Annotated in this window: 50 protein-coding genes, 3 tRNA genes, 2 rRNA genes and 1 pseudogene (1 of these 56 cut by a window edge); 20 read left to right on the top strand and 36 right to left on the bottom strand. The window is 57.5% G+C overall.

Annotation, left to right across the window (positions count from 1 at the left end; all coding sequences use genetic code 11):
* A protein-coding gene (locus NML54_RS06665; RefSeq protein ID WP_254756854.1) for an NAD-glutamate dehydrogenase crosses the window boundary here: on the bottom strand, window positions 1-590 show its start. The gene continues 4,300 nt to the left of window position 1, outside the view; 590 of the gene's 4,890 nt are visible here — the first part of the coding sequence; its start codon is at window positions 588-590; its stop codon lies beyond the left edge, outside the window.
* Between the two features lie 240 nt (window positions 591-830).
* Here NML54_RS06665 and NML54_RS06660 point away from each other — a divergent pair, with 240 nt between their 5' ends.
* On the top strand, window positions 831-1,745 hold the full coding sequence (locus NML54_RS06660; protein ID WP_254756852.1) for a shikimate dehydrogenase: 915 nt from the start codon (window positions 831-833) through the stop codon (window positions 1,743-1,745).
* 82 nt (window positions 1,746-1,827) lie between these two features.
* On the opposite strand, the gene NML54_RS06655 is transcribed toward NML54_RS06660, so the two are convergent.
* On the bottom strand, window positions 1,828-3,120 hold the full coding sequence (locus NML54_RS06655) for an MFS transporter (RefSeq protein WP_254756850.1): 1,293 nt from the start codon (window positions 3,118-3,120) through the stop codon (window positions 1,828-1,830).
* Between the two features lie 311 nt (window positions 3,121-3,431).
* Here NML54_RS06655 and NML54_RS06650 point away from each other — a divergent pair, with 311 nt between their 5' ends.
* Genes NML54_RS06650 through NML54_RS06640 form a run of 3 tightly spaced genes read left to right on the top strand, consistent with a single transcriptional unit; the run spans window position 3,432 to window position 6,641 of the window.
* The gene (locus tag NML54_RS06650) at window positions 3,432-4,418 is read left to right on the top strand and encodes a glycosyltransferase family 2 protein (protein ID WP_254756848.1); all 987 of its coding nucleotides are present in this window, start codon (window positions 3,432-3,434) and stop codon (window positions 4,416-4,418) included.
* A 15-nt stretch (window positions 4,419-4,433) separates the two neighbouring features.
* The gene (locus tag NML54_RS06645; protein ID WP_489686307.1) at window positions 4,434-5,471 is read left to right on the top strand and encodes a glycosyltransferase family 2 protein; all 1,038 of its coding nucleotides are present in this window, start codon (window positions 4,434-4,436) and stop codon (window positions 5,469-5,471) included.
* 54 nt (window positions 5,472-5,525) lie between these two features.
* Window positions 5,526-6,641: an acyltransferase gene (locus NML54_RS06640; protein ID WP_254756844.1), complete on the top strand. Its 1,116-nt coding sequence runs from the start codon at window positions 5,526-5,528 to the stop codon at window positions 6,639-6,641.
* A gap of 105 nt (window positions 6,642-6,746) precedes the next feature.
* Here NML54_RS06640 and NML54_RS06635 read toward each other — a convergent pair whose 3' ends face one another.
* From NML54_RS06635 to NML54_RS06615, 5 genes are all read right to left on the bottom strand, one after another.
* Window positions 6,747-8,132 carry a hypothetical protein gene (locus NML54_RS06635; RefSeq protein ID WP_254756842.1) on the bottom strand — a complete coding sequence of 462 codons (1,386 nt, stop codon included), beginning with the start codon at window positions 8,130-8,132 and terminating at the stop codon, window positions 6,747-6,749.
* Between the two features lie 116 nt (window positions 8,133-8,248).
* Window positions 8,249-9,124, bottom strand: a complete 876-nt coding sequence (locus tag NML54_RS06630) for a glycosyltransferase family 2 protein (protein WP_254756840.1) — start codon at window positions 9,122-9,124, stop codon at window positions 8,249-8,251.
* Window positions 9,125-9,175: 51 nt separating this feature from the next.
* A complete protein-coding gene (locus tag NML54_RS06625; RefSeq protein ID WP_254756838.1) occupies window positions 9,176-9,553 on the bottom strand; it encodes a DUF2304 domain-containing protein in 378 nt (125 codons plus the stop codon).
* Entirely contained in the window at window positions 9,554-10,291 is a 738-nt protein-coding gene (locus NML54_RS06620) for a glycosyltransferase family 2 protein (protein WP_254756836.1), read from the bottom strand.
* A gap of 195 nt (window positions 10,292-10,486) precedes the next feature.
* Entirely contained in the window at window positions 10,487-12,490 is a 2,004-nt protein-coding gene (locus NML54_RS06615; protein WP_254756834.1) for a DUF6541 family protein, read from the bottom strand.
* 392 nt (window positions 12,491-12,882) lie between these two features.
* Between NML54_RS06615 and NML54_RS06610 the strand changes: the two genes are divergently transcribed.
* The 3 genes from NML54_RS06610 to NML54_RS06600 all read left to right on the top strand — a co-directional run bounded on the left by NML54_RS06610 (window position 12,883) and on the right by NML54_RS06600 (window position 16,299).
* Entirely contained in the window at window positions 12,883-13,425 is a 543-nt protein-coding gene (locus tag NML54_RS06610) for a flavin reductase family protein (protein ID WP_254756832.1), read from the top strand.
* 144 nt (window positions 13,426-13,569) lie between these two features.
* Window positions 13,570-14,799 (top strand): acetylornithine deacetylase, encoded by a 1,230-nt coding sequence (gene argE, locus NML54_RS06605; RefSeq protein WP_254756830.1) that lies wholly within the window; start codon window positions 13,570-13,572, stop codon window positions 14,797-14,799.
* Between the two features lie 492 nt (window positions 14,800-15,291).
* Window positions 15,292-16,299 (top strand): MIP/aquaporin family protein, encoded by a 1,008-nt coding sequence (locus NML54_RS06600; RefSeq protein ID WP_254756828.1) that lies wholly within the window; start codon window positions 15,292-15,294, stop codon window positions 16,297-16,299.
* Between the two features lie 195 nt (window positions 16,300-16,494).
* Here the strand turns inward: NML54_RS06600 and NML54_RS06595 are convergent, their stop codons facing one another.
* The 7 genes and pseudogenes from NML54_RS06595 to NML54_RS06565 form a co-directional block, all read right to left on the bottom strand.
* On the bottom strand, window positions 16,495-17,136 hold the full coding sequence (locus NML54_RS06595) for a VanZ family protein (RefSeq protein ID WP_254756826.1): 642 nt from the start codon (window positions 17,134-17,136) through the stop codon (window positions 16,495-16,497).
* A 225-nt stretch (window positions 17,137-17,361) separates the two neighbouring features.
* Complete coding sequence (locus NML54_RS06590) at window positions 17,362-17,814, bottom strand: fluoride efflux transporter FluC (RefSeq protein ID WP_005504159.1); 453 nt, start codon at window positions 17,812-17,814, stop codon at window positions 17,362-17,364.
* Complete coding sequence (locus NML54_RS06585) at window positions 17,814-18,218, bottom strand: fluoride efflux transporter FluC (protein ID WP_254756824.1); 405 nt, start codon at window positions 18,216-18,218, stop codon at window positions 17,814-17,816. The genes NML54_RS06590 and NML54_RS06585 overlap by 1 nt, the downstream gene beginning before the upstream one ends.
* Window positions 18,219-18,342: 124 nt before the next feature.
* A pseudogene (locus NML54_RS06580) lies at window positions 18,343-18,660 on the bottom strand (MMPL family transporter); the annotation flags it as partial.
* A 584-nt stretch (window positions 18,661-19,244) separates the two neighbouring features.
* Entirely contained in the window at window positions 19,245-19,940 is a 696-nt protein-coding gene (locus NML54_RS06575) for a TetR/AcrR family transcriptional regulator (protein WP_254756822.1), read from the bottom strand.
* A 174-nt stretch (window positions 19,941-20,114) separates the two neighbouring features.
* Window positions 20,115-21,770 (bottom strand): sensor histidine kinase, encoded by a 1,656-nt coding sequence (locus NML54_RS06570; protein WP_254756821.1) that lies wholly within the window; start codon window positions 21,768-21,770, stop codon window positions 20,115-20,117.
* A gap of 93 nt (window positions 21,771-21,863) precedes the next feature.
* Window positions 21,864-22,607 carry a response regulator transcription factor gene (locus NML54_RS06565; protein ID WP_254756819.1) on the bottom strand — a complete coding sequence of 248 codons (744 nt, stop codon included), beginning with the start codon at window positions 22,605-22,607 and terminating at the stop codon, window positions 21,864-21,866.
* 251 nt (window positions 22,608-22,858) lie between these two features.
* On the opposite strand from NML54_RS06565, the gene NML54_RS06560 reads away from it, so the two are divergent.
* The 6 genes from NML54_RS06560 to NML54_RS06535 all read left to right on the top strand — a co-directional run bounded on the left by NML54_RS06560 (window position 22,859) and on the right by NML54_RS06535 (window position 28,782).
* Window positions 22,859-23,728 carry a PRD domain-containing protein gene (locus NML54_RS06560; protein ID WP_254756818.1) on the top strand — a complete coding sequence of 290 codons (870 nt, stop codon included), beginning with the start codon at window positions 22,859-22,861 and terminating at the stop codon, window positions 23,726-23,728.
* 733 nt (window positions 23,729-24,461) lie between these two features.
* The gene (locus tag NML54_RS06555; protein WP_254756817.1) at window positions 24,462-25,442 is read left to right on the top strand and encodes a mannose/fructose/sorbose PTS transporter subunit IIA; all 981 of its coding nucleotides are present in this window, start codon (window positions 24,462-24,464) and stop codon (window positions 25,440-25,442) included.
* Entirely contained in the window at window positions 25,439-26,308 is an 870-nt protein-coding gene (locus NML54_RS06550) for a PTS mannose/fructose/sorbose transporter subunit IIC (protein ID WP_254756815.1), read from the top strand. The genes NML54_RS06555 and NML54_RS06550 overlap by 4 nt, the downstream gene beginning before the upstream one ends.
* A gap of 11 nt (window positions 26,309-26,319) precedes the next feature.
* Window positions 26,320-27,174, top strand: coding sequence for a PTS system mannose/fructose/sorbose family transporter subunit IID (locus NML54_RS06545; RefSeq protein ID WP_254756814.1), 855 nt, complete (start codon window positions 26,320-26,322; stop codon window positions 27,172-27,174).
* 171 nt (window positions 27,175-27,345) lie between these two features.
* Window positions 27,346-28,119, top strand: coding sequence for an HAD-IIB family hydrolase (locus tag NML54_RS06540; RefSeq protein ID WP_254756812.1), 774 nt, complete (start codon window positions 27,346-27,348; stop codon window positions 28,117-28,119).
* Between the two features lie 159 nt (window positions 28,120-28,278).
* On the top strand, window positions 28,279-28,782 hold the full coding sequence (locus NML54_RS06535; RefSeq protein ID WP_254756810.1) for a hypothetical protein: 504 nt from the start codon (window positions 28,279-28,281) through the stop codon (window positions 28,780-28,782).
* 209 nt (window positions 28,783-28,991) lie between these two features.
* Here NML54_RS06535 and NML54_RS06530 read toward each other — a convergent pair whose 3' ends face one another.
* The 4 genes from NML54_RS06530 to NML54_RS06515 form a co-directional block, all read right to left on the bottom strand.
* Window positions 28,992-29,213, bottom strand: a complete 222-nt coding sequence (locus NML54_RS06530; protein ID WP_254756808.1) for a hypothetical protein — start codon at window positions 29,211-29,213, stop codon at window positions 28,992-28,994.
* Between the two features lie 11 nt (window positions 29,214-29,224).
* A complete protein-coding gene (locus NML54_RS06525; protein ID WP_254756806.1) occupies window positions 29,225-29,728 on the bottom strand; it encodes a hypothetical protein in 504 nt (167 codons plus the stop codon).
* Between the two features lie 184 nt (window positions 29,729-29,912).
* Complete coding sequence (locus NML54_RS06520) at window positions 29,913-31,655, bottom strand: cation:proton antiporter (RefSeq protein ID WP_254756804.1); 1,743 nt, start codon at window positions 31,653-31,655, stop codon at window positions 29,913-29,915.
* A gap of 248 nt (window positions 31,656-31,903) precedes the next feature.
* Window positions 31,904-32,854: a biotin synthase gene (locus NML54_RS06515; RefSeq protein ID WP_254756802.1), complete on the bottom strand. Its 951-nt coding sequence runs from the start codon at window positions 32,852-32,854 to the stop codon at window positions 31,904-31,906.
* Between the two features lie 291 nt (window positions 32,855-33,145).
* On the opposite strand from NML54_RS06515, the gene NML54_RS06510 reads away from it, so the two are divergent.
* The 5 genes from NML54_RS06510 to NML54_RS06490 all read left to right on the top strand — a co-directional run bounded on the left by NML54_RS06510 (window position 33,146) and on the right by NML54_RS06490 (window position 37,723).
* Window positions 33,146-33,748: a TetR/AcrR family transcriptional regulator gene (locus tag NML54_RS06510; protein WP_254756800.1), complete on the top strand. Its 603-nt coding sequence runs from the start codon at window positions 33,146-33,148 to the stop codon at window positions 33,746-33,748.
* A gap of 303 nt (window positions 33,749-34,051) precedes the next feature.
* Window positions 34,052-35,449 carry a galactokinase gene (locus NML54_RS06505; RefSeq protein ID WP_254756798.1) on the top strand — a complete coding sequence of 466 codons (1,398 nt, stop codon included), beginning with the start codon at window positions 34,052-34,054 and terminating at the stop codon, window positions 35,447-35,449.
* Between the two features lie 435 nt (window positions 35,450-35,884).
* The gene (locus NML54_RS06500; RefSeq protein ID WP_254756796.1) at window positions 35,885-36,049 is read left to right on the top strand and encodes a ribosome recycling factor; all 165 of its coding nucleotides are present in this window, start codon (window positions 35,885-35,887) and stop codon (window positions 36,047-36,049) included.
* A 533-nt stretch (window positions 36,050-36,582) separates the two neighbouring features.
* Window positions 36,583-36,903, top strand: a complete 321-nt coding sequence (locus NML54_RS06495) for a glutaredoxin domain-containing protein (protein ID WP_012902647.1) — start codon at window positions 36,583-36,585, stop codon at window positions 36,901-36,903.
* 1 nt (window position 36,904) lies between these two features.
* Window positions 36,905-37,723: a shikimate 5-dehydrogenase gene (locus tag NML54_RS06490; protein WP_254756794.1), complete on the top strand. Its 819-nt coding sequence runs from the start codon at window positions 36,905-36,907 to the stop codon at window positions 37,721-37,723.
* 337 nt (window positions 37,724-38,060) lie between these two features.
* Here NML54_RS06490 and NML54_RS06485 read toward each other — a convergent pair whose 3' ends face one another.
* Window positions 38,061-38,564 carry a rhomboid family intramembrane serine protease gene (locus NML54_RS06485; protein WP_256500311.1) on the bottom strand — a complete coding sequence of 168 codons (504 nt, stop codon included), beginning with the start codon at window positions 38,562-38,564 and terminating at the stop codon, window positions 38,061-38,063.
* A gap of 498 nt (window positions 38,565-39,062) precedes the next feature.
* Window positions 39,063-39,590 carry a peptidylprolyl isomerase gene (locus tag NML54_RS06480; RefSeq protein WP_005508008.1) on the bottom strand — a complete coding sequence of 176 codons (528 nt, stop codon included), beginning with the start codon at window positions 39,588-39,590 and terminating at the stop codon, window positions 39,063-39,065.
* Window positions 39,591-39,762: 172 nt separating this feature from the next.
* Here NML54_RS06480 and NML54_RS06475 point away from each other — a divergent pair, with 172 nt between their 5' ends.
* Window positions 39,763-40,098, top strand: coding sequence for a hypothetical protein (locus tag NML54_RS06475; RefSeq protein WP_254756790.1), 336 nt, complete (start codon window positions 39,763-39,765; stop codon window positions 40,096-40,098).
* Between the two features lie 289 nt (window positions 40,099-40,387).
* Here NML54_RS06475 and rrf (NML54_RS06470) read toward each other — a convergent pair.
* The 16 genes from rrf (NML54_RS06470) to dnaA form a co-directional block, all read right to left on the bottom strand.
* Window positions 40,388-40,504, bottom strand: a 5S ribosomal RNA gene (gene rrf / locus NML54_RS06470).
* A gap of 3 nt (window positions 40,505-40,507) precedes the next feature.
* Window positions 40,508-40,580 (bottom strand) — tRNA-Ala (locus NML54_RS06465).
* 91 nt (window positions 40,581-40,671) lie between these two features.
* A complete protein-coding gene (locus NML54_RS06460) occupies window positions 40,672-41,865 on the bottom strand; it encodes an acetamidase (protein WP_254756788.1) in 1,194 nt (397 codons plus the stop codon).
* A 205-nt stretch (window positions 41,866-42,070) separates the two neighbouring features.
* Complete coding sequence (locus NML54_RS06455; protein WP_254756786.1) at window positions 42,071-42,523, bottom strand: DUF3349 domain-containing protein; 453 nt, start codon at window positions 42,521-42,523, stop codon at window positions 42,071-42,073.
* Window positions 42,524-42,573: 50 nt separating this feature from the next.
* On the bottom strand, window positions 42,574-42,879 hold the full coding sequence (locus tag NML54_RS06450; protein ID WP_254756784.1) for a hypothetical protein: 306 nt from the start codon (window positions 42,877-42,879) through the stop codon (window positions 42,574-42,576).
* 2 nt (window positions 42,880-42,881) lie between these two features.
* Window positions 42,882-44,108, bottom strand: a complete 1,227-nt coding sequence (locus NML54_RS06445; RefSeq protein WP_254756782.1) for an inorganic phosphate transporter — start codon at window positions 44,106-44,108, stop codon at window positions 42,882-42,884.
* Between the two features lie 558 nt (window positions 44,109-44,666).
* Window positions 44,667-44,783: ribosomal RNA gene (gene rrf / locus NML54_RS06440) — 5S ribosomal RNA — on the bottom strand.
* 3 nt (window positions 44,784-44,786) lie between these two features.
* A tRNA-Ala gene (locus NML54_RS06435) sits at window positions 44,787-44,859 on the bottom strand.
* A 144-nt stretch (window positions 44,860-45,003) separates the two neighbouring features.
* Window positions 45,004-45,077, bottom strand: a tRNA-Ile gene (locus NML54_RS06430).
* 200 nt (window positions 45,078-45,277) lie between these two features.
* On the bottom strand, window positions 45,278-45,889 hold the full coding sequence (locus NML54_RS06425) for a DUF3566 domain-containing protein (protein ID WP_254756780.1): 612 nt from the start codon (window positions 45,887-45,889) through the stop codon (window positions 45,278-45,280).
* The gene (gene gyrA / locus NML54_RS06420; RefSeq protein WP_254756778.1) at window positions 45,889-48,519 is read right to left on the bottom strand and encodes a DNA gyrase subunit A; all 2,631 of its coding nucleotides are present in this window, start codon (window positions 48,517-48,519) and stop codon (window positions 45,889-45,891) included. Before gyrA ends, NML54_RS06425 begins: the two co-directional genes overlap by 1 nt.
* A gap of 78 nt (window positions 48,520-48,597) precedes the next feature.
* Window positions 48,598-50,634 carry a DNA topoisomerase (ATP-hydrolyzing) subunit B gene (gene gyrB / locus NML54_RS06415; RefSeq protein WP_254756776.1) on the bottom strand — a complete coding sequence of 679 codons (2,037 nt, stop codon included), beginning with the start codon at window positions 50,632-50,634 and terminating at the stop codon, window positions 48,598-48,600.
* Window positions 50,635-51,036: 402 nt separating this feature from the next.
* Entirely contained in the window at window positions 51,037-51,732 is a 696-nt protein-coding gene (locus NML54_RS06410; protein ID WP_254756774.1) for a DciA family protein, read from the bottom strand.
* Window positions 51,725-52,966, bottom strand: coding sequence for a DNA replication/repair protein RecF (gene recF, locus NML54_RS06405; protein WP_254756772.1), 1,242 nt, complete (start codon window positions 52,964-52,966; stop codon window positions 51,725-51,727). Before recF ends, NML54_RS06410 begins: the two co-directional genes overlap by 8 nt.
* Before the next feature lie 257 nt (window positions 52,967-53,223).
* Window positions 53,224-54,348, bottom strand: coding sequence for a DNA polymerase III subunit beta (gene dnaN, locus NML54_RS06400; RefSeq protein ID WP_254756770.1), 1,125 nt, complete (start codon window positions 54,346-54,348; stop codon window positions 53,224-53,226).
* A gap of 786 nt (window positions 54,349-55,134) precedes the next feature.
* Window positions 55,135-56,841, bottom strand: coding sequence for a chromosomal replication initiator protein DnaA (gene dnaA, locus NML54_RS06395; protein ID WP_254756768.1), 1,707 nt, complete (start codon window positions 56,839-56,841; stop codon window positions 55,135-55,137).
* Window positions 56,842-57,410: 569 nt separating this feature from the next.
* On the opposite strand from dnaA, the gene rpmH reads away from it, so the two are divergent.
* A complete protein-coding gene (rpmH, locus tag NML54_RS06390) occupies window positions 57,411-57,548 on the top strand; it encodes a 50S ribosomal protein L34 (protein ID WP_005504094.1) in 138 nt (45 codons plus the stop codon).
* The last annotated feature ends 123 nt before the right edge of the window (window positions 57,549-57,671 follow it).

Genomic DNA, 57,671 nt, shown 5'->3' with positions numbered 1-57,671 from the left:
TCGAAAACACGGGTGACCATGGCATCCAGATCGGTGTGGCAGGCACGCACGTCAGCGAGGACGCGCTCGATTTCCTTCTCGCAGCGGCGCTGATCTTCCACGGTAAGGTAGCGGGTCAGGCGGACTGCAATCCAGGATTCAATAGCGACCGTGGTGCCCGCCGGGGCGTTCTCACTGAGCTTCAGGGAGGGCACGCCGAGGGTAGCGGTATCACCACTGGCGAGGTTGCCGCGCATGCCGGTGCCGCGCATGCTCAGGATGGCGCCTTCCGGGTCACGTTCTACGAGGAAGGTCGGGTGAAAAATGGTAACGAAACCACCGAAGTGCGCTGCCAGGCATGCGGTCAGGGAGCTGACAATATGCGGCATGTCGTCGGTTGCGACGTACAGGGTGGTGTTGTATTCGTCGTTGCGGGCGGCAACAAGGGGGGTCTTAGGCATGCGAATTCGAGCTAGCGCACGGTGGGTGCGAGCCAAATCCTCTAACTCTGCCGGGGTGAATTCTTCACGCTCGTCTTCGGGGCTGTTCAGGAAATACTGCTCGACCCATTCATCGGCGCCAGCGAAGTGTGCCATAGCCTTGTCAGTCATTGACAATCTATCCTCCGAATATCGGTATCACTTCACTGTGACGGTGTCTGTGTAGTCTCACGTGCGCGCTCCAGCGCGCAAGTACTCATACCAAGCTTATACCTTCGAGGTGTTTCTGTCAGACATATCGCTCTTGTAGGGGTAGAAATTATTTTTATCTTCTTCCCAAATCCAGCACGCATTTGGTACGGGTTCAAGAAAGTAGGTGCATCTTGAGGGGTGGACACGTACAGTGAAACTATGAGTTTGCGTACTGAATCTTTCCTGGTGGGTCTCATTGGTGACGGCATCACCTCCTCCCTGACCCCTCCCATGCATGAGGCGGAAGCGGACGCGCACGGGGTGCGCTACCTGTACCGCCCCGTCGACCTGGACGCCATGAACCTCGATGGCGCCTCCGCCCCGGCGCTTCTGGATGCGGCGGCACTGCTCGGCTTTAACGCTTTCAATATCACGCACCCGTGCAAGCAGTCGGTCATGGAGCACCTGCACGAACTTTCGGATGCGGCACGCGCCCTGGGCGCGGTCAATTGCGTGGTAATTGGTGAGGATGGTAGCTTCTACGGCGATAACACGGACTACTCCGGGTTCATTGCGGGATTGACGCGCGGCCTGCCGCAGGTGGCGGAGGATCCGGCGCGCCTGGAGCACGTGGTGCAGCTGGGTGCTGGTGGTGCCGGTAGCGCCACGGCGTACGCGCTGTGCCGCCTGGGGGTGCGCCGCCTGAGTCTCTTTGAGCGTGACGCGGCGAAGGCGCAGGGGCTTGCGGAGCAGCTGGGTGGGCTCTTCCCGCAGACCCGGATCGAGGTGCTGAGCGACGATGAGCGCCTCATTGAAGCTCTACTACAAGCTCAGGGTTTGGTGAACGCAACCCCGGTGGGTATGCACGTGCATCCGGGTATGCCGTTGAGCGAGTCGGTGCTGAGCGCCGGGGTGTTGCGTAAGGGCCTGTGGGTTGCGGATGTCATCTACCTGCCGCAACAGACGCAGCTGGTGCGCGCAGCGCGTGCCGCCGGGTGCGAGGTACTGACGGGTGGCTACATGGCGGTGGGTCAGGCGGTGGATGCGTTCCGCCTCTTCACCGGGCTGGAACCAAACGCTGAGCGTATGGCGGCGCATTTTGAGGCGCTGATTGCGGCTCAGCAGGGGGCTTAGAAAGTTAAACACAGGTGGGGTTGGATAGGTATCTATCCAACCCCACCTGTGTTTATTCTATATACAGAATATATTGTTTGGGTTATGCATCCAGTTCCACAAGGGACTTCTTGTACCCCTCACGAGCCGTCAGCGCACCCAACGCCACGAGCACACACATGGCGACCGTGAACACGGCGGGCAACACCGCGTTATGCAGGTCGGCACCGGCGAGGCTCGTCGCCACGGCGGGTGCCACGCCTCCAGAAATTGCGAAGCCAATCTGGGTACCCAGCGCCAGGCCGGTCACGCGCACGCGGGTCGGGAACATCTCCGCATAGAAGGCGGGCCACACACCGTTCGCCATGGAGTACAGCGCACCGTGCATGAGCACGCCATAGGCGAAGATACCCACCCAGTTACCCTCGGTAATCGCCCCGAGGTACGGGAACATCACCAGGGACGAAGCAACCGCACCGGTAATGAACACAGGCTTACGACCGATCCGGTCGGCAAGCATGGCAGCAAGCGGAATCGCAATCAGGCCGAGGGTGTTGGAGGCGACCGGCACCAGCAGCATCGTGCTGCGGTCAAGGCCGTAACCCTTGGTGGCGAAGGAAAGCGCGAAGGTCGTGAAGACCATGTTCACAGTGTTGACCATGGCGCACACGGCGATGGTGAGCACGGCGCGCTTGTGGTGCTTGAAGACCAGCATGAGCGGGGATTCGCTGAGCTTTTCGCGCTGCAGGTAGGCGGGCGGCTCGGAGAGGGTGCGCCGAATCAGCCAGGCGGTCACCACCACGAAGGCGGAGAGCCAGAAGGGCACGCGCCAGCCCCAGCTGAGCAGGTGCTCATCCGGCAGGGCGGCGAAGGGGATGAATACGGCGGTTGCCAGTAGCGAGCCGAACTGGGTGCCTTGCAGGGTCCAGCTGGTCGTAAAGGCGCGCTGATGCTCATTGGCGTGCTCCAGGGAGATGGAGATGGAGCTTGCCTGCTCACCGGCGGCGGAGAGGCCCTGAATCATGCGGCAGATGACCAGCAGGGTGGGGGCGAGGATACCAGCCTCGCTGTAGGTCGGCAGGCAACCGATTGCGAAGGTGGCAAAGCCCATCAGGAAGAGCGTGAGCATCAGGACGAATCGGCGGCCGTAGCGGTCACCGAGGGGTCCAACGATCATGGCACCGAAAGGACGTACAACGTAGGCGACACCCACAACCACCATGGACTTGAGGATGCCGATGGCGGCGGTGTCTTCGGGGAAGAAGATGCGGTTGAGCACGATTGCCGCGGCGGTGCCGTAGACGGCAAAGTCGTAGTATTCGAGGGCGGAGCCTATCCAGCTGGCGAGGGCGGCTCGTCGTGGTGATCGGGCGGGCGCGTCGGTGCGTCGGCTCATGGGTGGCTCCTTCGGTGCTATACCCGTTGGGAGGGGCGGGGCCGCGGTGTGGGCGGTCCGTGCGGTTTGTCAATGTGCCCTTCCAGTGTAGGGAGCGCACCGCCTGTTTTCCATAGGGTTACCTAAGTTCCCATTTTGTGGCGCTTCCACTTGGTCACCAAAAATGCGCAGTGTAGCATGCGCTAGATTATCTCATCGGTAGGTTTTGTCATATAGATAAAAGGGCAGCGGGGAATATTTCGATTCCCCACCACCCCCACCGTATGATGTACCTGTATGTAGTTCCATCCGCCGCATTTCGAAGAGGTACTATGCCGTCACCCCGCACCAGCATCATCATGCCGGTCTACAACACGGCTGACACTGTCGTCGCCGCGATGGAGTCCGTTCTGGCGCAAACCGACCCCGACTTTGAGCTGCTGGTAGTGGTTGACGGCTCCCCGGATCACTCCTCGAAAGTGATTCACGAGTTCCTACAGAACACCCCCGATCCCCGCATCCGCCTGTTCGACAATGAGCAGAACGCCGGCGTGTCTGCGGCACGTAACCAGGGTCTGGATGAGGCGCGCGGCGAGTGGATTACGTTCATCGATTCTGATGACACGTACCGCCCCGAGTTCCTGGAGCGCCTACACGCCGCGGCGGCGCGTAACGGCGCGGATGTGGCAACCTGCGGTCACACCATTGCCCGCGCCGACGGCTCCACGATGGACCGCCCGCAGGGTGCACCCGGCACGTACACGGGTCGCGATATTGCCATCAACTATCTGCTGAACCGTTTTACGGGTTTTGTGCACGATAAGATTTTCCGTGCTTCGCTCTTCTCTTCGGTACGTTTCGCAACCGATATTCACCGCGCCGAGGATGCCCTCGCGGTCTTTGAGTGCCTCATGCAGGCGCAGAAGCTTGAGGTTATCCCGGACTGTCTGTACCTGTACCACATGGGCTCTGAGGGCCTGACCTGGGGCCGCGTGACCCCGGTGGAGGAAAGCATCCGTCACACCCGCTACATGCGTGAAGCGGGTGCACCCCTGCTCTCCTCGAAGGAGGGTCAGCAAGCGATGGCGATTTCTTCTGCGGTGACCTACCTGAATAATGCGCAGCAGGCGCTCATGAGCGATAGCGCCGACTCGGACGCGGTAATCCGCGAATGCCGCCGCCAAATCGAGTGGGGTTGGGTTATACCGGCGCTACGTTCTAGCCCGGTGGTGGGTGCGGCGAGCCTGCTGTTGAAGCTCTCCCCCGCCCTGTACCGCACCCTGTACGGCGCGTACGTTCGCCGCGCCTACGGCATGTAACACCTCAGCGTTTTTATCATCACAGTTCTTATTAGCCCCGTTCTCAAAGGTTCCCACCCTATGTCTGCCACCCCTCGCACGAGCATCATTATGCCGGTCTACAACACCGCCTCCACCGTCATTGCGGCGATTAAGTCGGTGCTGGCGCAGACCGACCCCAATTTTGAGCTTCTGGTCATGATTGACGGCTCCCCGGATAATTCGGCGCAGCTGATTGCCGAGTACCTGCAGCAGAACCAGGATGAACGCGTGCGCGTGTTCAATAACCCCAAGAATCAGGGCCTGTCCGCGATGCGTAACCAGGGCCTGGAAGAGGCGCGGGGCGAGTGGGTGACTTTCCCCGATTCTGACGATGCTCTCTACCCGACCTTCCTGGAGCGCCTGCACTACCACGCCGAGCGTACTGGTGCGCAGGTGGTCAATTGCGCCCACAACATGGTGGCAACCAACGGTTCAACCACACAGCGCCTCAAGGGCACCCCCGGCATGCTGACCGGTCAGGAAGCGGCGTTCGCCCTGCTCAAGGACCAGCTGTCTCCTTACGCCTGGGATAAGATAATTCGCCGTGAACTATTTGAAGGTGTTCGATACCCGCAGATTGAACGTGCTGAAGATGAGTGCGCACTGTTGGACTGCTACCTGCGAGCGCAGAGCGTGACCGTCATTGATGAGCCGCTGTACGCCTACGCGGTGAGCGCGGGAAGCCTGACGTGGAGCCGTATTACTCCCCTGGATGAGACGCGCCGCCTGCTGGAGTATTTTGAGAAGTCTCTGCAGCGTACGAGCACGTATCATCTGCCCGCAGGTCAGGAGGCGCTGACCGTTGCCCGGGTTCTTGCGTACCTGAATAACGCGCAGCAGGCGCTGATTGTGGGCGGCGGGAGCGCACCGGCTGTGCTGGCGGGTTGCCGTCGTGGTTTTACGGTGCGTGATGCGCTGCTTGCGTTGCGCATCCGCCCGGTGTTTGGTGCCGCCGGTCTGCTGTTGAAGACCAGCACGCCACTGTACCGTCTGCTGTACGGTGCGTACGTTAAGCGGGTCTATAACCTTTAGAATTCGGGTGCTTGTACCCATCACACTCACACACATTGATTGGAGCGGATTTTTATGTCCTCCAAACCTGCATCGGCGCAGGTGGTGTCCTCTCAACCTGCGGATGCTCAGCCTGAGTCTCAGGTGCCTGCCGCGCGCCCTAAGCCCGCGCGAAAGGTGTACCTGGATCTTATTAATGTTCTTGCCATTATCTTCGTGGTGGCGTTGCATGTGCGGTTCAACTACCGGGTGGATTACGATTCGCCCGGCTGGGTTCTCGAGAATATTCTTTCGGGTACCGCGGTTGCCGCAGTGCCGCTTTTCTTCATGGCCTCGGGTATTACCCTGCTGAATTTCACGAACCGTGAGAGTGTCGGTACGTTCTATAAGAAGCGTTTCACGAAGATTCTGATTCCGCTGCTGGTGTGGGGTCAGGTGTATCTCTTTGCACGCAGCTGGTTTAAGCACACTCCCCTGCCTACGGGTGAGGAGATTCTGGCGGTGCTGTTGGCGCCGAACAAGGTGGGTGTGACCCTCTGGTATTTGGAGGCGCTCATCGGCGTGTACCTGGTGTTGCCGATCTTCTCGTACGCCCTGCGCGGTGCCGGTGAGAAGAAGGTGCAGCTGGCGTGGCTGATGGCGGCTCTAGGGCTTCTGATGCCCATTGCGACTGCTTCTCTGCAGAAGATTAATCCGCAGTTTATGCCGGAGTTCTCTGCACCCATTGTGGGGTATGTGGGCTTCTGCTTCTTAGGTTATGCGCTGGCGAATACGGAGTTCAGCCTGCCGTGGAGTCTGGTCATCTATGTGCTGGGTATTGCCGGTTCCCTGACACATATTCTGGTGGGCCCGTACCTGGTACTGAACCACCAGGGCCTGGGCGGTTTGGCCACCGAGTACCTGTCTATTCCGACGATTTTCTGGGCTTCGGCGGTTTTTGTATTCTTCAAGTCTCTGCCGCTGAATCGCCTGCCGGAGGCGGTTCAGACGGGTCTGCGTAAGCTGTCAGCTCTGACTTTTGGTGTGTACCTGATTCACCTGCTGATTATTCAGGGCCTCGCCGCCTACGGTTGGCCGCTGGTGGATTACCGCCTGGAGGCACCCTACGCGCTGCTGGTGTGGGCTTCTTCGCTGATTCTGGTGTGGCTACTGCGCTGGATTCCGCCGGTCCGTAAGTGGCTGATTCCCTAGCGGTGAGCCGCCTACCGGGTAAACCTATGGGAGGGGCACGTACATGATATACGTGCCCCTCCCATAGGTTTTTAAGCAGAGGTTTTTAAGCTACTCGGCGTGAGTTTATTTGGCGCGAGCTTCTTCCGCGCGGGATGCCAAAGACACACCCACCATATGCACCACGAAGCCGCAGACCGGGCCGACCGCCAACGCCACCATAGCGCGCGGCACCAGCGGCGCGGGGATTATGAACGCCAAGCTCAAGGTCACCGCCGCGGCAACCACCCAACCGGCAAGGTAGATGCGGTGCTGGTTCACCGCGAGCGCCATATTGCCCGAGAGAGTCATGAGCGCCAGCAGTGCCGAGGCGAAGACCAGCGCACCCAGGGTGGTGCCGGAGGCTGCCGCCTCGTACGCGGACTCTGCACCTGCGGCAGGCGGGTAAATCAGGCGGAACAGCAACGGACCCATCAGGTACGCCGCCAACGCGCCCACAGCACCCACAGCCACCACTGCGGCGGCAGGCTTAATGAACGCCGCTACGGGGCGGTGGCGCTGCTTCAAGAAAGCAGAAACCGCCACGCCCTGAAACGCCTGCAGGGGAATCATAATCGGTGAACGGGTAATGGAAATCGCCAGGATCAGGGTGCCCAGTACGACCGGTTCGCTCTCCGCGGCGCCACTCGCTTTCAACACGTTCGGGAATCCCATCATCAGCACCGCCGCGGCGGCAGAGGACAGGAACGACCAGAGGATATTTGCGCTCAGGCGGCGCGCGGGCACATCGGCGCGGGCAACCCACAGGCGGCGACCCGAAACGGTCACGAACCCCAGGATGAGCCACAGACCCATCGGCACAACGGTTGCCACCTCAAGGCCGGCAAGGGAAGGAATGAGTAGGGCCGCCGCAAGCATGAGGATGAGGCGCCCGGCAGATTCCAGACCGCCCACCGCCGCGAAAAGGTACCAGCGGTCCTCACCAGCGGTCACGCCGCTCATAGTCGCCTGCAGGGCGTAGAGGAACACGCCCACCGCCATAACGGTCACGCCCACCGCCGCCGAATGCGGAATCTGCTGGCCCGCCCACAGAGGGGAGCCCACCAACACCAACGCACCAGCGATAGCACCTAAAGCCGCGGTCACCGTAACCACGCGAGCGCCCTGCGGCGCGGAACCCTCAGCAGATGCAGCCCCGCCGGATGCAGCCCCGTCAGCTACAGCATGAGTGCGCGCCGTACCCACCGCGCGCGTAATCTCCGGCTGAATACCCGTGATAATACCCGTCACCGTGAAAAGCGCCGCCCAGAACAGCAGGAACTCCGTCAGCTCCGAACCGTTCAGGGCACGCTGAGCAATCATGGTCACCACCAGCGTGGAGACCGCCGCCAACAGGGACGAACCCAAAAGCGCCAGGGACTGGTAGCGGGTGACCGTACCCGAAGACTGGGTCTCCCGAGAGGGGTGTTCCTCCACCCCGCTCTTATCGGGGTGCTGTACCGACTCGCTCACCGCGTCCTCCTCATTCCTAGCCGCCAATATAGCCGCCAACACAAACCATCATTACATACGCAGATGCGCCGCACATCCACCGCAGGATGTACGACGCACCGCACACAAATATAGGTTTACTTCACCACATGCTCGGCAAGGTTCTTAACACCCTGCCACTTCTTCGCCAGGGCCGCCTTCGGCAGCAGAGTCAGCGCGTGAGCACGCGAAGAGAAACGAATACGGGCCACGCGGGCAGCCTTCGTCCAACCCAGGGCAGTCATCTCATCAGCAATGGTGTTCATGTAACGGCGCTCCTCATCAAAGCGGGTACCTTCCAGGGCACGCCAAGACGAGTCAGAACCACCGTGACGACGGTACATGAACGCAACCTGCGGGTCGTAGTACAGGGAGCCGCCACGCATCGTAATGTCCAGAATCAGCGCCATATCCTGCACAACGTTCAGGCCCTCACGGAAGCCGGTGCCCACGATAGCGTCCTTACGCCAACCCAAGGACGGGAAGTAGAACCACGCGCCGCGCAGCAGGGAGGTAGCCAGCTCCTCACCCTGCAGAACAGCCTCACCCTTGGGACGGTAGAACGCCTTAGTCTGCTCCACCAGAGTGTTCGACAGGCCGTTGTTCTCATCAATCACGACCACGCCGGGCTGGAAAATGGATGCCTCAGGGTGCTTCGCCGCCGAATCCACCAGCCACTGCACATAGTTGGGGAGCATAACGTCATCAGCACCCATGACGGTGACCAGGTCATTCTCGACGAAGGTCAAGCACTTACGGTAATTACCGTTCGCGCCCAAGTTCTTCTCGTTACGCATGTAAGTGATGCGCTCATCCTTCAGCGACTCGAACCAGCCGGGAATCGAATCATCCGGGTAGCCGTCATCGATAACAATCATGCGCCAGTCCGGGTTGGTCTGACCGACCACAGACAGCACAGCCTGCTTCATCATGGCGACGTCGCCGTAGTAGGGGAACAGAATATCAACGGTCATGAGGTATTACTCCAAGCTCAAGCGTGTAGAAACGTATAAAAATCAGGGGCTTTAGGGCTTCTTCTGCTCTCGCTCCGTAGCGCGGGAAGCGCCCTGCGGCTGACGCTGAAGAGCTTTCATAATCGCAACTTCTTCAGCGAGGGTACGCATATCATCCGTAATCTTCGAGATAGCCAGGGTCAAGTGCAAGCTAATACCCATCAGCATAATAATCGCCAGTAGGAACAGCAGGTTGACCGGGGTCTCAATACCCGCCAGACGCGAGAGGGCATCCAAAAGCTTCGGGAAAAGCGCTAGCACAATCATGATGACGCCAACAATAAGCCACAGTGCGGCATACTTTTCCTTCATCTTCTGGTTGCGTACCTGTGCCAGAACGAGAACCTCCATCACCACCACGATGAGAAGGAAGAAAATATTTGCACTCATTTACTTAGACCCCACATTCGTTTTCTGGCGAGTCATCGACATGCCAAACGAGAAGAAAGAACGAACCAGGTACACCGCAGACTTCCACGGACTTGAAGAAGGAGTACCACCCTGACGCTCACGCATCTCAACCGGCACCTGCTTAACAGTCAAGCCAGAACGAATCGCCATCACGCAGGCATCAATACAGTCACCCAGATACTCAGCAGGTAGATGCTCGCAATACTGCTCAATCGCCTTGCGGTCTGCCGCACGGAAGCCGGAAGTGGCGTCGGTGAACTTCTCGCCTGAAATCATCGTAAACATACGGGCCAGAACCACCATCGCCCACTTACGCGGACCAGAAACCTTATAGTTCGTCGCCTCAGCAAAGCGGGAACCGATCGAGATGTTGACATCCTCCAGGCCAGAAAGCACAGTGCGGATACCCTTCGGGTCATGCTGGCCATCAGCATCAACCTGAATTGCGCGATCATAACCGGCCTGGCGAGCATACTTGTAGCCGGTCCGCAAAGCGCCACCGATACCCATGTTGTAGGGAAGATCAATCACGAAAGCGCCGGCAGCGCGCGCAATCTCAGAGGTGCGGTCGGTGGACCCATCATTGACGACCACCAGGTCGACCTCAGGCATCATGCGGAAAAGTTCCTCAATCGTCCCGCCAATCACCTCCTCCTCGTTCCATGCTGGCATGATAATGAGTGTTCGAGGAGTCTGCGAAAGTACCTCAGAGTTCATGCAGTGCTTATACCTTCCTGCTTTCGTGTATGTGTATGTCGGCATACACTGCGGGCATACCAAATTCCATCTTATCAGTAGAGACGGTACAGGATTTAAAGGATAACGAAGGGGCGACGCTATACACGCCGCCCCCAATTATTTAAACCTACACCCGTTATTTAAACCTACACCCGCGAAGATAGAAATCCCATGCTAAGAGTTATCACACGCGGTGATACGGTACAGAACAATAGAGCCCGAAGAATATACCGGTGTCATCAAATCAGTGGCGCTAGCCTCCACCAGAGCATCGTAATTCTTCTGGGCACCAGGGCCGAAGTTCAGCTGGTTCTCCATATGTACGTACCAATAAGCACGGTATTGCTTTACCTCACGACACACCTCGGGGTTCGTGGCGGCATCCTTCAAATTATTGATGATTGCCGCGTACTTCGGAGAGGTCTGGAACTCAAAGTGGTAACTGGTCAAGTGACGATCAGCCAATGCGTATATAAAGGGGCTTCCGTCCCAGGGATTATTCACAATAGTGTCACTCTTGGGGACAATCTTCGGAATCTCATTAATGACGTTCAACTCATCCTGGGTCACAACCACAGAAGACGGCGTTACCTGATATTCCTTCGACACAGCCAACGTTGTCTCCTGCACCGAAGGAACACGCGAAGTCAGACCGGCAAGAACCAAAACCAACACCGCGGCAGCACCCATTCCGGTCGTCGCCACATTCAGACGCGCCGTACGTGGAACGCGACGGACTATCCAGGTGAGCAGCCCCTCCACGAAACCACCCAATCCAATACCAGCCAGAACTGCTGAGGGGAATACGATTAGCGCCGCCAAGCGGAAGTGGTCAGTGTACCAGGGGCCCACCATCAGCAAACGAAAGTCACCGCGCGGCACAGTAGCCGCAATAATCCACAGGTAACCAATCAGTGCCCAGCTAGCAATCAGCCACAGGTTACGACGCTTGTATAGCAGATACCCGACACCCCATAACGCCAGGAAACCCACTACATGAGAAGGATTGAAAGTATCACCCAGCTGGTTGGCGTTCTCCAAGCCTAGGAAGAGGAACTGATAGAGGGCCTCACCCTCGGTCAGAATCGGCGACCAAGTATTACTTGCAAACTCAGCGGGACGTAATACACGCCAGGCCCCTACACAACCAACCAGGACAGCCAGTAGCAGGATGGAACCCACCCACTTCTGGCGAGAGGTCAGCTCGCGCGAGCGCACTACCCACGTCACCCCGGCCAGTAGCAGGGGTACAGCAAAGGCTGCGGCAGAGACCACCGCATTCGGATGCACCAGCGCCAGACCCGCAAGACCAACCAGGGAGACTAAACCGAGCGATAGGGATGCCGAATACTCGCGGCGTACCATCACCTGTACCAGGTACACCATGAGCGCCACAAATGAAGGTAGCAGGGCATAGCCCAGCAGGTTCGGGAAGAGCACACCCCAGCGCAGTAGCAGGCCCGGAAAAGCCGCAAAACCGCAAATCATCGCCGGAATAGCTAGGGCCTGCAGGCGGCGCAGCTTCGGGATGCTCAGGCTCAGCGCCACCAGCGAGCAGGGCCACAAAATGCCGGCAGCCAGTAGCACGGTCACAATGGTGGCGGTCGCAATACTCGTACCCGTGGTGCTATAAATCAGGGACACAAAATCGTGCCAACCCGCCGGGTAGAACGTCGGCTCCTGGTTCGCTGCAGCGACTGCTCCAAGGGTCAGGCTTGAGGCATCCCCGTGCTCCTGAATCCAGCGAATCGCATTCATATGGAAGGAATTATCCAGGCTCTGCGAAAAAGCCTCCGGGCCATACACCATGTCCTCGGTCATATGCGTCACTAGGAACCCGCCCAGCACCGCACCCATCACGGGCCAGGCCACCGGGATATCGTTACCCGACCAGGCCGCGGAGGTCAGCGCAGGCCAGCGGCGACCCACCAGCCACATAAGACCAGCAGCCGCAGCCACCAACACGGCAGCGACCGACACAAAAGAAATCAGACTCCACGGAATACCGGTTTTACCCAGCACAATCGCGGAGACAGACACCAGGGCAAACGTCAGCAGCGGCGCATAAAAAACGCGCAAACGTGCAGGAACACGCAACGCCCAGCCCATCGCATAGCCTGGGCCGAAAGCCAACACAACCGCAAAAAGTAGCAGCGGAATAGTTGCCAACCAGCTCATTAACCCTCTTCTCCCCACAGTTCACGCACCGAAAAACCCCTCAAATACGGGGTGCGGCGCGCTTTCGAGTACCTATCAAGGATACCCCAGAGGCTTCTTTACCCCGGCGAAACCCCGCAGAAGAGAGGGACAGTACCCACAACCCGCTACTCAGACCCCGAAACGAGATAATCAGCGGAGTGCATCTTCGAAGCTCCCATAAGACGAAGATTATGACGTAATATTTCACGCTCAATGTCACGAAAGGTTCGCCTAAGAAACATAGGGCAATAAATAAGGTGTTCACCACCCATTAGCTTTACTCTGAACATATCTCCCCTTAACAAAGGGTCGCCCAGAGCAAACACCACAGGACGAACCCTCAAACGCAGCCGCAGAAGAAAGGGTCGATCATGACCGAAACCATTGCAGCACAGGCACCCCTCGCCGACACCTCCGAGCAGTTCAAGCTCGCCTTCGGCCACCAGCCCGCAGGCGTCGCCATCATCACCGCAACCGATGAAAACGGCGCACCCGCAGGTTTCACCGCCTCCTCGCTGACCTCCGTGTCCGCAGACCCCGCCATCATTGCCTTCTCACTGAAGGCAAATAGCGGCTCCGCAGCAAAGATCGCTGCAGCTTCATCCTTCCTCGTGCATATGCTCGACGCTGAGAATGTCACCATCGCGAAGAACTTCGCAACCCACGACTACCCCCGCTTCGCAGACACCAGCACCTGGGAATTCGTCTCCACCGGCGAACCCCTCGTCCACGGTGTAGGCCGCGTACTGCGCGCAACCCCGCTCAGCCGCGTTGAGGCTGGCCCCGCAATCGTCTTCACCGCGCAGGTTGAAGAGTTCATCCGAAACGACTGCGAAGGTACCCCGCTGGTCTACCACTCGCGCAACTTCCACGCACTGGGCGACCACTCGAACGTGAATAACTACAGCATCTAACCCCGCGCAGGGGTCACGGGGCGGTATTCGACGACCATGAGGCGACGAATACCGCCCCGCGGCGTACCCTGAACATAAAGCGCACGCGGCACACGACAGCGCGCAGCAACACAGCGCACCCAACACAGCACAGAAGGAACAGTCATGACGGCTCAAACTACCCAGCCCGTATCCCTCCCCTGGCTCGAAAAGCTCATTGCGATCCCGACCATCTCCGGAACCTCCAACCTGGAACTTATTGAGCTCATCGAAGCCGAATTTGCTCGCTACGGCTACAGCGGCGTGCGCACCTACAACGAGGACGGCACCCGCGCCAACCTGCTGGTCACCATCCCTGCCGCTGACGGCACCACTCGCGGCGGCGTTATCCTCTCCGGTCACACGGACGTCGTACCCGTCGCCGGTCAGGCGTGGGACGCCGACCCGTTCACCCTGCGCGTGGAGGGTACCCGCGCCTACGGCCGCGGTGTCTGCGATATGAAGGGGTTCCTCGCCGTTGCGCTCTGGTTACTGCCGCGCGTTGCCGAGGCGACGCTGCGCACTCCCCTGCACTTCGCGTTCTCCTACGATGAGGAAATCGGTTGCATCGGTGCCCCCTCCCTCATCGAGGAGTTCGTGGCGCGCGACCTCGCCCCCGACTACGCGATTGTTGGTGAGCCTTCTAGCATGCGCATTATCTCCGCGCACAAGGGTGCGCACCGCGGTCGCGTCACCTTCACCGGCGTGGCCAAGCACGGTTCCCTTGCCACCCACGGCGTGAACGCGGTCGCCGCAGCCGGCGAGTTCATCACCTTCTTCACCGATATGGCGGACCAGTGGGAGGAAGAAGGCCCGTTCGACGAGTCGTTCATCATTCCCCACTCCACCGGTAGCGTGAACCTGGCAACCGGCGGCCTGCAGTACAACATCGTCGCTGAGCAGGCGGTCGTAGAGTACGATGTGCGCACCCTGCCGCAGGTGACCACTGAGTCCTTTGTGGAGCGTATTGACCGCGAGCTTTCGGAGGTAATCCTGCCCGATCTGCAGGCACGCGCCGCACGCGCCGAGAAGCTGGCTGGCGCGGAGCCCGGTAGCCTCACCTCCCGCGTGGGTGTGAAGCATGAGCTACTCGCCGCCGTGCCGGGCCTGGGCACCGCCGATGACGCGCCACTCATTCATTTGGCGAACGAGTGGCTGGGCGCCGACGGTGCACCGCAGAAGGTCACCTACGGCACCGAGGCGGGCCAGTTCCAGCGTGCCGGCGTGCAGAGCATCATTTGCGGCCCCGGCGACATCGCCCAGGCGCACACTCCGAACGAGTGGATTGAGCTGGAGCAGCTGAGCGAATGCGAGCGCTTCTTCGAGGCGATTCTCGACTGGGCGAGCGCCAAGTAGTAGCCGTGTAGCTGCCGTGTAACAACCGAGTAGCGGCGTAACAGCCAGCCCACCGCGGTTCGCAAGAACCACAGTAAGAGCCGCATAAAAATTACAGAAACTGCCCGGGTACCCCGTGAGGTGCTCGGGCATTCTGTGCTGATGGCAGGTGGTGCGGGGGGGCGCTGATGGCGGGGGCGAGTGTTGGTTTGATTACGGGTTTATTCGTAAGTTTCTCTATGGGTTCAACCGCGATTTGAAGGAGCGAGTCCAAGGTGTGGAATATGACCGGTTTTCCCCTCATCTTCCACATTTATTTTTAAATGAAAAACCCGAAAAATCGCTTATGTCTAAGGGTGAAATAACACTAAAGTATTGCCCTTCTAGGGTATTCAGGGTTCCATAGATGCCAAAGGTTAAACACGCTACTCGGGCGGCACAACCCCACACAAAACCACACCTCCCTCACGCTCGGCACTGCGCACCCGCAGTTCACTACCTGAAGGACACCCCGTGTACACCATCAGCCCCTACCTCGCCGAATTCCTCGGCACGCTCATCATGTGCACCATCGGCTGCGGCGTCATCGCCAACGTCGAACTTCGCCGATCCAAAGGCCACGGCGACAACTTCTTCACCATCGCCTTCGGTTGGGGCTTCGCCGTCACCTTCGGCGTCTACGCCTCCCACGCCTACTCCGGTGGCCACCTCAACCCCGCCGTGTCCATCGGTCTGGCAGCCTACGGAGAGTTCCCCTGGGAGAAGGTTCCCGGCTACATCATCGCCCAGGTCATCGGCGCAATGGTCGGCGCCGGACTGGTTTACCTCAACTACCTGCCGCACTGGAAAGCAACCGCCGATAAGAAGATTAAGCTCGGCGTTTTCGGCACCGTCCCCGCTATTCACAACTACTTCACCAATGCACTCTCCGAAATGATTGGCACGTTCATGCTGGTCTTCTCAGCACTGTACACCGGCGTGAACTTCAAGCCGTCCATCAGCGGCGGTGTGGAGCTCTCTCTCAACCTCAACGACGTGCTCAAGCCCCTCGCCTTCGGCTTCATGGTCGCAGTGCTCGTCATCGGCCTGGGCGGTCAGACCGGCTACGCCCTGAACCCCGCCCGTGACTTCGGTCCGCGCCTCATGCACGCCCTGCTGCCCCTCCACGATAAGGGCGCTTCGCGCTGGTTCTACGCGTGGGTTCCGATCTGCGGCCCGATTGCCGGCGGTTTCATGGGTGGCGCGTTCTTCAAGCTCTACTACGAGGGTCAGGTCAGCCCGTGGCTGTTCGTCTCCAGCGCTCTAGCGATTGTGGTTCTGCTCTTCGCATGGTGGGCTAATAGCCACCTGTACCGTGCCCCCAGCTCCGAGGTCATCCCCGAGTTTGAGGACACCCACGCTACCGCGGCGGCACGCGCGGCAACCTACACGCCGACCGGTTCCATGCCGATTCTGCTCCCCGAAGAGGTGAAGGGCAACCGCAGCACCCGCGTCGTGAACCGGCTGACCGAGGACGACTAGTCTTCCCGCCCGAGAACTTCCCTGTCTAGGGCTTCATCGAGCCGGGTTTATCTGAATAGATTTATCCGGCGAGGTTTCATCTAAAAAACAACAAACCCCTCATTTTCATAACCTGCACAATACCGGTCAGGTTATGAAAATGAGGGGTTTGTTGCGTCTACCTCGCGGAAGGGACATGGGGACTTTCAGGGGCTCCTAGGCCGCGGCGGTAGCCCTTGTCAGCGCCCGGTCATGCCTAGCCGCGCGGCGCTTCTGAATCGCGCGCACCACCCAGATGCAGACCGCACCCAAGACCGCACCGGCAGTGTTATTCACAATGTCATCCACATCAAAAGTGCGGTAGGTGAAGCCCGCCAGACCCCAGTTACCGGTCAACTGGCTCAACTCAATGAAGCTCGACAGCGCGAAGCCACTCAGCGCCGTGGCGCGCAGACCCCAGCGCAGGCAACCCGCAGTAAAGAAGCCCAAGGGGATGAACAAGGCAACATTGAAGAAGAGCTGCGCATACACGGTCGTTGCGAAGCGGCGCAGACCCATGCCGGCAGTCAAATCCCACGCCTGCTGCCAGCTCCAACCCACATAGAAACGCGGATAGTACAGCTCGGGGTTCGTGACGCTATTGGAAGAGCCAATCGGGGTCAGCGTCAGAGAAAGAATAGAAGCAAGGAATAGCGCAAAGGACGCGGTCAGTAGGTACTGGCGGATGCTGTGCGCTCGACCGGTCTTCTTGGCGCGCAGGCGCATACCAATAAATCCGATGATAGAGAGTACGACAGTAAGCGCCGCAATCTCGATGGCGAAGGTGCCAATCATGTGTTTACTGAGCAGTTCCTGCATGCCGTGTGTTCCTTAGGTCGTGAGAGTGAGTTATACACACCCCACCTGCATATATGCCTGTTCTAACATGTATTCTTGGTGGTATATAGCGGGTGACCATTCATGCCCGCCGCATATCGTTCACCACCAGTGTAAAAGACCGCCCTATGGCTCACCCTAGGCGAAACTGTGAAAAAGCTGTACACGCACCCAAACACACTATGAGAACCACCACAGCCGGCACCGTCAGTACAGAACATCCGGCGGGAACACCGGCGCAATATACCGACCAAACAGCAACACAAACAGCAACGCACCCGCCAGAGCTGCCACCATCGCACCCACAACCTGCACCAGCCACAGCATCAGGAACTTCACCATCTTGCCCTCAGAACGGGCGGTCAGCGCCTCCACCATGGCGGTTGAGAACGTCGTAAACCCACCCAGCAGACCGGTCGTAATCACCGTGCACCAGAACGCCACCTGATCCGTGGCGTTATAGTGCACCCCCAGCGCGCGAGGATTAGACACCGGCATAATCAGCAGGCCGTACAGGAACGAGCCCACCAGGTTAATCACGAACACCGGGCTAATAATCGACGACTCCGTGCGCAGGCGAGGCGACATCGCCTTATCCAAGAAGAAGCGGGTCATCGCACCCAAACCGCCGCATAGGAAAACCATCAGAGCGAAAAACATTAGCGGCCCTCCTCAACATCACGAGCGGGCACCAGGCGGGACGCCACAAAACAACCCGTCAGCATGCCCGCCGCAGCGGCAACCAAACCACCCACCAGCAGCACCGCCACAGCCAGCACCATATATTGAGTATGTACCGTGTACGGCAGAAAAATCGTCTGCGCTAAAACCGCCGCAATCGACGAATATGTCGTATAGCCGCCCATCATGCCGGCACCAAAGAGCAGGCGGAACGAATGAATCCGCTCCTCACCATCACGGCGCGCGTAGGCGTTCCACACCATCGTCAGCAGGCCCAGCGTAAACGAACCCAGCAGGTTCGCCACCAGCACGCCACCGGGAGTGTACACGCGGCACAGCGCCCCCGTACCGCCTCCCAAAAAGACAAGAAAAGGGGCAGGCACACGGTTCAGAACGCCTCCTATCCACTGTCGGATACTCGCGCGGTTCCTCATCGCCCTGCACCTGCCCTTTCGTCTCGTATTAGTCTTCAAAGTGCGCCGTAGCGCACAAACGCACACTAATACTTTACTCTGACCCGAGCTTGCTACCCGAGTCGGCGACAGCAGACTCACGCTCGTGCTGAATATTCTCGCTCATCTTCTCACTCAACGCGGCTCCCTCAACATCCATATTCGGAGTGAGGCGGTCCACCCACTTCGGCATCCACCACGCCTTATCGCCCAGCAGAGCCATAATCGCCGGGGTCAGCGTCATGCGCACAATGAACGCATCCACGAGCACACCGAACGCCAAACCAAAGCCCATCAGGCGGATCATCGTCGAATCAGCAAAGATGAAGCCGCCAAACACCGAAATCATAATGATCGCGGCAGCCACCACCAAGCGCGGATTCACTCAGGTTCGCGTCGAACTGGACGGTTGCCCCGTGCAAGTTCGCCAACTCAATGTCGGACATGACCTTCTGCAATTCGGCGGACAGAACCTCGTAAATCTTCTTCTTAAACGAGACAGTCGCAATCGCCGTGGACTAATCTTTAGAGACCATACGGTAACCGGAGGTGAAGTCGTAGAGCTTCTGCTGACGCTCCAGATGCTCACGCTGTGCAGGCAACTCACTCTCAGTCTTCTGCAGCTGGTTGCGCTGCTTGTCCAGCTTCTTCTTGCCTTCAGCCAGCTCATCCTTCTTGGAGGCGATTTCTGCGCGACCCGCGTCAACCTGCTTCTACTCTTCGGTGAGGGCGGTGCCGTCACCGGTCGTGAGAATGATCTGGCCGGAGCCGCGGTTGGCACTGGGGGAAGCGTTAGGCAAGCTCGTTGGAGAGCTGCTGGGTGCGTGTGAATGCGGCGTGTGGTTTGCCCTGTACGGTGAACACTGTGTCCTAATTTTAGGCAAAAAACACCCGCCCCGGGCACCTGCAGGTGAGGTGCCCGAAGCGAGAGTGTTTGAGTGTTAAACGCTATGAGGCTTAGTTTGCGAATTCGCCCTGAACCAGACGGCCCAGGTAGTCGAGTGCTTCGAGGACACACTGGCGCATCGCTTCGATGGCGAGTGCTTCGGGGGCTTCGGGGGCTTCTGCTGCAACCTTGACCGTTATTTCTTCAGCGTGGGTGAGGTAGTAGTAGACACCTTCACCGATGGTTTCGGAGAGGGTGGAAGCGAAGACTGCCACGCGTAGGTAGGGCAGGTCGGGGTATGCCGCGAGGTACTGTTCGAGGAAGATGTCGTAGGTGCGCTCGAGGATGACGTGCGAGTATTCTTCGAACTTCGCAGGGCTGTCCATTTCGAGGGCGTAAAGCAGGTGCACGAAGGGTGCGATGTACTCTTCGAGGGTGTTACTCATGAAGACCTTGCGGGCGATGGATAGCATTTCGGCTTCCATGCTTGCGTTTTCACCGGAGACGGTGAAGTCGGATTCCTCGAAGATGCGGTTGAAGTACTGGTTTATGCGGGTGACCAGCACGTCGTCTACGGAGGCGAAGTGGTTGAAGATGGTGCGGCGGGAGACGCCTGCGCGTTCTGCGAGTCCTTCTGCGTTGAGGGCACCGTAGCCACCCTCGAGGATGAGGGATTCTGCTGCCTCAACGATTGCGATGCGGTTCTCTGCCTTGCGAGCGGAACGCTTGTCCGTGATGTTTGCGGGGGATTCAACAAGATTAGCCATACTTTTTACAATACGCGCAATGTTTCACCGGGAGCAACTACTGGAGGGTTAGATTCACCACATATTTGCACTCTAGGTAATAAATTTGAAGTGTAGATTCAATGTTCACTCAATAAGCAATTTAGCGTTTTGGCATGTCAAGCAAGCCGCTCAGCGAACCACAAATCAAGCGCACTAGGCGCGCGCCGCCTCCAAAGGCAGACGCACCGTAAAGACCGTATGTCCAGGTTGGCTCTGCACCTGAATCGAACCACCGTGCGCCTGCACAATCGCCTGCACAATCGCCAGGCCCAGACCGGTGGTTCCAACCGAACCGGAACGCGCCTTATCGGCACGGGTGAAGCGGTCAAAAATCTTCGGCAAGAAGTCCGGGGCAATACCCGGACCGTTATCGGTCACGGTCACCACAGCTTCACGGCGTGCAGCATCCACCGACAGGCCAGCGGTCACTCGAGTACCCTCATCGGTGTGCTTGCGAGCATTCGAGAGCAGGTTCAAGATCACGCGCTGAATCTGGGAGCGATCGGCAACAACCTCAACCGGCTCGTCGGGCAGGTTCAGGTGCCATTCGTGGGTGCGCGCTGCCGCCTGCATGTCGGAGGTGCATTCAAGTACCAGCTCGGTCAGGTCAACCTGCTCCATCTTGGGTTCGCGCCCCTCGTCCAGGCGGGCAAGGGTCAAAAGATCCTCCACGAGGCGGGACATACGTTCAGTCTGCGAGTCGATACGCGCCAGGGAGGATTGGCCGGATTCACTGAGCGGCTCCGTCCAACGGAGCATATCGGAGTACCCCTTAATGGCAGCCAGAGGCGTGCGCAGCTCATGGGAGGCGTCCGCAATAAAGGCGCGAATCTGATGTTCGGTGCGTTCGCGCACCTCGAGGGCTGAGTTCACGTTATCAAGCAGCTGATTGAGGGCGTAGCCTACGGCACCCACTTCGGTGCGCGGGTCGGAATCACGCGACTCCACTCGCACCGCCGAGGAGATGGTGTGCTCCTCCAGATCCAGGTGCGCCACATCGGTTGCCACCGCGGAGACTCGCTCCAGGGGCTTCATGGTACCGCGAATAATATAGGAGCCCGCCACGCCGGCACCGACCATCACGGCGATGGAACCGAGGGCTACCACAATCACGAAGATGGTGAGGGTCTGCTGTACGTTGGCGAGCGGAATACCAACCACCTGGGCATCAGTGCTGCTATTAGCCTTCGGGGTGATTTTGATGAGGTACAGGCCGGATTCCAATTTGACCTCTCGGACTTCTTCTTTGGTGGCGTTCAGTGCCATGGTTCCGAGGGCTACCTGATCGTTGGCGGAGAGGGTTTGTATGGTGCCGTCCTTACCGAGCTTGCTGGCGATTTCCACAGCGCCTTCGGATTCAACACAGGTAATGATGGTTCCGGATGCCTGACCGGGTGCGAAAAGGAAGCTACTCTTCTGCAGGTCACTGCAGTCCACTTCTTCTTGCTTGCCGTCTCGAGAGGTCGACTGCCCTACGCGGTGACTAGTTTCTTTGAGGTCGCTTTGCGCCTGCTGGTAGAGGGAGTTCTGCAGGGTCACGTAGGTGGACAGGCCAATAATGAGGCAGGCGATGCCGAGGGCTGCCACGAGGATGGCGATAAGGCGTGAACGCAGGTGGGGTACATACCCGAGTTCTTCGGGGGACGCCTCGGGGTTCCTCATGCTCTTCCAGGCGGCGCGTAGGCGCACGAAGAAGTTCCCCGAGGAGGGTGCGGCACCATCTCGTGCGGGGGTACCCGCGCGCAGGGGGCGGGTTGCTTCATTATCCGGGGAGGCGGGGCCACCGGGTGAGTAGGATCCCACGAGCATCCTTTCTTTCTATATTCGAAATACTGAATATAAATGATATGGTGCGGTATAACCGGGTGTTATACCGCGCCATATGAAGAGCAGAGAATAAACTTAGACAGCGGGACGTAGCACGTAACCGGCACCGCGCACGGTGTGAATCATCGGTTCGCGACCCACATCAATCTTCTTGCGCAGGTACGAGATGTACAGCTCCACAATATTTGCCTGACCACCAAAATCGTAGTTCCAGACATTATCAAGAATCTGACTCTTGGAGACCACGCGCTTCGCGTTCTCCATGAGGTAGCACAGCAGGTCGAACTGGGTTGCGGTGAGGTTAATCTGCTCGCCACCGCGGGTGACCTCGCGGGTGTCTTGGTTCAGCACCAGGTCGCCAACAACCAACTCAGCATCGTCAATGGCAGCAACGCCGGAGCGCTGCATCAGGCGGTGCAAACGGATCATGACCTCTTCCATGGAGAAGGGCTTAGTCACGTAGTCATCCGCGCCTGCGGCAAGGCCCTCGATACGGTTATCAACCGAATCTTTAGCGGTCAGGAAGAGGCAGGGAACCTCGGGGTAGAACTTGCGGATACGGGAGAGCAGCTCCAGACCGTCGAAGCCGGGCATCATAATATCCAGCACGAGTACATCGGGGCGCCAATCGCGGGCAATCGCGAGCGCGGAGGGTCCGTCGCCGGCGGACTGCACATCCCAGCCGATCATTTTCAGACCCATGCTGACGAGTTCCTTGAGCATCTCCTCATCGTCAACAACGAGGGCGCGGATGGGGCTACCGTCCGGATGCTCTAGTGCGGGAAGGTTCTTTGCGATTTCGGTTGCTTTGCTGCTCATGTGATTAAGGGTATCGCGATTTAGGGTTCGCGGTGAGGCGGGAGCCGGTTTTCAGCCGCAAACTTATGGAATGCTTGCCCGCCTCACAGTTGGGGCACAGCTTTACCCGCATTTGCGCGTCAACCCTTCATGACAGCTTCAAACTTTCGGTAGAATTTGTACTAGCTTAGGTAACGCTCAATCACCTTTGCGTATCTTTTGAATTTGCCGTTTCTGTTCCGGCGACCAACACCCGTGAAGGAGGACGACGCATGCGCATTAGCCGTATTTATAACAATAATGTTGTCCTCACGGTGGATCATTACGGCAAGGAGTCCGTGATGATTGGTCGCGGCATTGCTTTTGGTAAGCGTAAGGGTCAGCTGATTGACCCGTCTGCGGTGGAGCAGACGTTTGTGCCGGAGCAGGGCATGTCGGGTGAGCGTTTGAGTATGACCCTATCTGAGATTCCGGCGGAGATTCTGTCGATTGCCACGATTTTGGAGTCGAAGGTGCGCACCGAGGGTGCACTGGAGCTGTCGAACTCGTTTATTCTTCCGCTGGCTGATCATCTGCACTATGCGGTGGTTCGTGCGCGTGACGGGGTGCGGGTGCAGTATCCGCTCGCCCCGGAGGTAACCGTTCTCTACCCGCGCGAGGTGGAGTATGGCCGCGCAGTTTTGGAAATGGTTCGCGAGCGCCTGCAGGTTGAGTTGGACCCGAACGAGGCTATTCCTTTGGCGTTGCACCTGGTCAACGCGCAATTTGCGACGGCGGATATGTCTCAGGCATTCCGCATGACCGAGGTTTTCGCGCAGGTTTTTGAAATTATTGAGGCAAGCTACGAGCGGAAGATCGACCTGGATTCGATGAGTGCGGCACGTTTTGTGACGCACCTGCGGTACCTATTTGTGCGTGCGAGCCGCGCCTCCGCGAATCGTACAGAGGACGCTGATGAGGTGTCGCAGCCGAGTTTGTTGGCGGCTCTTCGTGAGGATGCACCGCGCGCCTACGCGTGTGCGCAGAAGGTTTTACTGGTGCTGCAGATGCAGTTGAAGCAGAGCCTGACTCGTGATGAGTTGACGTATTTGACGATTCATATTGCGCGTCTGGCGCGGGATATGTGGGGCATTAACGCGTAGCGCATGTTCGATAGAAAGCGAGCGGGGAGGGTTCTCGGTCGCTTTTTCTATACCTTAGCTTTTCTGTGCCCCGGAACCCCAGTGAGGGGCTCGGGTGGTGGAATTTGGGAGTGAAGAATCTGGGAGTGAGGATTCTAGAGGGGTGTTGCCGGGCGGAACGTGGCCATTAAAGGTGGGTTGCTATTTATATATACAACCTGTCACTAAAATGTCGTTTTTCCGGGTTTTCCTTCGCGCGTTAGCGCGTCGATTTAAATTTTGAAATGACGGTTTATAGCGGCGTATTCCAGAAATACCATTCTGTGGACAGAGCGCAGGAAAATGTTGGTTTTGTATAAATCCCACATCTTTTGACTCACGCACCCATTTTTGTTGGGTATTTTCTTTGTAAATCATTTTCTTGCACCGTCGCAACCCAAATATCCCGCAACAAGCACCTCATCAGTCCGCTTACAATATGCCGTCATTCCTGAAATTTCACAAAACTAACGCTTTATCCTCCACTTCGGCAACCTTTTTCGGTGTTCTGTTTAAATTTTTTACACCCTGGCAATAAATACGTGTTTTGACATCAAAAACCCACATTCCAACACTTGGAAAAATATCACAGGAACCTAAAGTGTGCAAAGTCAGAAAAACCCACAAAACACAAATACAACGTGTTACTATCTGAGAATTATGAGGCCCTTCACGGGGCCGCTACACACCATGTCACGAACACGAGAGGACCACTATGGTCACTATCATTGTGGCGGCACACGGCGAGTCGGCTCCGGCTCTGCTGAAGACCGCCGGCATGATCCTCGGTAACTTCGAAAACGTCCACCCGGTCACCTTCCTGCCGGGTCAGGGCCCCGAAGATCTCGTCGAAGAGTACACCCGCATCGTTGAGGCGTCCGAAGCAGAAGAAACCCTGTTGCTGGTCGACCTCTTCGGCGGTAGCCCCTACAACGCCGGTGCGCAGTTCGCAGCCACCCGCGAGGGCGTCGACGTCGTCTCCGGTGTCAACGTACCGATGCTTATTGAGGTCATCTCCGGCGCAGGCCGTAAGAACGCAACCCTCAAGTCCCTGGTCGCCAAGGCGCACAAGGCTGGCACTAAGGGTATTCGCTCTTTCCAGGAGGCGAACCAGCCCGCAGCCGCCAAGCCCGCCGAGGCGAAGCCCGCAGAGACCAAGGCGGTCGAGGTTCCGGCTGCTCAGCAGGTTCCCGGCGGCACCATGGACGCTATCTTCACCCGCATCGACTCCCGCCTGATTCACGGTCAGGTGGCAGGCACCTGGGTTCCGCATATCGCACCGCAGACCTTCATCGCGGCATCCGATAATGCGGCACACGATCAGCTGCGCAAGTCCCTGCTGCTGCAGGTCGCGCCGACCAGTGTGAAGACCAACGTCCTGGACATCGCTAAGGCTGGTCGCGTGTACAACAACCCCAAGTACACCGGCATGAAGACCATGTTCGTCGTAGAATCCCCCGTTGACGTGGTGCGACTGCTCGACGAAGGCGTCAAGATCAACGAAGTGAACGTTGGTGGCGTCACCTTCAAGACCGGCATGGTTCAGCTCTCGGACGCAGTGTACGCCTCCGAGGAACACCTGGAAGCCTACCGCAAACTCATTAAGCGCGGTGTGAAGCTGACGGTGCAGCAGCTGCCGAACCACTCCCCGGTTGATTTGGAAAAGATTCTCAAGCAGAAAGGCCTGGACGCATGAGCGCCCTGACGTTTATTCTCGTTGTTCTCGTGGCGTTCATTGCGGGCGTCGCATCCGTGGTGGACGAGCGTCAGTTCCACCGCCCCCTGGTCGCTTGCACCCTGATGGGTTTTGCGCTGGGTGATCCGACTACCGGCATTATGCTCGGTGGCGCACTGGAGCTCATCGCCCTGGGCTGGATGAACGTCGGTGCGGCAATGGCTCCCGACTCGGCTCTGGCATCCACCATCTCCGCTGTTGTTGTGATTCAGGGTCACCAGGACATCACCACCGGTATTGCTATTGCTGTGCCGCTGGCTGCAGCAGGTCAGGTTCTGACCATTTTCGTTCGTACCATTACGGTGTTCTTCCAACATCAGGCTGATAATTTCGCGAAGACCGCGAACTTCCGCGGTATTGAGTTGATGCACATCAGCGGTATGGCACTGCAGGGTCTGCGTGTGGCTATCCCGACCGCTATTGTGGCGCTGATTAGCTCCGAAGAGCTGACCCGCCTGCTGAACATGATTCCTGCCGAGGTGACCGTTGGTCTTCGTATCGCAGGTGGCATGATCACCGTGGTCGGTTTCGCAATGGTCATCAACATGATGCGTTCGAAGGCTCTCATGCCCTTCTTCTTCCTTGGCTTCATTGCCGCCGCCGCTATCCCGGCAACCCAGTCGATTTCGATTGCTGGCACCGAGGGTGCGAAGGATCTCGTCGCAACCCTGTCCGGTCAGGCACAGTTCAACCTGGTTGCTATCGGTATTGTGGGTGCTTGCCTGGGTCTGCTGTACACCCAGCTGAACCCGCTTTTCCACAAGAGCGAGGCACCCGTCGCAGCACCGGCAGCCGCAGCAAACGATCTCGATAACGAGCTCGAGTAAGGAGCATCATCATGACTGAGAACAAGAACGTCGAGCTCGTTGAAGTTCCCGAGCTCACCCAGCGCGATAAGGTCGAAACCTACATCCGCTCCACTTTTCTGCTTGGTTCGTTCAACTTTGAGCGTATGCAATCCATCGGTTTCGCGGTTTCCATGATTCCGGCTATTAAGCGCTTCTACACCAAGAAGGAAGACCAAGCGGAAGCGCTGACCCGCCACCTGGAGTTCTTCAACACCCAGCCGTGGGTTGCATCCTCGATTATGGGTGTGACAGCTGCGATGGAGCGTGAGAAGGCAGCCGGTAAGGACATTGACGAGGCCGCTATCACCAACGTGAAGGTGGGTCTGATGGGCCCGCTGGCTGGTGTGGGCGACCCGATTTACTGGGGTACCGCACGTATTGTGCTGGCTGCTCTGGGTGCTTCTCTGGCGGTGACCGGTAATATTCTGGGCCCGCTACTGTTCTTCTTTGGTCTGACCGCGATTCGCTGGGCGACCCGCTGGTACGGCTTCAAGTACGGTTACGAGAAGGGTACCCAGATTGTGACTGAGGCGGGCGGTAACACCCTGCAGAAGATCACTCAGGGCGCTTCCGTGATGGGTCTGTTCGTGATGGGTGCGCTGGTGTACCGCTGGACGAGCGTAAACATTCCGTTGCCGCTGACCAGCTACAAGAACCAGGCTGGCGATATGGTGAATGTGACCGTTCAGTCGGTGCTGAACGATCTGCTGCCGGGCCTTGCGTCGCTGGGTCTGTGCTTCCTGTGCATGTGGTTGTTGAAGAAGAAGGTCAACGCTATCTGGTTGATTTTCGCCCTGTTTGCCGTGGGTATCCTCGGTTCGTACCTGGGCTTCCTGGCTCTCTAAAAATATGAGGGATGAGCCCTTTCACCCTTCAGTGAAAGTGCGAGATTCAAGGGATTGTCTCAAGCGGCGGGGGTGCAGTCGGTACACTTAAAAGTACCGGCAGCACCCCCGTTTTCTATCGGTTGCGGCGCACAATTCGCGGCAATGCAGCCCTCCCGCGAAGGAGTTTCTATGACCAAGTTGATGGCTTTCGACCTGGACGGCACAATCCTATTTAACCGTGCCGTAGAGCCTGCCAATGAGCAGGCGATTGCCCGCTGGCAGGCGGAGGGTAACCTGGCAGTCTCGTGCACGGGCAAGAGCATTTTTGCCACTCAGCTGGCGTTGAGCCCAACCGCCATCCGCTTTGACTACCACGTGCTGTACACGGGTGCAGTGATTACCAACTGGGAGTACCGGGTGATTTACCATCAGCCTCTTCCGGTGAGTGTTGTGCAGGCGTGCTACGAGCATTTCAGCACCGTGGACGGCGTGGCACTATTCGCTACGACCCTGGATAACGATTACAGCCTCTGCGACCGGGTGGGTTCATCGACAAATATTCTGCCGGAGTTCACTCCCCTACCGGCTGATGACCTGCAGAACCACGAGTACGTGGGTGTACCCCTGTGGATTCCGGATGCCCAGGTCCGCGAGGCGGCGCACACCTGGATTCTGGAGCGTTTTGGTGATTCGGTGGACTGCCACAAGAATCAGGATTTCTTGGATATTGTGCCGCCCGCCTGCACGAAGGGCACCGGCCTGCAGCATCTGGTGGAGTACCTGCAGGCTGAGCATTCGGGTAGCTCCTATGAGGTGCATACGATTGGTGATTCGTGGAACGATATCAATATGCACCGCTACGCTGACCGTTCGGCGTCGTTCAGCTACTCCCCCGATGAGGTTAAGGCTGTCACCACCGATTGTGTGGATAAGGCGTACGAGTTTATTGAGGCTTCCCTGTAAAAGCTCCCCCCGGCTGGCATTTAGGCGCGGCGAGCGCTGAGCCGCCAGCCGCTTCCTCATGCTCGCCGCTTCTCTCGCGCGTACTCGCCGCCTACTCCCCCGTTTCACGTGAAACACCCCGCTTTCCCGTTACTCCCCGTGTATCCCCGTGAGGTTTCTATGTGCCCCGCTCAACCCCCAAAGAACCAGTCCAGCAAGGATCAGTCACAGAAGAGCCCGCAGGCCGATTCTACCCAGTCGTACGACCCGTCCAGCTTCTCTGACACCTTCCGCGCTATGGCGCGTGAATCACTCGTGAAGAACCAGAAGAACCGCCCAGACTCCCCCATCGTTTCAATCTCCCCGGTGCTGATCGTTTTGGGTGCCATTGCGGCGGCACTGTACGGGCTGTGGCAGAGCTGGGCGTGCCTCATTCCGCTGGTGCTGATTCTGGTGCTCATGTGGGTCCGCTACACGATGCAACGTCAGGCGCTCAACGATTTCGCGGAGCTGGAGGCGGCACGCACCGCATGGAAGAAGACCCGCGACCGCCAGTACCTGGAGCTGATGGCGGCGCAGTCGGCGCGCATCCTGGATGAGAATAAGGCGCTGACCAAGCAGGCTCGCGCGCACGTGCAGGAGTACGCGGATTTCGCGGCGCAGAAGCTGGGTACTCAGCACTAAAGACCCCACTGCGCTCGCTCACCCCTCCCTCCCAAAAAACAAAAGTATTCGACGAGCGTTAGCCGAGGTGAGCATTCAGGGACAACAAAAGACCGTAACCACTCCCCTGTACGGGGGCGGTTACGGTCTTTTATTCACGTCAGATAATCTCTGCGGGGGTCTTTACGTCTTAGGAGGTTAAACCTTAGTTAATCTTCGGCACGGGTGCTTCAACGGGCTCTTCGGCGGCTTCCTTGGGTAGCATTCGCGTCTATGGTGTACAGCTGCTCACGATTCGTCAGCACCACCAGGGTCATAGCGTTCAAGCAGACACCCACAATGCACAGAATCCAGCCGATCAGCATGAACCGACCACCGGAAAGCACCGCGCCGGCAAGCATCAGGGCAACAGAAACCAGGTATGCCGGTGAAAGCAAAAACTTCGTATTCACTACCGACCTACCTAGCGTGCGTTGGAGCGGGGCTTGGGGGCACGACCCGAACGGGGACGCGAGGGCAGAACGCTCGTACGGCCGGGGGCACGATCAACAATCGGCTGAGATTCGGTGGGCTCTTCCTCACGAACCTCAACAGCCTCGGCAGCTTCAGCGGGCTCGGTCGCCTCAGCGGGAGCTACTTCCTGGTTAGCCTGCGCCGCAACTTCGTACTCAATTGCCCCATGCTTAGCAGCTTCACGCTCTTCACGGCGGTGCTCCGAGCGCTCGCGGATGCGGTTCTCAACGGAGGATTCGAAACTGTCCAGGTTGGTCACCAGTGCGGGGGTCGGATCGCCCTTCGCCTTACCCACGGACAGCACAAAGGCAAGGACGTTCAGGCCCAACGCAAGAACCAGAAGGATCCAGCCGAGCCACAGGAGCCAGGGGCTGGAGGTTCCTATCAAGAGCGCGCCGCAAAAAATTACGCAGAGGGAGGTCAGGTACGCAGGCGAGAGAGTCTTGAAATCCATGTCTACTTTCAAAGTGTTCGTGAGTTTGAGAGAGCTAACGTTTGATTCTCATTTTAGGTGATAGTTGAGACTTAATCTGCTTCTGCCTCTGCCTATCGCGTGTGAGTTAAAGACCAACGGGCTTATCTCGGTGGCGTAGGCAGGGGCAGAAATGTAACGTTCATGCACGCGGTGCAGGTACCCGCTAGGATGTGGGGGTTACCTCGTTGGTGACCAGGGGCGAGGCGGGCGCGTTCTCGACCACGGGGATTGCGCTGGTGCTCAGGGTGCCCTGGTGCTTCTTCCAGAGGTTGTAGCGTTCCATGGCGACCGCGCCGGCGGTCATGGCGGGCAGAATGAACATGCCGGAGGCGCGGATGCTTTCAGCCTGCGCCAGGATGTCCAGCTTACGCACCACGCGGGTCACGTCGTGGGAGTCGTAGCGGTCCTGTGCGGCAATGACCTCGTTCTGCGCGGCGACGAGGGCGGCATCGCGCAGGCGCACGAAGTCGTTCCTCTTGTCCTTAAGTTTCTCCATGTACTGTTTGTATTCTTCGGGTAACGCCTCACTGATTTCGTCGCGGCGGGTAATGGCGGAGCACATTTCCTTCACGCGGGCATAGGTCTCAGGGTCGGTGCTTGCTTTCGCTTCTGCCTGCAGTGCTTCAAGGGCGGCGTTCTGCGCGATCTTGAGCAGTTCGGGTACGGCGGTTTCTTCTTCATGGTTAGCCCGCACGCCAAGGACCTTTACGAGCATGGGCAGGGTCAGGCCGGGTAGCACGAGAGTGAAGAAGAGTACGGAGAGCATCATGACGATGGCGTCCTGGCGGACCTGTTCGGTGCCGTTGACCACGGGGATGGACAGGGCAAGAATCAGGGTCACGAGGCCTCGCATGCCGGACCAGGTCATGACGATAACTTCGGCGAAGTTTTCGGGGGCGCCCTCGTGGATGGGGTTCTTGCGTCCTGCCAGCCAGACGATAGTGAACCAGATGAGGCGCACCAGGATGGCGACCAGTGCGACCAGGGCACCGTCAGCGAAGAGGCCTGCGGTACGGGAGGGGTCGGCGGTGGTGATGATGCTACTTGCCTGCAGGCCGATGAGGCCGAAGGCGACACCGGTCATGAGCAGCTCAATAATCTGCCAGAAGGAGGTGGAGGAGAGGCGTTCTTCCGCTTCGAGTGCCGCCATGTATTTGGTGCTGGTGAACTGGATAGCGCCGATGACCACGGCAATAACGCCGGAGGCGTGCACGCTTTCAGCAGCGAGGTAGGCACCGAAGGGGATCACGAGGGTCACGGCGTTGCTGGTGACCACGTCGTGGGCGCGCTGGCGAACGTAGCCGCCGAGCCAGCCGAAGATGTAACCAACAATGACCGCGAGGATTGAGCCGAGCACGAAGTCTTTGGCAACGGAGAGCGGCTCGATGTGGTGGCTGCTGGTCATGGAGTGGATTGCGGCGTGGAAGAGAACGATTGCGATAGCGTCGTTGAAGCTACCTTCGGTCTGCAGGGTGCCGATGAGTCGTCGGGGAATACCGACGGGCTCAGCGACTGCTTCCACGGCGACGGGGTCGGGTGGGGATACGGCTGCGCCGACGGCAAGGGCGACGGCGATGGTCATGCCGGGGACCCACCACATGGCTGCGCCGGCAATTGCCAGGGCGGAGACGGTGGTGAGAAGGACCGAGTAGAGCAGTACGGATTTCCAGCGGCGGCGCAGGGTGCCCCAGGAGAATTTAACGCCGATGGCCCACAGTAGCGGCGGAAGGAAGATCGGCAGGATGATGTCGCTGTCGATAGTAAGGTCCGGTCGGTTGGGGATGAAGAGCGCGGCGGTGCCGAGCAGGGTCATCATGACCGGCCAGGGGAGGTTGAGTCGGTCACCGACGCTGACCATGAACACGGTCGCAATCAGGATGATGACAATAACGGAGAGGTAAAGCATTGGTCCGGTGTTGTTCCTTTCGCGCGGCTAGGGTTAGTCGGCTACGTCTTTCTACTCTACCGGAGGGGCTCATTCCGTTTTTCGGATAGGGGGTTCTGTAGCGTTTATTGTGGCGTTGTTTACCTCTAAGCCTAATGCTTTATGTGGAATATAGAGTTTTCCCCTGAATATCCTCACTTTTCAGCAGGTTATTCAGGGGAAAACTCTATATTTGGAATATATTGCTTGGGGTAGCTACTTCTAGCGGATTATTTAGAGCCGCATCCACCAGCACCGCAGCCGCAACCGCCAGCGGGAGCTTCCTCCACGACCGGTTCGGGCTCGTCGTGGCCGCCACAGCAGCCTCCCTTTTCTTCCTTCGGTTCGTCGTGGCCGCCGCAGCAACCACCACCACCGTGGGAGTGGCCGTGAGCCTCAGCCGGAGCTTCAGCGGAGGAACCGCATCCGCCCGAGCCGCAACCGCAACCACCGGCGGAAGGTGCCGACTCCTCGTGGCTACCGCAGCCACCCGAGCCACAGCCGCAGCCGCCACCGTCAACCGAGCCGCAGGCGGAGCCGCGTGCATCGCGGTGACCCATGAGGTCCACGCCCAGGTCGGAGAGGTAACGCAGGTAGCCTGCGAGGGCGTCGCGTCCACCGGTGCCGGAAATGACGATGCCGCCGTGACGCAGTGCTTTGAGCACCTCGTTGACCATCGGCCATTGCTCAATGTCGTCGGTAATGGTGATAGCGCTGACCACGTGCATTGCGAGTGAGGTCAGCGAGCGCAGGGACTGTTCGTAGCCTTCGGGCAGATGAATAACCTTGGCGGGCGCTGCCAGGCGCAGGATGGACAGCACGCGCATCAGCATCATGGGTACTGCATTTTCGGGCAGTAGTACGGTCACGCCGATTGCGGAGGATTCAGCAATACGTTCAATGCTTGCCGCGAGTTCTTCGGAGTCGATATCGCGGGAGATATCCAGTACTTCGTAGGAGTCCACGGCGATAGAGCGAGTGCCCAGGGCGTCGGCGAGTGCTTCATCTTCGGTGTGGATTGCAATCATGTTACGAAATTCGTTACGGCGCACTACGGAGGCTGCCTCGATGAGGGCGAAGTCCTGTCCGTCACCGTCCACGAGGAGGGTGTGGATTTCTTCGCGATTGAGGCCTTCGCCTGCGGTGGCGCGCTCGATTAGTTCAGAAAATGCGTTGCTCATACTGAATATTAAACACCTGATTTTGGGGCGTGCGCCCGCGAGGTTTACCTGTCTTGGCGATTTTGGGTGGTTTAAGACGTGATTTTATGCCGAGAGCGTGGGCGGCTACCTATTCCGTGTGTGCTGGAGCGTTTTTGGTGGCAAAAGTGCTCGTGAAACGCGAACCGTTCGCTCCGGGTGGGTGAGAATCAACATTCATTTTTGGGTTTGTACCGCGTATTTGGGGAGTTTTTGTTTGCCGCGGGGTGCATCTTGCTCACGTTACAGATTTGAACACCCTAAAATGAAAGGGTGGTACTTTCCCGTGAAAAGATTCTAGATACCGCCTACGAGGTCTTGGCGACCTACGGTTTGGCGGACCTTTCCATGCGCCGACTCGCTCAGGAGCTTCACGTGGCTCCCGGCGCTCTGTACTACCACGTGAAGAATAAGCAGCAGCTTCTCATTCTGTTGGCGGATTACATTCTGGCTCGTGCCCCGAAGTCGATGTCTGAGGAGGCTGAGCCGAATCCGGAGGCTATTCGCGCTTCGATGATTCGCCGCGGTGATCTTCTGTTCTCTTTGCTGTACCCGATTCGTGAGTGCCCTGAGGTGGTGCGTTTGAGCTTAGCTCTGCATCCTCGTGAGTTGAAGCCTGTGGTGGCTATGGCTCATGAGTTCCAGGCTCTTGGTTTGGGCCATGCGGAGGCGCTGCGTCGTGCTCGTTTGTTGACCCATATTGCATTGAGCCTGGTGGAGGAGTATCAGACTCTGCCGCTGATTTCTCCGCAGGAGGCTGTGGTGAGTGGCGATGTTCCTCTGATTGAGAATGCGTTTAACCGTTACCGTCAGGACCTGCTTTCTGCGATTGATTCGATGATGGTGGTGCAGGAGCCTTATACGCAGGATGCGTAAGTCGCCTGTTCCTCTTTTGGTTTATTAGTTGTGTATGGTGCCCCGTGCCCCCCCCCCTTGTGGGGGTGCGGGGCTTTTCCGTGTGTTGAGTATAGTTCTCCCCTGCCGCACCTGGTACCTGCCGCACCCTGGTACTTGCTGCGCCCTGGTACTGGTGCAGTTTGGCGATTGAGTCGATGTTCGCCGGTTGTCTGCTTTAGTCTAGATGTGACACGTACTTGCGCTGTTGCCTGTTGGGTATCTGGTGCGGGTGGGGTGTTGTTTATATCTTAGTGCCCTGTTGGGCTTTATCAGAGGTGTTCCATGTCGATGACCGCTACCGCCCAGTGGGCGGCTCTTCCGGACCATAGCGCGGAGATTGCGCGTGTGCGTGAGGAGTTTATTACTGCGTATGGTTATGAGCCTGATGGTGTGTGGTCTGCGCCTGGGCGTCTGAATCTTTTGGGCGAGTACATTGATTTTTTGGGTGGCTCGTGTCTGCCGATGCCGTTGCCGTATCGCACGTATATTGCGGGTGCGTTGCGTCGTGATGGTGTATTGCGTGCTTCGTCGTTGCAGATGCCGGGGGACGAGCGCACGGTTGTGATTCGCGATATTCAGCCGGGGCATCTCAAGGGCTGGTTCACGTATGTGGCGGGTGTTGCGTGGGCGATGAATCAGGAGGGTGGCAGGGATATCATGCTGCCCGATGAGTTTGGTGCTGATCTGCTGATTAATTCTCGTGTTCCGGTGGGTGGCGGTTTGTCGTCTTCGGCGGCTTTGGAGTGTTCGACGGGGTTGGCACTGTTGGAGCTCTCGTGTCCGGTGCGTGAGGAGTGCCCGGAGGCGGATGCTACCCCGGCTGATGGTGATGCGTTGCGTGCGCGTCTGGCTCAGGTGTGTATTACAGCTGAGAATAAGGTGGCTGGCGCGCATACGGGTGGCCTGGATCAGACGGCGTCGTTGCGTTCGCATCCGGAGCAGGCTCTGGTGGTTGATTTCCGTGATTTTTCGATTGAGCCGGTTGCGGTGGATATTGCCCAGCATGGCCTGAGTTTTTTGGTGATTGATACGAACACTCCGCATGAGCTAACGGATGGCGGTTTTGCGGCTCGTCGTGCGGCATCTGAGGCGTGCGCTGATGCTTTGGGTCTGCGTTTTTTGCGTGATGCTTTGCCGGAGGATTTGTCGTGTGCGGGTATGGATGCGCGTGCGGCGAAGGCGTGGCGTGCTGATTTGGTGGATTCTTCGGTGAATCGTGCCTTGGATGCCCTGGAGGATGCGGGTCGTCCGTGTTCATTCCCGCGTGGTTGGGTGCGTCATGCGTTCCACGATATGACTCTGGTGGGTCGTGCGAGCTATTTGCTGCAGCATGCTGATGAGCTGGGTTGCGCGGCGTTTGAGGAGGCGGGTCGTATTTTCACGGAGTCGTTTGTGTCGATGCGTGATGAGTTGCGTGTTTCTCGCCCTGAGATTGATGCTGCGGTGCAGGTGTGCCTGGATCGGGGCGCACTGGGTGCCCGTATTGTGGGTGGCGGTTTTGGTGGCGCGGTGATGGCGTTGATTCCGACCTCTCAGCTGGAGGCTGCCGCGGATGCGGTGGCGACTGCGTATGCTGTGCGCAGCTATGCGGCGCCTCGTTTTTTGCCGATGGTTGCTGGTTTTGCAGCGTCTCATGATTGGGCTGTGGGCGCTGCTCCTACGGATATTCCGGTGTTGTAGGGTTGGGCACTGAGGTCTGTCATTAGTCGGTGGGGTGTCATAGGGGCGTTTTTTCGGGGGTTTGAACAATATTCATAGCTGGAAGTTTCCTGCGAGTTTCTGCAAATTTCCTCCGCTTATCCCCCGTAATAATACACTGATAAGCCATAATTTTTTGGTCATTGGTCAAAAGTGGCGCCACGTTTTCCGAGAGTGGTTTTTCTTCCCCCCGCAGGTATATACACTTATCGACGGACGCAATCCGTGAGCTGTAAAGTTTCGACGCACATAGTCCGGCATATGGATAGCATCTACACCGGGTTCGACCGTCATATACAAGCCCAGCTTGCAGGTTTGGTCCGCCAATGCATCACACTCCAGTTTTCTGCCCGCCCCGGGCAGGTACCTCACCCAAGGTGAGGGTTTAGAGCGCGAAAGCGCAGAAAGGAGGCCCCCGTGGGCTTCGATATCAAGGGCACCGTTGAGCAGGGCCTCAACAAGGCTCAGGAAGTCATCAACGAGAAGGCTGGCAAGGAGGTCGTCACCGACGAGCACGTTGCCAAGGTTGAAGAGGTCGTGACCGACAACGTCTCCAAGCTGACTGAGAAGTTCGGTAAGTAAGGCGACAGCCTCCTTTGGGTTGGCACCCTGCCTCGCCTCCTCATGGGGTAGGGTGCCATTTCTCTGGGTTTGCATACAGGCTTTCACTCAACATCTCTCTCGAATAATGGGGCGTTCTGCCCCGCCTGGGTTCTTTCATTCACCAACTCACTCGGCATATTGCTCAGCTTCGGTTACCGCCTGGTAGCCTGTTTTCACTCTTCTTTTACTCTTACTCAGCACAAGTACTCGCGCTTTCTCGCGAACTGTATACGCCCCGCATCATTGGTCCGGCAACCTTGATGTGGGGCGTATGCCGTTAATGCACGGGGCGGAGGCTTCTGGGGCGGAGGCTTCTGGAGCACAGGATGAAGGCTTCTGTGGGAGTGCTGCACGGGCTGTGGGAGTGCGGCGTGGGCGTTCGCCCTATGAGGACCTCTCCCCCACCCCTGTATTCTCAGGCTATGCTTGATATGTCAACTTATTGAGCTACGCCCTCAGGTAGGTTTCAGTGCCTCCTGAAGACCGCGGAGCACCCCGTCTATGGAGGAACTATGTTTGAACGTCAGCAGTCTGATCAGCAGAAAGCACGCGAGGTCATGAAGGATGGTGGCGTCGTCATTTATTGGCGTCCCGGTTGCCCCTACTGCGAAGCTCTGGATTCTAAGCTGGGCGAGCTGGGCGACCACGCTACCTGGGTCAACATATGGGAAGATCCGCAGGCTGAGGCGCACGTGAAGTCCCTCAACGACGGCAACGCGACCGTCCCCACCGTGGACACCGGCGACACCCACTTTGTGGTCGCTGATCTGGTGAGCCGCAACAAGGTGAAGAAGCTAATCCAGAACACTCTCGACGCTGGCGGCGAAGCTTAAGATGGCTCGCCCGGCACTGAACCGCGATACGACGGTCTGCATTTCCTTGTCTGGTCGCCCGTCGAATCACGGTATTAAGTTCCACAATTACCTGTACGAGAAGCACGGTCTGGATTACCTGTACAAGGCGATGACCACCACCGATATTGAGGGTGCTATCGCCGGCGTGCGTGCTCTGGGTATTCGTGGTTGCTCGGTGTCTATGCCGTTCAAACAGGCTGTTATCCCGCTGATGGATGATATGGACCACTCGGCTGCGGTTATTGGTGCGGTGAACACGATTGTGAACACTGACGGTTTCTTGAAGGCGTACAACACGGATGTGATTGCGGTGGCTTCCCTGCTACGTTCGCATAATGTGGATTCGTCTCTGCCGTTCCTGCTGCGCGGTTCGGGCGGTATGGCTGCAGCTGTGGCTGGCGCGTTCTTTGATGCGGGCTTCTCGCAGGGCATGATTATTGCCCGTAACGAGGAGACTGGCCGCGCGCTGGCTGAGCGTTACGAGTACGCCTGGGCGCCGGAGGTGGGCAACCTGCGAGCGCCGATTCTGGTGAATGTGACCCCGATTGGCATGGCTGGCGGTGAGGAGAGCGAGGAGCTGTCGTACCCGCAGGAGGCTATTGCTGAGGCGCAGGTAGTCTTTGACGTGGTGGCGATGCCTGTTGAGACTCCGCTGGTTCGTGCGGCTCGCGCGGCAGGTAAGGAAGTTATTCACGGCGGAGAGGTGATTGCTCTGCAGGCTGCTGAGCAGTTCCGCCTGTACACCGGCGTGGAACTCACCCCTGAGGAGGTTGAGGAGGCGGAGGCTCAGGCTAACTAGGCTCGCGCCCGCTGCTTCTTCGCCCAGTGAGGGGCTCGATACGTGAAAGTGCCCGGAAGGTTGATTCTTCCGGGCACTTTTTTGTTGGTGCGTAGCACCGGATTTTTTGTAATTACACACACCCTGGTATTTAAGGTTTTCCACATCTGTGGAGAAATCTGGGGAAAACTCTTACACTCGTGTAATTCATCTTATGTAATTCGGTTGTTTTAGCCTGTATCCACAGGTTTTTAACATGTACTCACAATCATGGAATTACACGAATGTAGTTATACACAGTGTGGAAAACCTCTGTGGATAACCCTCTTCTGCGGCGGATTTCCGCGGGTTTTCGGGTTCAATACCTTCCATTGAGCCACTGCTGCGGGCTTTGTTGCTGCGGCTGAGAGGACTCGGGCTTCTTCACGAACGGGATAATCAGCAGGGTTGCTAGTGCGCCTCCGACAAAGCCTCCAAAGTGTCCCGCATGGGAAATATTCGGGTGGAAGAGGCTCTGCACCACACCAATGCCAATGAGCAGAATAAAAAGGCGCGCCATTTCCTTCTGCCTCCTGAGAAGAAGAATCACGAAGAAGGCACCGTACAGGCCGTACACACCGCCTGATGCGCCCACAGCACCACGAGAGTAGTCGAAGAGGTACACGCTGAAGCCGGCACCCAAGGTAGCCGCCATATATACGAAGAGGAACTTCCACCGCCCCATCATGCGCTCGAGGGACACACCGAAGATGAAGAGGTAAATCATATTCCACACCAGGTGCATCGGGTCATTTTGCGAGTGCACAAACCCGTGCGTGATCAAGCGGTAATACTCACCGCTGTGAACACGGGGACCCGACATCATGCTGAGGTTGTGCATCCAACGGAATGGGATGATTAGCTGTAGACCGTACACCACGATGTTAATCAGAATGAGCGTGTACGTAATATGCCAGTGCCGGGCGATGAAGGAACGCGTCGGGCTCAAGGCGCCTCCATTGAGGTCACGGTAGCAGTCGGGGCAGACTATGCCCACGTCCAGCGCTACCTGGCATTCGCCGCAGACAGTTCGACTACATCGCCCACACTGGGCGTAGCTGACACGGTCGGGATGGTTGATACAGACCGTGGGGCTCTGCCCGTAGCCTGCATAGTTGGGAAAGTTCTCCACTGACCCTCCAAAGATTTTTGTGCCGGATTATCCGAAGGTTGAGTAGGGGGGGGGCGGCCCGCCAGGATTCTTCCGGCGAGCATATAAGTTCAGGGACCCACCGGAAAAATCCTGGCGGGCCCCTGAACTATACGTGTTTTCTCAACACCTTCAGCAGACTGCTCGTATGAGCCTTCTGATGGGGTTTTATTAGAGCTTTTCGATGTCAATCGAGGAGATGACGACGTCCTTGACCGGGCGGTCCTGGAAGCCGGTCTCAACGCCCTCAATAGCGTCAACAACCTTCTTGGATGCCTCGTCGGTAACCTCACCGAAGATGGTGTGGCGGCCGTTCAGCCAGGGGGTCTCAACGGTGGTGATGAAGAACTGAGAACCGTTGGTGCCGGGGCCTGCGTTAGCCATTGCCAGCAGGTAGGGCTTGGAGAAGGAGAGCTCGGGGTGAATCTCGTCCTTGAACTGGTAGCCGGGGCCACCAACGCCCATACCCAGGGGGTCGCCACCCTGAATCATGAAGTCCTTGATGATGCGGTGGAACACGACGTCCTTGTACAGGGGGGTGTTCATGATTTCACCGGTGCGGGGGTGCTTCCACTGACGGGAGCCGTCAGCGAGGCCGATGAAGTTCTCAACAGTCAGCGGTGCGTGGTTGCCGAAGAGCTCGACGACGATGTCACCGTAGTTAGTGTGGATAGTTGCCTTAGCAGTTGCATTAGTCATGGCTCTATTGTGGCACGGGGCGGCGCTCATTCGCCATCTAACATGTTTTTTCGCCCCGGGCGCACCGTTGGGCGGGCTTTTTGGGCAGGAATTGAATATCCTGAGAGGTGAACACTACGCGCGCGGCGGTGTTTTCTGGTCGCTGGCGCATTTCAACCGATGGAGGTCCCCCATGTTCTGCTGCAAGAAGCGTAAGGCACGCAAGGCTGCTAAGGCTCAGGCTATTGTCTCTTCTCTGGCTGTTGTTGAGTCCGCGTTGGAAGGCAAGACCGCTGAGATGTTCGCTGAGAAGCTGACCGGCAATAAGAAGGCCCTGAACAAGGCTCGTAAGGCTACCGCGAAGACCGTTCGCTCCGCTGAGAAGGAACTGGCTCGCATTGAGCGTAACGGCGGCAAGCGCCCCCGTAAGGGCCTGGCGTTCCTGGGTTTGCTGGTTGCTCTGGGTGCTGCAGGCGCCGCAGCCTACAACGCAGCTCGTCCCGTGGAGGACCCCTGGAAGAACGCATAAGCGTTATTCCCCGCATTTTCTTCTCTACACGTTCTGACGCGCCGCTAGCGGCGTGAGGGAGCACTTTATGAGAGTTAGCCGCCCGCTAGAGTTTTACTCTGACGGGCGGCTATTGTTTGTTTTTTTTGGGGGGGGGGAGGGGGGAAAGAAAGGGGAGAGAGGAGGCGCTACAGATGCTACAGATAGAGTGCTGAATCTCCCCGTGGGGGCACCCCGGATATTCCCCTGACATACCCGGATATACAAAGAACCCCATGTCTTTCGACATGGGGTTCTCGGTTCAAAAATAAACCGGCGATGACCTACTCTCCCACACCCTCAAAAGTGCAGTACCATCGGCGCGAAGAGTCTTAGCTTCTGGGTTCGGAATGGAGCCAGGCGTTTCCCTCTTGCTATAATCACCGGAAAGTGGAGGCGAGGGGACTCGAACCCCTAACCCTCTGCTTGCAAAGCAGATGCGCTACCAATTGCGCCACGCCCCCGTGGTGCTTTACCAGTCTATAACACCTTTTACGACTTCACCAAATCCTCAGGCACATTTTTTTAGTTAGACCCATCACATCACCGAGGGGTTTAGGAAATAATCTCACCCAGCACTGTCGCCTCACGCTTCGTCAAAGACTGCAGGGGGCCACTAACCTCCTTCAGATACTCGCGAATCGCGGTACGTTGCGCCTCCTTCGCAGACTCCTCCTTCGATTCAGGAGCCGTGAAACCCAACTTGAACCCATCCCACTGGCTCGCCGACGGATATTTCTCACGAGCATTCCACACCAGCGAGAACGACACCAAAGTCTTCAGTTCCTTCTTCGTGGCAGCCTTCGACAGCACATCAGCAACCGTTGCCACACGCGAAGACTCGGCAACACTCACCGAAATCTTCGACTGCGCACCCGAGGGCAGGCTCAGTGCCTTCTCCGGAGCCAACTGAATATTCAGATGAATCTGCTGCAACCGCTCATTCTTCAAATCCAGCTCAGCCAGCGCACGGAAACGCTTCATCAGGGAATCATAGTTCTCATCAACCACCACAGCATTCAGGCGCAGCTCATCCCCGAGCAAACCCACCTGGACGTAGCTCGCAGTCGTTCCCAACATCGCATTAGCGTTCAGCACATTCAACCACTGCTCTTCCTTCAGGGTCGCCGATTCGTTCACACGCAGTGGGCTCACCGGCTCACCCGTCACCGTACTGGCAACATTCTGCGGATCATTCGCCAAATCCACACCGCCGTAGGTGACGCTCAGCCGATGCAGAGAACCGTAAACAGACAGGTTCGTCAGCGCTGTAGCAGCCGCCGCCACATCGGCCTGCGCAGTATCCGTGAGGGAGAAAGAACCCACGAGACGCAGATCCTGCTCACGACGCCCCTGACCCACATAGATACGCCCCAGCGACTCAATCTTCAGGTAGCGGGTATCGATATTTTCGCGAATCAGACGCTCCCGGCGCGCCAACAGCTTCTCGGTTGAAACCATCACCGCCACATCCTCGCCCAGCACTCCGCTTGCCGCAATCTGCGGCATTGCGGCAAGCACCCCGGCGGCAGCAACCACGCCGCCAGTCAGAAGCAGGGAACGGCGGGGTACCACGAGGCGGCGCACCTGCCCAGCGATAGCCTCTTTAGCGGCATCGACACGGATAGAGGGGGTCTTAGTAGCAGAGTCCTCAGCGGCAACGGATACCACCCCAGAAAAGCCCTGAGAGGCTTCCCTGGTAGAAGCAAGGTGAGAGTTCTCGGGTTCAGGGGTAGGTGAAGAAGACACAGATTCTCCAGATTGAGGGCGAGCGCAAAGCCCACCGGCGGTTTGGGGGAGTGAAGTCCCTCTAGAATACCGCTCGCACCCTTACACCTGCTGAAGAATCGCGGCGCATCCATCGCAAGGGCATAAAGAAAACCTATGGGGTGGCCTCAGTCCACCCCATAGGTCACAAGCTTCATGAGAGCTCTCAACTCTCAGCGCAGATTATTTACGCTTCCTCAGCCGCAGCAGCGTTCGGAGCCGGAATATTAGCCGACTCAGCCGCTAGCTCCGCAATACGAATCTCGCCGGTCGTCGGATCGTCGTAGGTCACGTACTCGGTACCGCCAGCCGTAGGCTCGGCATCCTCGTTCACATGGTTCTCCGCAATCAGGAAGCCGTGCGCACCAAGAATCTTCGCGACGCGGTCAATATCCTGCGGTGTCGGGGTATGATCCACCACTCGACGAATGTACTCATTAATGCGCTGGTCACTCACGTACGCTTCACCGCGGGCAGCACGGGATTGCATGAGCTGGCGAACAACTTCCTGCAGCTGCTCATCAGTCAGACGCATCTTCAAAATAGCCATCACTGCCGCGCGGTCCTGCACCGGAACATCCTTGGGATACCCGACGCTCAGCCAGTCGATTACTCGAGAGATTATGCTCTTATCAGGCATCGAGCCCCTCCTTCGAAGCAGTCATCATGTGCAATTTAGTGTTCACGGGATTAGTGGCCTCCACCGGTTACGCCGAAGATACTCCAGCCGAAAGTGTGGTCGATAAAGTCCTTAGCGACCCAGAGAATACCGATGATTACAATTGCTACGATAATAGCAAAAATGCAGGACGCGGCAATCTTCGCCACCGTTCCCGGAGGCTCAATTTCAACGAGCTTACCGTCCGCAGTGTACTCGGTACGGCCAGCTAGCAGACGCAGACCCAGCGCATACAGCGCCGGAAGGCCCGCGCCGAAGAACAGACCGGCGATAAGCACCGGAATGACCTTATCCAGAATGTCAATCACGTATTGCACGGCTACGAACCTGCCTTCTCAGTAGCAAGAGTCTGATCTGCGGATGCGTCAGCGCTGGTGACTGCAGCGCCTTCCTTTTCATCCCAGTCGCCAGTCACGTTCGAAGCGTCAATGTTGTCCTTCTGGGAATGACGCCACATCAGGAAGCAGAAGATTACCAGCAGAGCAAAAACGGTCATTTCGCCAACAAACTGGGTGCCGGTCAGAGCATTCAGGCCGTGACCAATCAGCCAGGTCAGAGCACCCACAATTGCGGCAGCCGGCAGAGTAATCAGCCAAGCAACCACCATGCGGCCAGCAACGTACCAGCGAACCTCAGCACCCTTACGACCCAGGCCGCTACCCAGAATCGAACCGGATGCCACGTGAGTGGTGGACAGTGCCATGCCGAAGTGCGAAGAGGTCAGAATAATCGCAGCGGACGCACCGTCAGCAGCAACACCCTGAGGGGTATCCACCTCAACAATGCCCTTACCGAGGGTGCGGATAATGCGCCAGCCACCCAGGTAAGTACCCAGAGCAATAGCAATAGCGCAGGATGCCTTCACCCACAGGGGGATCGCATCGTCATTGTTTAGAGTGCCCGAAGCAACCAGAGCAAGGAAGATCACGCCCATGGTCTTCTGCGCATCGTTGGTACCGTGCGCCAGGGACATCAGGGATGCGGTCGCAACCTGTCCCTTACGGAAGCCACCGTGCTTACGGTCGTCAGCAACCGGAGCAGCAATACGGTAAACCAGCCAAGTGCCGGTTGCCGCCACAATAGCCGCAATGACGGGGGAAAGGACCGCGGGAACAATAATCTTGGACAGAACACCCATCCACTGCACGCCGTCAAAGCCGATAGCGACAATAGCCGAACCAATCAGGCCACCGAACAGAGCGTGCGACGAGGAAGATGGAAGACCCAGAAGCCAGGTCAAAACGTTCCAGAGGATGCCGCCAACCAGGCCGGTAAAGACAATGAGCATCAGCGCCGAACCGTCCGTTGCCACATCGATACGGTCCAGATTCACGATACCGCTACCGACCGAGCGTGCCACCTCAACGGAGAGGAACGCACCCACAAGGTTCAGGGACGCAGAAAGCGCCACGGCTGTCTTAGGCTTCAGCGCACCGGTTGCAATGGAGGTTGCCATCGCGTTACCGGTGTCGTGGAAGCCATTCGTAAAGTCGAAGGCGAGCGCGGTAAGCACCACGATTACGAGAATAATGAGTTCTGTAGTCACAAGAAAATTATCTGTCGGTTTTCGCGAAATCTAAAGTATTCCGAATTAACACGAAATAACAGATAAACCCACATCTATTTACGTATTTTCATGAGGGTTTCACTGAAGAGCCCATATTTCAGTAGTAAAAACGCTGATATTCCGCGATAAAATAGCTACACCCGACAGAATACTTAAGTTGTTTTATGTGGCTTGAGTGTAGGCGTGGAGGAGAGAGCCGATTATATCCATCAATAGGCTGAAGTGTGTTCACCAAGTGTTCACTTTCAGGAACCTCCCAGCTTTCTTTTTGTGACTCACCTTTATTATTCAGACCTCATTTACCCCCCATTCGCACCCAAGCGGCACCCTTTCCGCTGCAGATGTGGGTTTCAATCAGCTGCACCTGCCAGCACGCGCCAAGCTCACAGAGCTACCCCAAAGGCCGCAAGCACACATAGGTCATACACAACATGGGGGCAGATGCAACATGGAACAGGTACCCGGATTGTCATATATCAGCTTCGGTATATAACAAAAGACCCCGCATCTTTCGATACGGGGTCTTTTTCAAAAATAAACCGGCGATGACCTACTCTCCCACACCCTCAAAAGTGCAGTACCATCGGCGCGAAGAGTCTTAGCTTCTGGGTTCGGAATGGAGCCAGGCGTTTCCCTCTTGCTATAATCACCGGAAAGTGGAGGCGAGGGGACTCGAACCCCTAACCCTCTGCTTGCAAAGCAGATGCGCTACCAATTGCGCCACGCCCCCGTCTCAGCGGAAACCACTGTTTAGTTATTTTTCCAAGCCTTGACGACTTCATTGCTCTGGTACTTTTTCAGAACCATCACAGTGACATACGAAAGAACAGCAAGAATCAATAATTTCTTCATTATTGCCTTTCATAGTGTGGAGTGGGCGTACCAAGAATCGAACTTGGGACCTCTTCGTTATCAGCGAAGCGCTCTAACCGTCTGAGCTATACGCCCTCCCTCTGCGGAATTTCTTCCGTAGAACGAGATATAACTATACAGGTATTTGAAGGTAGCACCAAATCAAAAAAGCATGTTCTACATCACACTTTAATGTTGGGGGTTCCCGATCATACAGAGCTGGGGCACGCAGAACGGGCGGCACCGCCTCCAACAGAGACAGAACCGCCCGCACACAAATCTCAAAAAGCTACAAACTAGGACTCATCGCTCAGAGTCAAGGTCACGCCACCAACCAGCTTCGCAGCCAGGTTGTACAGAATCGCGCCAATCATACCCAGCAGAGTAAAGACCACAGTATTGACCACAGCAAAAATAGTAGTCACCAAAGCAACCTGACCCAGCGAAATCATCTGCGAAATATCCACAGTGGTCGAACCGGTACCCAGCGAGCTAATCAGCTGGTTCACGCCGGCAAACGCCCCAGAAGCCTGCAGGAACAACCACAGAATCACCGACGCCACCACAGTCACAATACCCAAAGCAATAGACAGCAGGAAGATCAGCTTAGCCACCGACCACGTATCAACCTTCTGAACCACCAAACGTGCGCGACGAATCTTCGAACGCGGCGCCGGACGCACCAACTGACGGCGTGAACCGGTCGGACGCTTAGCGTTTACAGGACGCTTGCTAGCAGGACGCTTGCTGGCAGGACGCTTAACGGTACCGCCAGGACGAGCCTGGCCCGACCGCGACTGAGCCGAGCGACGCGCGCCAGCCTTAGCCGCACCCGAAGACTTAGATGCACCAGCCGACGCCGACCGCTGTGCCGACGCAGGAGAGGAGCTCGCGGGAGTGCTACTCATTAGTTACCTCCAGTAGCGGTGAGATCGGCCGCCGCCGCTTCACCCTCGTTGTCCGTACCGGGCGCCTCAGAAGATTCCGAAGCCTCGGTGTTCTCAGTGGTTTCATCGTCGCTATCATCCAGCTGACGATCCTGGTTGCGCGCAACACCAATAATAGAATCGCCCTTACCGGGCTTTGCAAAGATAACACCCATAGTATCGCGTCCCTTCGCAGGAACCTCATTCACGTTCGAACGAACAACCTTACCGCTGGCCATAACCACCAGCACCTCGTCCTCTTCATCCACAATGAGGCCACCCACCAGGGCGCCACGATCCTCAACTAGCTTAGCAACCTTAATGCCGAAGCCGTTACGGCCCTGCACACGGTACTCATCCACGCTCGTACGCTTCGCGTAACCACCCTCAGTGACCACGAAGACGAAGGAGCCCTCAGTGACCACATTCGCAGAAATCAGCTCGTCGCCCTCACGGAACTTCATACCGGTCACACCGGAAGTGGAACGTCCCATCGGGCGCAACGACGCATCATCAGCGTCGAAGCGCAACGACATACCGTTACGCGACACCAGCAGAATATCGTCCTTATCTGAAACGGTGAACGCCGAAACAACCTCATCGCCCTCACGCAGGTTAATCGCAATCAGGCCGGCAGTACGGTTCGTATCGTAATCGCTCAGGCGGCTCTTCTTCACCATACCGCCGCGAGTAGCAAGCACCAGGTACTCAGCATCCTCATAGCTCTTCAACTCCATGACCTGAGCAATATGCTCACCGCCCTGGAACTCCAGCAGGTTTGCAATGTGCTGACCCTTCGCATCACGACCGGCTTCCTGCAGCTCATAACCCTTCGCACGGTATACACGACCCAAGTTCGTGAAGAACAGAATCCAGCTGTGCGTAGTGGTCACAAAGAAGTGCTCCACCACGTCATCACCGCGCAGCGAGGCACCCTTAATGCCCTTACCACCGCGGTGCTGGCTACGGTACTGATCACTACGGGTGCGCTTAATGTAGCCGCCGCGAGTAATCGTAACCACGACCTCTTCCTCGGGAATGAGGTCTTCCATGGACATGTCGCCGTTGTAGCCGTACATAATCTGGGTGCGACGCTCATCACCGTAGCGGTTCACAATCTCGCCCAGCTCCTCAGAAATAATCTCGCGCTGGCGAGTCTCCGAAGCAATAATCGCGTTGTACTCAGCGATCATGCGCATCAGCTCATCGTGACGATCCTGAATCTTCTGACGCTCCAAAGCAGCCAGACGACGCAGCTGCATGTTCAGAATTGCCTGAGCCTGAGCCTCATCAATCTGCAGGAACTCCATCAGACCGCTACGCGCCTCATCAGCGGTGGGGGAGCGGCGAATCAGGGCAATAACCTCATCCAGAGCATCCAGAGCCTTCAGCAGGCCGCGCAGGATGTGCGCCTCTTCCTCCGCCTGACGCAGACGGTAACGGGTACGACGAACGATAACGTCCATCTGGTGATCCACCCAGTGACGCACAAACGCGTCCAGGGACAGGGTACGCGGCACACCGTCAACAATGGCGAGCATATTCGCGGAGAAGTTCTCCTGCAGCTGGGTGTGCTTGTACAGGTTGTTCAGCACAACCTTCGGGGAAGCATCACGCTTGAGCACAATCACCAGACGCTGACCGGTACGACCCGAAGTCTCATCGCGCAGATCCGCAATGCCGGTGACCTTACCGTCCTTGATGAGCTCAGCAATCTTAATCGCCAGATTATCCGGGTTCGCCTGGTACGGCAGCTCGGTAACCACCAGGCAGGTACGACCGTGAATTTCCTCCACATTGACCACCGCGCGCATGGTGATAGAGCCACGGCCAGTACGGTACGCATCCTCAATGCCCTTGGTACCCAAAATCTGTGCACCGGTCGGGAAATCCGGGCCCTTAATGCGCGCCATCAGAGCGTTCAGTAGCTCCTCATTGGTGGCGTGCGGGTTCTTCAGGAACCACTCCACACCCTCAGCAACTTCACGCAGGTTATGCGGCGGAATATTGGTCGCCATACCCACAGCAATACCCGAAGAACCGTTGACCAGCAGGTTCGGGATGCGCGCAGGCAGAACGGTAGGCTCCAGGGACTTGCCGTCGTAGTTGGGCTGAAAATCAACGGTGTCTTCATTGATGTCACGCACCATCTCAAGGGCAATGGGAGCCATCTTGGTCTCGGTGTATCGAGGGGCTGCAGCACCGTCGTTACCGGGGGAGCCGAAGTTACCCTGACCCAGAGCCAGCGGGTAACGCATAATCCAGCTCTGAATCAGGCGCACCAGGGTGTCGTAGATAGCGCTATCGCCGTGGGGGTGGAACTGACCCATCACGTCGCCAACCACACGGGCGCACTTATTGAAGGATCGGTCCGGGCGGTAGCCGCCGTCGTACATCGCGTAGATCACGCGGCGGTGCACGGGCTTCAGACCATCACGCACATCCGGCAGGGCGCGGCCAATAATAACCGCCATTGCGTAGTCCAGGTAGGAACGCTGCATTTCGGTCTGCAGGTCCACCTGTTCAATGTGGCCGTGGTGGTCTACGCTTTCAGCGCCACCATTACTGACATCGTCAGCGTTGGTAGTCTTATTCTGGTGTTCTTCGCTCATAACTTTCTCATTACTTCACATCTCGATCAACATATACCCCAGTCTGCATATTGCCCATGAGGCATATGCCGTTTCAGGCTAGATATCGAGGAATCGAATGTCCTTTGCGTTCTGCTGGATAAACTCACGGCGAGCCTCAACGTCCTCGCCCATCAGAACAGAGAAGATCTGGTCCGCCGCCGCTGCGTCTTCCATCTTCACCTGCAGCAGGGTGCGGCGAGCCGGGTCCATGGTGGTATCCCACAGCTCGGTATAGTCCATCTCGCCCAGACCCTTGTAACGCTGAATACCGTTATCCTTGGGCAGGCGCAGGTTCTTTGCCGCGCCACGAGCCAGAGCCTCATCACGCTCAGCATCCGAGTACACGTAGTCGTGCGGAGCGTTCGACCACTTGATGCGGTACAGCGGCGGCTGAGCCAGGTACACGTAACCCGCCTCAATCAGCGGACGCATAAAGCGGAAGAGCAAAGTCAGCAACAGAGTCGTAATGTGCTGGCCATCGACATCCGCATCCGCCATCAGAACAATCTTGTGGTAGCGTGCCTTCTCAATATCGAAGTCATCACCAATGCCGGTACCGAAAGCGGTAATCATCGCCTGAATTTCAGCGTTAGAAAGGGCACGGTCCAGACGAGCGCGCTCAACGTTCAAGATCTTACCGCGTAGCGGCAGAATAGCCTGAGTGTTCGGATCACGACCCTGAACAGCCGAGCCACCCGCGGAGTCACCCTCCACCAGGTAAATCTCAGAGATCGACGGATCCTTCGAGGAGCAGTCCTTGAGCTTACCGGGCATAGAGCTGGTCTCCAGCAGGCCCTTACGGCGGGTCGTCTCGCGTGCCTTACGTGCTGCAATACGCGCCTGAGCGGCAGTGATTGCGCGGCGCACAATATCCTTCGCCACCGCGGGGTTACGACCGAACCAGTCACCGAGGTGATCGTTCACCTCACGCTGGGTGAAGGACTTAGCCTCCGAGTTACCCAGCTTGGTCTTGGTCTGACCCTCGAACTGCGGCTCGGAAATCTTAATCGAAATCACCGCGGTCAGGCCCTCACGCACGTCTTCACCGGTGAGGTTATCGTCCTTATCGCGCAGCAGCTTGTTCTCACGCGCGTAACGGTTCACCAGCGAGGTCAGAGCAGCACGGAAACCCTCTTCGTGAGTACCACCCTCGTGGGTGTTAATCGTGTTCGCGTACGAGTAGACGGACTCCTTGTAGGCGCCGGTCCACTGCATCGCCACTTCCAGGCTCATGTTGCGCTCAGTGTCTTCAGCTTCGAAGGAGACAATCTCCTCGTTCACAATGGTCTTCGCGCCTGCATTGAGGAAGTGTACGTAGTCGAACAGGCCGTTGTCGTAACGGTAGGTGACGGTCGTGAAACCATCAGCGTTCGCGTGCACGCGGTTGAGGATGTTTTCCCTCTTATCGTTCTCTTCAGCAACCTCGTCACCGACGAACTTCTCACGCTCATCGGTCAGAGTGATAGTCAGACCCTTGTTCAGGAACGCCATCTGCTGGAAACGGGCGCGCAAAGTCTCAAAGTCGAACTCGACGGTTTCGAAGATCTCCGGGTCCGGGTAGAAAGTCTGAATAGTACCGGTCTTATCGGACGGTTCACCCTTGCGCAGGGGGCCATCCGGCACACCACCGTTGGAGAAAGAAATATGCCATGCGTAGCCCTGGCGATGCACCTCGGTAATCACACGGGTAGACAGCGCGTTCACCACAGAGATACCCACGCCATGCAGACCACCGGAAACGGAGTAACCGCCGCCGCCAAACTTACCGCCCGCGTGCAGCACGGTCATGACGACCTCAACAGTGGACTTGTGCTCGGTGGGGTGCTCATCCACGGGAATACCGCGCCCGTCGTCCTTCACGCGGACAGATCCGTTAGCCTGGATGGTCACGTCGATTTTGGAGGCGTAGCCGGCGAGCGCTTCATCAACCGAGTTATCTACGACCTCGTAGACCAGGTGGTGCAGACCGCGCTCAGTGGTCGAGCCAATGTACATGCCGGGGCGCTTGCGAACCGCTTCCAGACCTTCCAGCACGGTAATATCGGATGCACCGTATTCATGCTGCTGTTCAGATGCATTCTGTTCAGATGCCACGAGGCAGAACTCCTTGAGTAGATGATGCAACCGGCGAAGAAAAGTTACGGGCAACCAAGAGCGCCTCACAGAGGGCACCAGAAAGTGCCTACACAACCCGCGTTGCCGGTGGTGCCCATAGGTGGGCACACTTTAGGCATTGTCTCTTTTATTTTACCGAGCAAGAGAGCATAAAACCATCTACGGGCGTCATTTATTGAGCTTTTTGAGAGCTATCATCCGCTCAAAAGCCCGCAAAGGCGGTTTAGAGTGGCTCAACCCCCTCTTTAGGTAGGGGGTACAGTTCACAGTCTCGTGGGGGTTGCCGGCGCTTCTATAGCTTTCATAGCGTGCAGAAAAGGCTTATTTTAACCTAACACCGTTCAATCAGAAGGTGGACGAGAATCAAAGGCACCCAGAAGTCTACCCGTAGGTGTCGCGCACACCGCGCATGCCGGTGGCACGCCGATAGCCTCGCTGATTCCAGCGTCCGTTATTCGGGCCCAGTACGCGAACCTGAGCCACGACACCATCACCCAGTTCGCGGCGGAAAAGTTCGATGAGATGCCCGTGCATCAGGCGCAACTGAGTCGTCCAGGCGGTAGAGTCGCACTGGACTTCAACAATGGAGTTTTCGAAGCTGGTAGGGCGAGTGTGTGCCGCGATTTCAGGACCCACGAGCTCAGCCCAGCGAGCCAGCACGCTAGAGACTGCCACGGGCTCTTTCCAGCCGCGAGAACGAATCAAAGCGCTGACGATGCCCCCGAGGGGCTTGGGGTCGCGAGAACTCTCTCCGGGGCCGCTATAGCCGCCCATGACACGGGGGTCCCACCCCTGCGCTCGCCGTGATTTCTTCTTCGAGACGGCACCGGACATGACCGCACCAAAATCGCGCATAATTTTATTCGCGGAGAAGGCATTCAGGGGCGCCTCGCCGCGTTCTTGAGCCGCCATTCGCATGCGGGTCAGCAGGGCGGAGGGGGCATCCACCTCGTCACGGTAAAACTCACCCACGCCGTCAACCTCGCGCGGGTTTTGAGGCTCCGCAAACTGCGGTTCCGCGAATTCGTCGAATGTTTCACGTGAAACATGGTTTTGAGGGTGGACGGGGTTACTCATTGCCGCCACCTTCCGCGAGCGCAGAAACGATTGAGTTCGACTGCATCACAGAGTCAGTGACAGAGCCGCCGGCAGGCTGCACATACTCGGCGTGCCCCGCCGTCACCGACACCAGACGGTAGTCGCCCAGCTCCTCCGGAATATCGCTGAGTACCGCGCAAGTAATCAGCACCTGCTCCGCGTCGGCAACCATCGAACCCAGACGGTGGCGGCGCGCAGAATCAAGCTCCGCAAACACATCATCAAGAATCAGAATCGGCGAAGAACCCGCCGAGGAGTCATCCTCAACATGCACAAACCAGGACGCCAACTTCAGTGCCAAAGCAAAAGACCAGCTCTCGCCGTGCGAGGCAAAATGCTTCACCGGCATGCCACCGAGCAGCAGGGTAATATCCTCACGGTGCGGACCCACCAGGGTCACACCACGCTCAATCTCGTCGCGTCGGCGCTCCGCAAAACCACGCATCAAAGCCTCCTTGAGGTCCTCAATGCGCATCAGCGCCGCATGCTCGATCGAGCGCTCACCCATGCTCGAAAAAACAGTCGACTCATAGTTGAAACCGACCTCTTTAGAGCCGTCCGTCAGCCCCGCGTAGGCGCGGCGAAGCTGCGGCAAAAAACGCTGCAACAGACGAAAACGCGCTGAAAGCAGCTGAGCACCCAGAGTCGACAGCTGCTCATCCCATACCGAGAGCGTGCTCAAGGCATTCTCGTCCCGCGCCTTACGCTGCATGGATTTCAGCAACGAATTACGCTGCCGCAAAATCCGCTCATACTCGCTACGGTACCCGGAAACCACCGGACGCAAAGAACTTGCCAAATCGTCCACAAAACGACGACGACCAGCAGGGTCCCCCTTCACCAATTGAAGATCCTCCGGGGAGAACAGCACCGTGCGGGCAATACCCAGCGCCTCTTTGGCACGCACCGGCGCGGCACGATTAATGCGCACCCGATTACTCTGCCCAGGAGCAATCTCAAACTCAGTCACCGTCTGCTGCGAACCACGTACCGTACGGGTGCGAATATAGGCGCGCGAAGCACCCGCCCGAACCAGCGGCCCGTCATGGCTCACGCGGTGCGAAGATAGCGACGCCGCATAGTCAATCGCCTCAACAATATTGGTTTTCCCCACACCGTTAGAGCCCAGAAACACCGTAACTCCCGCCGAAAGAGGCAGGCTCAGCAGAGCGTAGGTGCGGTAATCCAACAACGAAATATGGTCAATATACACCGGAGCAGCTCCTTTCAGGGGGTTTCATACGCGGGTTCTTAGCTGGGGGTTCTTAGCTGGGGGTTCTTAGCTGGGGGTTCTTATTTTAGGGGGCTTCACGGCACCCGGCTGGAGGGTATGCACCGGGCTGGAGAACACAGCGAGAGGTCACAATATTAAGTTTTTCCACGCGGATGAGCGCAGAAAAACAGCGCAACCCCGCACATACCCACGATGCATAGGGCACCGAAAGACGTGCGGGGCGGCAAACACTGAAACTAGTTCGACGGCAGGCGAACCGGCATCAGCAGGTAACGGTAGTTGCGGTCATCCTCAGCCAAAGGCTCGTCCTGACCGGAAATCACGGCGGGCTTCGGCGCATCGGTGAAGGAGAAACGAACAAACTCAGTGCCGAAAACCTTCAAACCATCCGAGAGGTAGGCGGGGTTGTACGCAACGGTGATGTCATCACCGGACAGGTGCGCCTGCAGAGTCTCGGAAGCCTGAGCCTCATCACCGCGGCCGGCATCAATAGCAACCGAACCCTGAGTGAACTTCAGACGCAGGGGAGTGTTTCGCTCCGCCACGAGGGAGATACGGCGAGCAGCCTCAGCCAGGTCGGAGGTACGAACCACCGCGTGAATCGAGGTCTGCTCGGGGAACAGCGCACGGATGTTGGGGTAGTCACCGTCCATCAGAACGCTGGTGGTGCGGCGGGTACCCGCTGCGAAGCCGATCAGCTCGCCCGCTGCGGGCAGGGCAATAGACAGATTGCCGGAACCGGAGAGGGTGCTACCGACCTCAGAGACGGTCTTAGCCTTTAGCAGCACAGCTGCCTGAACGTCAGGGTTGGTCGGGTTCCACTTGATTTCGCGCATTGCCAGGCGGTAGCGGTCGGTAGCGAGCAGGGTCATGGTGTCGCCATTGATTTCTACGCGGATACCGGTCAGCAGCGGCAGGGTCTCATCTTTGGACACCGCAATCTGAACCTGCTTGACGGCTTCAGCGAATTCGGTGCCGTCCACGGTACCCGAAATTTCGGGAAGCTCAGGAAGCTCGGGGTAGTCCACAACTGGCATGCCAGCCAGCTGGAAGTTAGCGGAACGGCAGTGAATACGAATCACGGACTCATCTGCGGTGAACTCGACGGGTGCATTCGGTAGGGAGCGGCAAATTTCTGCCAGGATCTTGCCGGGGACCAGGCAAACGCCTTCTGCTTCAACATCGGCCGCAATGACCTGACGGGCGCTGGTCTCGTGATCGAAGCTTGCGATGCTGACCTCACCTGCGGAGGCGGTAATCAGCAGACCGTTGAGTACGGGGGAGGTGGGACGCAACGGAAGTGAGCGTGCCGTCCAGCCGACTGCCTCGGCAAGGACATCGCGTTCAACGGTGAATTTCATCGAGAAGGCGCCTTTCACGGAATTAGATAGTAGTTTTGGGCGCACGTAAAGATTTGGACGATAGAGCCGGATATACCGCGTACTCTGATGCGCTCTAAATCTTCCGCGCGCGCGTCTATCCATCCTACCGGATTTTGTAATTACACAAAGACTCGAAGGTTGATCCTGCAGCGAAAAATCGGGTGAAATGAGGCATGTAGAGCCGCTGTATTTTTGTAATTACAAAGATAGGCAGAAGGCGTAGTAACTCCAGTCGAAAACAGGTTCGAATTAGGTGATGGTCCAGTGTTGGTTTCTTCTTCTAATCCAACCTAAGAGATAGCGTGCAGCTATCGATCCAAATCCGCGAAAATCCACGTTTTCAGTAGGGGCACACAGAAAAACCTGAACCAGCTCGGTTGGTCGAGTAGAACTACTTGTTATGGGGAGGATTTTTTCTTTAAGTACAGTAGTATTGTTAACGCTTGTGGAAACGGTGGAAAACCCCTTCCTTGCCTGCAATGACGCGGAAGTAGCCTGTGGACATTAAGTGGAAGAATCCACTCAACACTGAGGATGCATTGTGTATGGATATTTATACATTTCCTTGATTCCACACCTTTTGAATATTCATGCACTTAACGTCCACACGAACGCATGAGTTAAGGCACAGCTTATCCACACCCCAAAAATCCAGCTTTTCGAGTCGCTAAAATCCTTGAACCCGGCGTGAAATCCCTGCCCCGAAGCCTATAAAACACCTAGTCGAGGCACAAAATAAGCTACGGGACAGGGACAAAAGCACATCTAGCCGGTGGCGCGCTGCTCCTGGCGGATCAAATTCGTCAGCTCAGTAACCTGATTGAAAATCGTCTGACGCTCCGCCATCTGCGCGCTCACCTTACGCACCGCGTGCATCACCGTCGTATGGTCGCGGCCGCCCAAATCGTTACCAATACGCGGCAGGGACATCTCGGTCAGCTCACGCAGAAGATACATCGCCACCTGACGCGCATTCGTGAGCGTACGGGTGCGAGACTTCGACTGCATATCCTCAATAGACACATCAAAATACTTCGCCACCGTCGCCAAAACCAGCGCCGACGTAATCTCCGCACCCCCGGTATCAGAGAGCAAATCCTTCAGATAGGTCTCCGCCTCAGCCAGGGTAATAGGCTCCGGCGGCTTCTTCATCGAGGCGGCAGCGCTCGCACGAATCAGAGCGCCCTCCAACTCGCGAATATTGGCCGTGACGTGGGAAGCAATGTATTCCATGACGTCATCGCGCACCGGCAAAATCTCGTTCTGAGCCTTCTTCCGCAGAATCGCGATACGAGTCTCCAGCTCCGGAGGCTGCACATCCACGTTCAGTCCCGAACCGAAACGCGAACGCATACGCTCAGCGAAACCGGTCAGCTGCTTCGGCGGCAAATCAGAAGTAATCACAATCTGCTTCTGGTGGTTGTACAGGGCGTTAAACGTATGGAAGAACTCCTCCATCGTCGCCTCTTTACCCGCCAAAAACTGGATATCGTCAATCAGAAGAACGTCAACATTGCGGTAAATCTGCTTGAACGACGAACCCTCATCGTCACGAATCGAGTTAATGAAGTCATTCGTGAACTCCTCAGAATTCACGTAGCGCACCCGCAAATTCGGGTACAGATACTTGGTGTAGTGGCCGATTGCGTGCAGCAGGTGGGTCTTACCCAGACCCGAACCGCCGTAGATAAACAGCGGGTTGTAGACAATGCCGGGCTGCTCTGCCACCGCGAAAGCGCTCGCGTGTGCAAAGCGGTTGGACTGACCAATCACGAAGGTGTCGAAGGTGTAGTTCGGGTTCAGTCGGGCAGAGCTATCCCAAGTCGGGGCGTTTTCCGGGTCTTCATACGGATGCACCCGCTGGGTCTCCGGTACCACCGGGGCGTCCGGAACAAAAGTGGGTGACGGGTACTCGCGAGACGCTGGCGCACCCGCAACAGGAGCCGCAGGAGCCGCCGGCTGCTGTGCGGAGGGGTACCCGGCACGCTCCGCCTCCAAAGCCTGCAGGGAGGGGCGGGTGACCTGCTCATCAGCGGGCATCTCGTAGTGGTCAGTACCCGGATGCGGCTCGGTGTAGTACTCAAAAGCCCGCGAACCGGGGGGCGCCTCTAGACGCGCAGAAGCCGCCGCCACCGAAGGAGCAGGCTGGTGCTCAACAGGAACCTCACGCTCACCATGGAAAACTTCCTGACTTGCAGGTTCAACCGGAATCATCGACTCATTCACATCGAAAAGCGCGGTGGTCGACGGGCCAAATGCCTCATGCAGGGCCGCACGGAACGAAGCGCTAATCTGCTCCTCAAAGACCGCACGGGTGAGCTTATTTGGCACCTCAATGATCAAGCGAGAAGAACCCATCAATCCCTGAGGTTGCGCAAGATTCACGAAACCGCGCTGACGTGCCGTCACCGCCGGATCAGCGGCAAGAATGGAGAGCAGATGCGCCCAGCGAGCCTGAAGGGAGTCGGTCATGGAATTCTTTACTTTCACTCGATGTGAAGCGGTGGTGCAGTAAAGAAATCATGCCGGAAACCACCGCGAGGTCATTAAGATTCTACCCGCTTAATACACAGGGAGGGAAAGTTATCCACAAGAGTTTTCCACACGGTGGAAAACCTGTAATTACAGAAGTGGATAAACGATGGATTTAAGTGCATAGCAGGTCTTCTTCCCTGATATTTAGCGGAAAACTCCAAAAGCTCAAGGGTGTGGATAACTCGCCGATAGTAGGGGGTTTAGATGGGATCTGCACCATGGTGGATATCCTGCTGTCGTAAATATCCCCAGGTTTACGCCCCAAGATCACGTAGCGTCCCCACAGTCTGTACACTCGCCGCAATCACCGCCTCTACACCACAAACGAGCCCGGAATCACGCGGAAAAAAGCGTCAAGAACTTGATTTACGCCCTCTACTCTTCTAAAGTTGTGCTGTTGTGTGTGCACCGCCTACTGCGAATAGTCGCGGTACCTCCGGGCACCAAGAAGCGTACGGTTTCGATACCCGTGAGGGCACGAACCGCAAAAATCAAGGAGACAAAGTATGAGCAAGCGTACTTTCCAGCCGAACAACCGCCGTCGCGCTAAGAAGCACGGCTTCCGTCTGCGTATGCGTACCCGTGCAGGCCGCGCGATTCTGTCGAGCCGCCGCGGTAAGGGCCGCGCAAAGCTCTCGGCCTAATCACGGCATATAGTTCGCCCCCCCCGGGGGGGGGGTGGGGGGGGGGCCGTTTATTTAGCGGGGTAAAACCCGGGGGGGGCGCGCCCCCCCCCCGCCGGCTGAGCCCCCCCTCGGGAAGGGGGA

The sequence above is a fragment of the Rothia gullae genome (assembly GCF_024294905.1).
Taxonomy (GTDB): domain Bacteria; phylum Actinomycetota; class Actinomycetes; order Actinomycetales; family Micrococcaceae; genus Rothia.
The sequence above is the reverse complement of the archived record's forward strand: the minus strand, read 5'-3'. Positions and strand labels throughout refer to the sequence as shown.

Coding starts and splice junctions, on each gene's coding strand:
- NML54_RS06475 (WP_254756790.1), top strand. CDS start 39,763: ATGTTCTGCTGCAAGAAGCGTAAGGCACGCAAGGCTGCTAAGGCTCAG.
- NML54_RS06565 (WP_254756819.1), bottom strand. CDS start 22,607: ATGAGCAGCAAAGCAACCGAAATCGCAAAGAACCTTCCCGCACTAGAG.
- NML54_RS06590 (WP_005504159.1), bottom strand. CDS start 17,814: ATGTTTTTCGCTCTGATGGTTTTCCTATGCGGCGGTTTGGGTGCGATG.
- NML54_RS06660 (WP_254756852.1), top strand. CDS start 831: ATGAGTTTGCGTACTGAATCTTTCCTGGTGGGTCTCATTGGTGACGGC.
- NML54_RS06650 (WP_254756848.1), top strand. CDS start 3,432: ATGCCGTCACCCCGCACCAGCATCATCATGCCGGTCTACAACACGGCT.
- NML54_RS06595 (WP_254756826.1), bottom strand. CDS start 17,136: ATGCAGGAACTGCTCAGTAAACACATGATTGGCACCTTCGCCATCGAG.
- NML54_RS06570 (WP_254756821.1), bottom strand. CDS start 21,770: ATGCTCGTGGGATCCTACTCACCCGGTGGCCCCGCCTCCCCGGATAAT.
- rpmH (WP_005504094.1), top strand. CDS start 57,411: ATGAGCAAGCGTACTTTCCAGCCGAACAACCGCCGTCGCGCTAAGAAG.
- NML54_RS06575 (WP_254756822.1), bottom strand. CDS start 19,940: ATGGCTAATCTTGTTGAATCCCCCGCAAACATCACGGACAAGCGTTCC.
- argE (WP_254756830.1), top strand. CDS start 13,570: ATGACGGCTCAAACTACCCAGCCCGTATCCCTCCCCTGGCTCGAAAAG.
- NML54_RS06480 (WP_005508008.1), bottom strand. CDS start 39,590: ATGACTAATGCAACTGCTAAGGCAACTATCCACACTAACTACGGTGAC.
- NML54_RS06410 (WP_254756774.1), bottom strand. CDS start 51,732: ATGAGTAACCCCGTCCACCCTCAAAACCATGTTTCACGTGAAACATTC.
- NML54_RS06425 (WP_254756780.1), bottom strand. CDS start 45,889: ATGAGTAGCACTCCCGCGAGCTCCTCTCCTGCGTCGGCACAGCGGTCG.
- dnaN (WP_254756770.1), bottom strand. CDS start 54,348: ATGAAATTCACCGTTGAACGCGATGTCCTTGCCGAGGCAGTCGGCTGG.
- NML54_RS06630 (WP_254756840.1), bottom strand. CDS start 9,124: ATGACCGTTGATATTCTGTTCCCCTACTACGGCGACGTCGCCATGATG.
- NML54_RS06655 (WP_254756850.1), bottom strand. CDS start 3,120: ATGAGCCGACGCACCGACGCGCCCGCCCGATCACCACGACGAGCCGCC.
- NML54_RS06545 (WP_254756814.1), top strand. CDS start 26,320: ATGACTGAGAACAAGAACGTCGAGCTCGTTGAAGTTCCCGAGCTCACC.
- NML54_RS06540 (WP_254756812.1), top strand. CDS start 27,346: ATGACCAAGTTGATGGCTTTCGACCTGGACGGCACAATCCTATTTAAC.
- gyrA (WP_254756778.1), bottom strand. CDS start 48,519: ATGAGCGAAGAACACCAGAATAAGACTACCAACGCTGACGATGTCAGT.
- NML54_RS06535 (WP_254756810.1), top strand. CDS start 28,279: ATGTGCCCCGCTCAACCCCCAAAGAACCAGTCCAGCAAGGATCAGTCA.
- NML54_RS06455 (WP_254756786.1), bottom strand. CDS start 42,523: ATGCCTGATAAGAGCATAATCTCTCGAGTAATCGACTGGCTGAGCGTC.
- NML54_RS06620 (WP_254756836.1), bottom strand. CDS start 10,291: ATGAACTCTGAGGTACTTTCGCAGACTCCTCGAACACTCATTATCATG.
- NML54_RS06515 (WP_254756802.1), bottom strand. CDS start 32,854: ATGAGCAACGCATTTTCTGAACTAATCGAGCGCGCCACCGCAGGCGAA.
- NML54_RS06615 (WP_254756834.1), bottom strand. CDS start 12,490: ATGAGCTGGTTGGCAACTATTCCGCTGCTACTTTTTGCGGTTGTGTTG.
- NML54_RS06485 (WP_256500311.1), bottom strand. CDS start 38,564: ATGTCGGGTCCCCGTGTTCACAGCGGTGAGTATTACCGCTTGATCACG.
- NML54_RS06610 (WP_254756832.1), top strand. CDS start 12,883: ATGACCGAAACCATTGCAGCACAGGCACCCCTCGCCGACACCTCCGAG.
- NML54_RS06525 (WP_254756806.1), bottom strand. CDS start 29,728: ATGGATTTCAAGACTCTCTCGCCTGCGTACCTGACCTCCCTCTGCGTA.
- NML54_RS06555 (WP_254756817.1), top strand. CDS start 24,462: ATGGTCACTATCATTGTGGCGGCACACGGCGAGTCGGCTCCGGCTCTG.
- NML54_RS06505 (WP_254756798.1), top strand. CDS start 34,052: ATGTCGATGACCGCTACCGCCCAGTGGGCGGCTCTTCCGGACCATAGC.
- NML54_RS06625 (WP_254756838.1), bottom strand. CDS start 9,553: ATGAGTGCAAATATTTTCTTCCTTCTCATCGTGGTGGTGATGGAGGTT.
- NML54_RS06520 (WP_254756804.1), bottom strand. CDS start 31,655: ATGCTTTACCTCTCCGTTATTGTCATCATCCTGATTGCGACCGTGTTC.
- NML54_RS06560 (WP_254756818.1), top strand. CDS start 22,859: ATGCGCATTAGCCGTATTTATAACAATAATGTTGTCCTCACGGTGGAT.
- dnaA (WP_254756768.1), bottom strand. CDS start 56,841: ATGACCGACTCCCTTCAGGCTCGCTGGGCGCATCTGCTCTCCATTCTT.
- NML54_RS06490 (WP_254756794.1), top strand. CDS start 36,905: ATGGCTCGCCCGGCACTGAACCGCGATACGACGGTCTGCATTTCCTTG.
- NML54_RS06550 (WP_254756815.1), top strand. CDS start 25,439: ATGAGCGCCCTGACGTTTATTCTCGTTGTTCTCGTGGCGTTCATTGCG.
- NML54_RS06495 (WP_012902647.1), top strand. CDS start 36,583: ATGTTTGAACGTCAGCAGTCTGATCAGCAGAAAGCACGCGAGGTCATG.
- NML54_RS06640 (WP_254756844.1), top strand. CDS start 5,526: ATGTCCTCCAAACCTGCATCGGCGCAGGTGGTGTCCTCTCAACCTGCG.